The organism is Aquabacterium sp. (genome assembly GCF_049274795.1).
Classification (GTDB): Bacteria; Pseudomonadota; Gammaproteobacteria; order Burkholderiales; family Burkholderiaceae_C; genus Aquabacterium.
The window spans coordinates 113883-169569 of the sequence record NZ_JBASTH010000120.1; the positions used below are offsets into that span (position 1 = coordinate 113883).

General features: G+C 64.5%; 50 protein-coding genes and 2 pseudogenes (1 of these 52 running past the window's edge). 26 read left to right on the plus strand and 26 right to left on the minus strand.

The genetic code is table 11. From position 1 onward, the window contains the following. The 3 genes in view from WAQ08_RS19965 to WAQ08_RS19975 are tightly spaced (at most 32 nt apart) and all read right to left on the minus strand, a layout consistent with a single transcriptional unit that may run on beyond the window. A protein-coding gene (locus WAQ08_RS19965; protein ID WP_422194115.1) for a hypothetical protein crosses the window boundary here: on the minus strand, positions 1-72 show its 5' portion. The gene continues 1440 nt to the left of window position 1, outside the view; the window shows 72 of its 1512 coding nt (coding positions 1-72); the start codon lies at positions 70-72; its stop codon lies off the left edge, out of view. A gap of 16 nt (positions 73-88) precedes the next feature. Next, entirely contained in the window at positions 89-403 is a 315-nt protein-coding gene (locus WAQ08_RS19970) for a DUF2322 family protein (protein WP_422194117.1), read from the minus strand. 32 nt (positions 404-435) lie between these two features. Next, a complete protein-coding gene (locus WAQ08_RS19975; protein WP_422194119.1) occupies positions 436-1374 on the minus strand; it encodes a UDP-2,3-diacylglucosamine diphosphatase in 939 nt (312 codons plus the stop codon). A gap of 199 nt (positions 1375-1573) precedes the next feature. Here WAQ08_RS19975 and WAQ08_RS19980 point away from each other — a divergent pair, with 199 nt between their 5' ends. Next, positions 1574-2647, plus strand: a complete 1074-nt coding sequence (locus WAQ08_RS19980; protein WP_422194121.1) for a DMT family transporter — start codon at positions 1574-1576, stop codon at positions 2645-2647. A gap of 38 nt (positions 2648-2685) precedes the next feature. On the opposite strand, the gene ybiB is transcribed toward WAQ08_RS19980, so the two are convergent. From ybiB to WAQ08_RS19995, 3 genes and pseudogenes are all read right to left on the minus strand, one after another. Then, entirely contained in the window at positions 2686-3633 is a 948-nt protein-coding gene (ybiB, locus tag WAQ08_RS19985; protein ID WP_422194123.1) for a DNA-binding protein YbiB, read from the minus strand. A 43-nt stretch (positions 3634-3676) separates the two neighbouring features. After that, positions 3677-6517, minus strand: a complete 2841-nt coding sequence (locus WAQ08_RS19990; protein ID WP_422194125.1) for a molybdopterin-dependent oxidoreductase — start codon at positions 6515-6517, stop codon at positions 3677-3679. Between the two features lie 64 nt (positions 6518-6581). After that, a pseudogene (locus tag WAQ08_RS19995) lies at positions 6582-7784 on the minus strand (NAD(P)/FAD-dependent oxidoreductase); the annotation flags it as partial. Positions 7785-7996: 212 nt separating this feature from the next. Between WAQ08_RS19995 and WAQ08_RS20000 the strand changes: the two are divergent. After that, entirely contained in the window at positions 7997-9517 is a 1521-nt protein-coding gene (locus WAQ08_RS20000; RefSeq protein WP_422194126.1) for a bifunctional protein-serine/threonine kinase/phosphatase, read from the plus strand. Here the strand turns inward: WAQ08_RS20000 and WAQ08_RS20005 are convergent. Further along, a pseudogene (locus WAQ08_RS20005) lies at positions 9412-10454 on the minus strand (MFS transporter); the annotation flags it as partial. The gene WAQ08_RS20000 and the pseudogene WAQ08_RS20005 sit on opposite strands and share 106 nt — an antisense overlap. Before the next feature lie 202 nt (positions 10455-10656). Here WAQ08_RS20005 and dcd point away from each other — a divergent pair. From dcd to WAQ08_RS20025, 4 genes are all read left to right on the plus strand, one after another. Continuing rightward, positions 10657-11226 carry a dCTP deaminase gene (gene dcd / locus WAQ08_RS20010; RefSeq protein WP_422194128.1) on the plus strand — a complete coding sequence of 190 codons (570 nt, stop codon included), beginning with the start codon at positions 10657-10659 and terminating at the stop codon, positions 11224-11226. Between the two features lie 277 nt (positions 11227-11503). After that, the gene (locus WAQ08_RS20015; RefSeq protein ID WP_422194130.1) at positions 11504-11878 is read left to right on the plus strand and encodes an iron chaperone; all 375 of its coding nucleotides are present in this window, start codon (positions 11504-11506) and stop codon (positions 11876-11878) included. A 95-nt stretch (positions 11879-11973) separates the two neighbouring features. Further along, a complete protein-coding gene (locus WAQ08_RS20020) occupies positions 11974-12825 on the plus strand; it encodes a 3',5'-nucleoside bisphosphate phosphatase (RefSeq protein WP_422194132.1) in 852 nt (283 codons plus the stop codon). A 26-nt stretch (positions 12826-12851) separates the two neighbouring features. After that, positions 12852-13496, plus strand: a complete 645-nt coding sequence (locus WAQ08_RS20025; RefSeq protein WP_422194133.1) for an L-threonylcarbamoyladenylate synthase — start codon at positions 12852-12854, stop codon at positions 13494-13496. A 13-nt stretch (positions 13497-13509) separates the two neighbouring features. Here the strand turns inward: WAQ08_RS20025 and WAQ08_RS20030 are convergent, their stop codons facing one another. After that, complete coding sequence (locus tag WAQ08_RS20030) at positions 13510-13890, minus strand: glutaredoxin domain-containing protein (RefSeq protein ID WP_422194135.1); 381 nt, start codon at positions 13888-13890, stop codon at positions 13510-13512. A gap of 10 nt (positions 13891-13900) precedes the next feature. After that, positions 13901-14509 (minus strand): glycerol-3-phosphate 1-O-acyltransferase PlsY, encoded by a 609-nt coding sequence (gene plsY, locus WAQ08_RS20035; protein ID WP_422194309.1) that lies wholly within the window; start codon positions 14507-14509, stop codon positions 13901-13903. A gap of 229 nt (positions 14510-14738) precedes the next feature. Here plsY and WAQ08_RS20040 point away from each other — a divergent pair, with 229 nt between their 5' ends. The 11 genes from WAQ08_RS20040 (at position 14739) to WAQ08_RS20090 (ending at position 23788) form a co-directional block, all read left to right on the plus strand. After that, positions 14739-15473: a hypothetical protein gene (locus tag WAQ08_RS20040; RefSeq protein WP_422194136.1), complete on the plus strand. Its 735-nt coding sequence runs from the start codon at positions 14739-14741 to the stop codon at positions 15471-15473. A 46-nt stretch (positions 15474-15519) separates the two neighbouring features. Next, positions 15520-16716 (plus strand): AI-2E family transporter, encoded by a 1197-nt coding sequence (locus WAQ08_RS20045; protein ID WP_422194137.1) that lies wholly within the window; start codon positions 15520-15522, stop codon positions 16714-16716. After that, on the plus strand, positions 16713-17501 hold the full coding sequence (locus WAQ08_RS20050; protein ID WP_422194138.1) for an HdaA/DnaA family protein: 789 nt from the start codon (positions 16713-16715) through the stop codon (positions 17499-17501). Before WAQ08_RS20045 ends, WAQ08_RS20050 begins: the two co-directional genes overlap by 4 nt. Continuing rightward, positions 17498-18166, plus strand: a complete 669-nt coding sequence (locus tag WAQ08_RS20055) for an HAD family hydrolase (RefSeq protein WP_422194139.1) — start codon at positions 17498-17500, stop codon at positions 18164-18166. The genes WAQ08_RS20050 and WAQ08_RS20055 overlap by 4 nt, the downstream gene beginning before the upstream one ends. Further along, positions 18163-19713 (plus strand): polynucleotide adenylyltransferase PcnB, encoded by a 1551-nt coding sequence (pcnB, locus tag WAQ08_RS20060; RefSeq protein ID WP_422194140.1) that lies wholly within the window; start codon positions 18163-18165, stop codon positions 19711-19713. The genes WAQ08_RS20055 and pcnB overlap by 4 nt, the downstream gene beginning before the upstream one ends. Beyond that, positions 19710-20240, plus strand: coding sequence for a 2-amino-4-hydroxy-6-hydroxymethyldihydropteridine diphosphokinase (gene folK, locus WAQ08_RS20065; protein ID WP_422194142.1), 531 nt, complete (start codon positions 19710-19712; stop codon positions 20238-20240). The genes pcnB and folK overlap by 4 nt, the downstream gene beginning before the upstream one ends. A 285-nt stretch (positions 20241-20525) precedes the next feature. Next, positions 20526-20738: a 30S ribosomal protein S21 gene (gene rpsU / locus WAQ08_RS20070; RefSeq protein ID WP_012346814.1), complete on the plus strand. Its 213-nt coding sequence runs from the start codon at positions 20526-20528 to the stop codon at positions 20736-20738. A 128-nt stretch (positions 20739-20866) separates the two neighbouring features. Continuing rightward, positions 20867-21313 (plus strand): GatB/YqeY domain-containing protein, encoded by a 447-nt coding sequence (locus WAQ08_RS20075; protein ID WP_422194144.1) that lies wholly within the window; start codon positions 20867-20869, stop codon positions 21311-21313. A gap of 54 nt (positions 21314-21367) precedes the next feature. Then, positions 21368-21721, plus strand: coding sequence for a TIGR01244 family sulfur transferase (locus WAQ08_RS20080; protein WP_422194145.1), 354 nt, complete (start codon positions 21368-21370; stop codon positions 21719-21721). A 1-nt stretch (position 21722) separates the two neighbouring features. After that, positions 21723-22253: a TRAP transporter small permease subunit gene (locus WAQ08_RS20085; protein ID WP_422194147.1), complete on the plus strand. Its 531-nt coding sequence runs from the start codon at positions 21723-21725 to the stop codon at positions 22251-22253. Next, on the plus strand, positions 22250-23788 hold the full coding sequence (locus WAQ08_RS20090) for a TRAP transporter large permease (protein ID WP_422194149.1): 1539 nt from the start codon (positions 22250-22252) through the stop codon (positions 23786-23788). The genes WAQ08_RS20085 and WAQ08_RS20090 overlap by 4 nt, the downstream gene beginning before the upstream one ends. Here the strand turns inward: WAQ08_RS20090 and WAQ08_RS20095 are convergent. From WAQ08_RS20095 to pmbA, 3 genes are all read right to left on the minus strand, one after another. Further along, positions 23775-24233 carry a YbaN family protein gene (locus WAQ08_RS20095; protein ID WP_422194150.1) on the minus strand — a complete coding sequence of 153 codons (459 nt, stop codon included), beginning with the start codon at positions 24231-24233 and terminating at the stop codon, positions 23775-23777. The genes WAQ08_RS20090 and WAQ08_RS20095 overlap by 14 nt on opposite strands. Before the next feature lie 137 nt (positions 24234-24370). Next, positions 24371-25453: a TRAP transporter substrate-binding protein gene (locus WAQ08_RS20100; protein ID WP_422194151.1), complete on the minus strand. Its 1083-nt coding sequence runs from the start codon at positions 25451-25453 to the stop codon at positions 24371-24373. 172 nt (positions 25454-25625) lie between these two features. Then, positions 25626-27020, minus strand: coding sequence for a metalloprotease PmbA (gene pmbA / locus WAQ08_RS20105; RefSeq protein WP_422194153.1), 1395 nt, complete (start codon positions 27018-27020; stop codon positions 25626-25628). A 42-nt stretch (positions 27021-27062) separates the two neighbouring features. On the opposite strand from pmbA, the gene yjgA reads away from it, so the two are divergent. Next, positions 27063-27674, plus strand: coding sequence for a ribosome biogenesis factor YjgA (yjgA, locus tag WAQ08_RS20110; RefSeq protein ID WP_422194154.1), 612 nt, complete (start codon positions 27063-27065; stop codon positions 27672-27674). Beyond that, complete coding sequence (mog, locus tag WAQ08_RS20115; RefSeq protein WP_422194156.1) at positions 27671-28282, plus strand: molybdopterin adenylyltransferase; 612 nt, start codon at positions 27671-27673, stop codon at positions 28280-28282. Before yjgA ends, mog begins: the two co-directional genes overlap by 4 nt. Positions 28283-28319: 37 nt before the next feature. Here mog and WAQ08_RS20120 read toward each other — a convergent pair whose 3' ends face one another. After that, the gene (locus WAQ08_RS20120) at positions 28320-29249 is read right to left on the minus strand and encodes a LysR family transcriptional regulator (RefSeq protein WP_422194158.1); all 930 of its coding nucleotides are present in this window, start codon (positions 29247-29249) and stop codon (positions 28320-28322) included. Between the two features lie 95 nt (positions 29250-29344). Between WAQ08_RS20120 and WAQ08_RS20125 the strand changes: the two genes are divergently transcribed. The 3 genes from WAQ08_RS20125 to WAQ08_RS20135 are packed head-to-tail and all read left to right on the plus strand — an operon-like array spanning position 29345 to position 32490. Next, on the plus strand, positions 29345-30574 hold the full coding sequence (locus WAQ08_RS20125) for an acyl-CoA dehydrogenase family protein (RefSeq protein ID WP_422194159.1): 1230 nt from the start codon (positions 29345-29347) through the stop codon (positions 30572-30574). A gap of 44 nt (positions 30575-30618) precedes the next feature. Continuing rightward, a complete protein-coding gene (locus tag WAQ08_RS20130; RefSeq protein WP_422194161.1) occupies positions 30619-31692 on the plus strand; it encodes a phosphotransferase family protein in 1074 nt (357 codons plus the stop codon). A gap of 24 nt (positions 31693-31716) precedes the next feature. Next, positions 31717-32490, plus strand: coding sequence for an SDR family oxidoreductase (locus WAQ08_RS20135; RefSeq protein ID WP_422194163.1), 774 nt, complete (start codon positions 31717-31719; stop codon positions 32488-32490). Between the two features lie 54 nt (positions 32491-32544). Here WAQ08_RS20135 and cysE read toward each other — a convergent pair whose 3' ends face one another. After that, complete coding sequence (cysE, locus tag WAQ08_RS20140; RefSeq protein WP_422194165.1) at positions 32545-33345, minus strand: serine O-acetyltransferase; 801 nt, start codon at positions 33343-33345, stop codon at positions 32545-32547. A 101-nt stretch (positions 33346-33446) separates the two neighbouring features. Continuing rightward, positions 33447-34205 (minus strand): RNA methyltransferase, encoded by a 759-nt coding sequence (locus tag WAQ08_RS20145; protein WP_422194167.1) that lies wholly within the window; start codon positions 34203-34205, stop codon positions 33447-33449. Positions 34206-34453: 248 nt separating this feature from the next. On the opposite strand from WAQ08_RS20145, the gene WAQ08_RS20150 reads away from it, so the two are divergent. Then, positions 34454-35524, plus strand: coding sequence for an inositol monophosphatase family protein (locus WAQ08_RS20150; protein WP_422194169.1), 1071 nt, complete (start codon positions 34454-34456; stop codon positions 35522-35524). 13 nt (positions 35525-35537) lie between these two features. Then, on the plus strand, positions 35538-36632 hold the full coding sequence (locus tag WAQ08_RS20155) for a porin (RefSeq protein WP_422194171.1): 1095 nt from the start codon (positions 35538-35540) through the stop codon (positions 36630-36632). 10 nt (positions 36633-36642) lie between these two features. On the opposite strand, the gene WAQ08_RS20160 is transcribed toward WAQ08_RS20155, so the two are convergent. Beyond that, positions 36643-37314: a PEP-CTERM sorting domain-containing protein gene (locus WAQ08_RS20160; RefSeq protein ID WP_422194172.1), complete on the minus strand. Its 672-nt coding sequence runs from the start codon at positions 37312-37314 to the stop codon at positions 36643-36645. 448 nt (positions 37315-37762) lie between these two features. Between WAQ08_RS20160 and WAQ08_RS20165 the strand changes: the two genes are divergently transcribed. Further along, positions 37763-38320 carry a hypothetical protein gene (locus WAQ08_RS20165; RefSeq protein ID WP_422194173.1) on the plus strand — a complete coding sequence of 186 codons (558 nt, stop codon included), beginning with the start codon at positions 37763-37765 and terminating at the stop codon, positions 38318-38320. Here WAQ08_RS20165 and WAQ08_RS20170 read toward each other — a convergent pair. From WAQ08_RS20170 to mobQ, 3 genes are all read right to left on the minus strand, one after another. Further along, positions 38302-39456: an ArdC family protein gene (locus WAQ08_RS20170; protein ID WP_422194174.1), complete on the minus strand. Its 1155-nt coding sequence runs from the start codon at positions 39454-39456 to the stop codon at positions 38302-38304. The two genes, WAQ08_RS20165 and WAQ08_RS20170, sit on opposite strands and share 19 nt — an antisense overlap. 183 nt (positions 39457-39639) lie before the next feature. Beyond that, positions 39640-40413 carry a hypothetical protein gene (locus WAQ08_RS20175; RefSeq protein ID WP_422194175.1) on the minus strand — a complete coding sequence of 258 codons (774 nt, stop codon included), beginning with the start codon at positions 40411-40413 and terminating at the stop codon, positions 39640-39642. 229 nt (positions 40414-40642) lie between these two features. Beyond that, positions 40643-41746 carry a MobQ family relaxase gene (gene mobQ / locus WAQ08_RS20180; RefSeq protein ID WP_422194177.1) on the minus strand — a complete coding sequence of 368 codons (1104 nt, stop codon included), beginning with the start codon at positions 41744-41746 and terminating at the stop codon, positions 40643-40645. Positions 41747-41897: 151 nt separating this feature from the next. Here mobQ and WAQ08_RS20185 point away from each other — a divergent pair, with 151 nt between their 5' ends. Continuing rightward, positions 41898-42347 carry a conjugal transfer protein TraD gene (locus WAQ08_RS20185; RefSeq protein ID WP_422194178.1) on the plus strand — a complete coding sequence of 150 codons (450 nt, stop codon included), beginning with the start codon at positions 41898-41900 and terminating at the stop codon, positions 42345-42347. 193 nt (positions 42348-42540) lie between these two features. On the opposite strand, the gene repC is transcribed toward WAQ08_RS20185, so the two are convergent. The 7 genes from repC to WAQ08_RS20220 all read right to left on the minus strand — a co-directional run bounded on the left by repC (position 42541) and on the right by WAQ08_RS20220 (position 55436). Next, complete coding sequence (gene repC / locus WAQ08_RS20190) at positions 42541-43638, minus strand: replication protein C, IncQ-type (RefSeq protein WP_422194180.1); 1098 nt, start codon at positions 43636-43638, stop codon at positions 42541-42543. Between the two features lie 102 nt (positions 43639-43740). Further along, positions 43741-46578 carry an ATP-binding protein gene (locus WAQ08_RS20195; protein WP_422194182.1) on the minus strand — a complete coding sequence of 946 codons (2838 nt, stop codon included), beginning with the start codon at positions 46576-46578 and terminating at the stop codon, positions 43741-43743. A gap of 5 nt (positions 46579-46583) precedes the next feature. Next, the gene (locus WAQ08_RS20200; protein ID WP_422194184.1) at positions 46584-47105 is read right to left on the minus strand and encodes a hypothetical protein; all 522 of its coding nucleotides are present in this window, start codon (positions 47103-47105) and stop codon (positions 46584-46586) included. Further along, a complete protein-coding gene (locus WAQ08_RS20205; protein WP_422194185.1) occupies positions 47092-48150 on the minus strand; it encodes an AAA family ATPase in 1059 nt (352 codons plus the stop codon). Before WAQ08_RS20205 ends, WAQ08_RS20200 begins: the two co-directional genes overlap by 14 nt. A gap of 28 nt (positions 48151-48178) precedes the next feature. Next, positions 48179-51127, minus strand: a complete 2949-nt coding sequence (locus WAQ08_RS20210; protein ID WP_422194187.1) for a DUF1156 domain-containing protein — start codon at positions 51125-51127, stop codon at positions 48179-48181. A 7-nt stretch (positions 51128-51134) separates the two neighbouring features. Beyond that, positions 51135-51755 carry an NYN domain-containing protein gene (locus WAQ08_RS20215; protein WP_422194188.1) on the minus strand — a complete coding sequence of 207 codons (621 nt, stop codon included), beginning with the start codon at positions 51753-51755 and terminating at the stop codon, positions 51135-51137. 147 nt (positions 51756-51902) lie between these two features. Further along, on the minus strand, positions 51903-55436 hold the full coding sequence (locus tag WAQ08_RS20220) for a helicase-related protein (RefSeq protein ID WP_422194190.1): 3534 nt from the start codon (positions 55434-55436) through the stop codon (positions 51903-51905). Between the last annotated feature and the right edge of the window lie 251 nt (positions 55437-55687).

The window sequence follows — 55687 nt, forward strand, 5'->3', positions numbered from 1 at the left end:
GCTGGCGAGCCCCAGGGCCAGCAAGGCGGTGAGCCCCAGGGCCAGGGCGAGCCTGGCTGCAATGCGCGGCATGGGCCTCACGAAAGACTTACTGGGGTTGCAGGGCCACCGTCAGTTCGGTGCCCGAGGCCAGCAGGTCGATCAGGCGATCAATGTTGGGGTGCTTGCCCGGGTTGGTGCGGGCATCAGCGGTGTGCTCGGCGTAGATGTCCAGGCCTTCCTGGGCGGCCGCGGCGTTGATGCGGCCATGGCGCTCGGCCAGCGCTGCGTACACGGCCAGCGAGCCGGCCTGGCCGGGCTTGTTCTCGATGGTGGCGACCACAGCGCCCTGGGCATCGATCAGTTGCAGCGAGGCCAGGTGGGCGGCGGAGGGCAGTTGTTTGAGGTTGTCGGAAAATGCCATGAGCGGGCGTTCGGATTCTTGGAAATGGAATCCTATTGTGCCGCAGCGGTCGCCTTGCTCGTCTTGGTCTGCGCCTGGGCTTGAACTTGGGTTTGGGCCTGTGTCAGTTCGGCCGCCCAATCCAGGATTTCCAGCCGGCCGTCAGCATGTTCCACCAGGGCCGTGAGGCTCTCCACCCAGTCGCCATCGTTGCAGTAGAGCACGCCGCCGATGTCGCGCATCTCGGCGTGGTGGATGTGGCCGCAGACCACGCCCTGGGCGCCGCGCTTGTGGGTCTCGCGGGCCAGCGCTTCCTCGAAATCGTTGACGTAGCTGACCGCGCGCTTGACCTTGAGCTTGAGGTAGCGCGAGAGCGACCAGTAGGGCAGCCCCATGCGCGCGCGCCAGGAGTTGAGGTGCCGGTTCAGGCGCAGCACGAACTCGTAGGCCGAATCGCCCACATAGGCCAGCCAGCGGGCGCACTGGATCACGCCGTCGTACAGATCGCCATGGGTGATCCACAGCAGGCGCCCATCGGCGGTGGTGTGCAGCCATTCCTCGGCCACTTCGATGCCACCGAAGTTGTGGCCCAGGTACTTGCGGCCGAACTCGTCGTGGTTGCCGGGGATGAAGATCACGCGCGTGCCCTTGCGCGCCTTGCGCAGCAGCTTCTGGATGACATCGTTGTGCGCCTGAGGCCAGTACCAACTGCGGCGCAGTTGCCAGCCATCGACGATGTCGCCCACCAGGTAGAGCGTGTCGCACTCGACGTGTTTGAGGAAGTCGAGCAGGGCGTGGGCCTGGCAGCCGGGCGTGCCCAGGTGCACGTCGGAGATCCAGACCGTGCGCACATGCCGTGCCCTCGGTGCGCCGGGATCGTCGTCGTGCGGCGTGTTGTCCGCCGACAGTGCACCCTGCCAGGGCAGGTGGCCGGTGCCGGGCGTGGCGGACCTGAGGGCCCGCATCAGCGGAGAGGTGGACCAGGGGCGCATGCCTGCATGATGGGCATCGCCCGTGACGGATTTGCGACGCGCGCGTGACGTTGCGTTGACGGTCGTTGCAGGACGTTTCGATCCGACGGGCGGAACGCGTTGCGCGGCCGCTGCGCAAGGGGCGTCTCCAGCCGTGACATTGCACCGCCCGCATGGCCCTGGGCGGGCGTGCCGGGGCGATGTCCGCTACGCTCGCGGGATGCAAGCAATCTTCGGGCGGCGCCTGTCGCTCTCCAGCCTGGGGCCCATGGGGCAGGGCGTGGCGATGGCGGCCCTCGGGGCAATCGCGTTCTCCGGCAAGGCCATCGTGGCCAAGCTGATGTACCAGCTGGGCGCGGATGCCGTCTCGGCCGTGGGCCTGCGCATGGCCATGGCTTTCCCGCTGTTCCTGTGGATGGCCTGGTGGTCCGGGCGTGTGCTTGCGCCCGATGGCCAGCCCGCCAGGCCGATGAGCCGCCGGCAATGGTGGCAGGTGGCAGGGCTGGGTTTCACGGGCTACTACCTGGCCAGCACCTTCGATTTCCTGGGCCTGCAGTACATCAGCGCCAGCCTGGAGCGGGCGATCTTGTACCTCAACCCGACCATCGTGCTGCTGTTTTCGGCGCTGTGGTACCGGCGGCGCATCAGCCCGGCGCAGATCCTGGCGGTGGGGCTGGCCTATGCCGGTGTGGCCGTGGTGTGGCTGCACGATTGGGATGCGGCGCAGTTGCTGTCCAGCCAGGTGGGGGGCGCCAGCGGCATGGAGGCCGTTCGTGCCGTCACGCTGGGCTCTTTGCTGGTGCTGGGCAGTGCCATCTCCTACGCCGTGTACCTGATGGGCAGTGGCCAGTTGGTGCAGACGCTGGGCTCGCTGCGCCTGGTGGGGCATGCGTCCTGTGTGGCCTGCGTGCTGTGCCTTCTGCAGTGGGGCGTGGTGAGCTGGTGGACCGAGGGGCGCGTGGGCGGTGTCTCAGCCCTGCCATGGCAGGCCTATGGGCTGTCGGCCATCAATGCCGTGGCCTGCACGGTGCTGCCGGTGTGGCTGGTGATGCGCGGTGTGCAGTTGCTGGGCGCGTCGCTGGCGGCGCAGGTGGGCATGGTCGGCCCCTTGTCCACGATCTGGATGGCGGCCTGGTGGCTGGATGAGCCCGTCACCGGGCGGCTGATCCTGGGCACGGCGGCCATCCTGGGCGGGATCGTGATCCTGACGAAGGCCAGCAAGGCTGCTGGTGGCATGAAACCACCGCCCAAGCCGGCTGAGCCCGGGGCATCTGGCGTCGGAACGGCTGAGTGAGCTGGTTGAGGGGGTGGCAAGCCACCCAGCAGCCACTGTCAGGATGCCGTTTGGGGGGCTTCTCGCAGAACCTGTGCCAGGCACTCTGCCTGCGTGGCGATGGCATTGGGCAGCGGTAGCTCCCCATGCAGCACGGCCTGGATGTAGGCGGCAGTTGTGGCCGCATCACGGGATTCGGGCAGCGCGGGCAGTTCGGTCAGCACGCCTTCGACGGGCGCGCGGCTGAGTGCAGCGTTGCGCTCGCCACGCACGAACACCTCAAACCTGGGCTGCCGGCGCGCATCGGCCACGGGCTCTCCCTCGGTGCCGCGCATCAGCAGGGCCGTGGCCTGGGTGTGGCCCAGGTAGGCGGTGAGCGAGTGAGCGTACTCAGGGTGGGTGTGGTTGACCACGCGCACGCTGGGCACGGCAGCCGGCCAGGGTGAGAGCAGCTTGGCCACGGTGTGGCCCGGGTTGCGCAGGCCGATCGTCCAGCGCACGTCCAGCAGCTTGGCTAATGGCGGGCACAGCGTGGCGATGTCGATGAAGGCTGGGCGTTGCGCTTGCCAGGCCTGGGCCACCTCGTCTGCGGTGGTGGCCAGTGGCAGACCCAGGGCTTGGAAAACCTCGGCCGTGGTCACACGGGTGGGATCCTTCGCGGGGCCGTGCACCAGCACCGCGGTGCCTGCGTGTGCCAGATGGCAGGCCAGCAGCGCCGTCAGGTTGGGCAGCTTGCGCGCGCCGTTGTAGGAGGGCAGCACCACCACGCCACCGGCCGGCGGCGCGGGCAGGGGCAGGCAGCGGGCGAGGGTGGACTGCACGAAGCCGTCCAGCTCTTGCTCTGTTTCGCCTTTGATGCGCATGGCCAGCGCGAAGGCGCCGATTTCCAGATCGGTGACCTTGTTGTCCAGAACCTGGTCCAGCAGGTCACGGGCCTGGTCCGTGTCCAGTGGCCGGGCGCCGTCCTTGCCCCGGCCGATCACCTTGATGTAGGCAGCGATGCTCATGCAGGCATTGTCGCAGCCCGCACGAGCATCCCGAAGGCCCGACTCAGGCCGGGGTGAGCGCAGGATGCAGCTTGATGATCCTGCGCAACTCCGGCACGCACGATCCGCAGTTGGTGCCGCACTTGAGCTGGCCTTGCAGCTGCGCCAGGCGATCGTCAGGGCTGCCCGTGCAATTGCTCAGCGCCTCGACGATGGCGGGCTCGGTCACGTTGAAGCAGGTGCACACCTGGCGGCCCTTGCTCTGCACGGCCACCGGTGGCGTGGCCCCGGGTGAGAGCAGGGCGCGGCCGTAGGCGTCGGCGGTCAGCTCTTCCTGCAGCAGCGGGCGTACCCAGGCCTCGGCGCTCACATCGCCCGCCAGAAGGAAGGCTTCGAGCTTGAGGCCTTCGTCGGATCGACGCAGGTGCATGGCCCGGTGCTGGCCCTGGGCGCGGTCGTGGTAGCGCAGCACGTCGGCGCCTTCGACGCCCAGCAGGGCCTCCAACTGGCCCAGCACGGCGTCATCGATGGGCGAGACCGCAGCGGCCCGGAACAGCACCCCGACCATGCCGCGCTCATGAGGCTCGCGCCCGAAGGGCACGCAACTGGCAAAGGCGAACTGGCCCATCAGCGGCTTGATGGCCTCACGCACGGCCAGGGCGCGGTCTTCCGACATCCAGGCCACGCCCAGCACGTGCCAAGGCAGCTCGGCGGGCTCGATGCTGACGGCTGCGTTCTTGAGTTCGGGCTGCTTGGATTTCGGGCAGAACGCTGGCGAGGTCAGCGCATTCACGCCCGTGATGAGCTGGCCTTGCGCATCGCGGCCGCTCAGGAACTCCTCGCCCCAGTGCATGGCGATGAAGGACTGCGTGGGGGCGATGGCGTCGCTCGGCTGTGCGGGCAGCACAGCACTGCCCCGGCGGGAGGCCACGCGCACCAGATCACCAGCCTGCAGACCCAGGCGCTGCATGTCGGCAGGGTTCAGGTCGATGCCGGGCTCGCTGACGTGGCCGAACAGGCGCCCCAAGGTGCCGGTGCGGCTCATGCCATGCCATTGATCGCGCAGCCGGCCGGTATTGAGCGCGAAGGGGTGTTCGTCATCGCAGGGCTCTGCCACGGGCTCGTACGGCGCGGCGGCAAAACGCGCCTTGCCGTCCGCCGTGGGGAACACGCCATCCTCGTACAGGCGGGCGCGGCCCTGGGGGCTGCCCTCGGGCATGGGCCACTGTTGGGGGCCTTGGGTTTCCAGGATCTCGTAGCTCAGGCCGGTGATGTCCAGGTCTCGGCCACGGGTGGATTCGCGGTGCTCGTTCCAGACAGACTGCGGAGTGTCGTAAGGGAAGAGCGTGTCCATGCCGTCGCGCCAGCCGGCGGTGCGCTCGGGCAGGCGCTGCTCCAGGCGGCGCCCCAGGTCCGCGAAGATGGACCAATCGTGCCGGGCCTGGCCGGTGGCCGGGATGGCGCCGCGCACGCGGGTGATGCGGCGCTCGCTGTTGGTCACGGTGCCGTCCTTCTCGCCCCAGGTGGTGGCGGGCAGCAGCAGGTCGGCGTAGGCGCATGTGGCGGTGGTGGCAAAGGCCTCCTGTACCACGACCAGCTCGGCCATTTCCAGCGCCTTGCGCACGGTGGCCTGGTCCGGCAGGGATTGGGCCGGGTTGGTGCAGGCGATCCACAAGGCCTTGATCTCGCCCCGCGCGGCAGCCTCGAACATCTCGACGGCCGTCTTGCCGGGCTGGGCTGGCACATCGGACACGCCCCACAGACGGGCCACTTCGGCGCGGTGCTCGGCATTGCCCAGATCCCGGTGGGCGCTGAGCAGGTTGGCCATGCCGCCCACCTCGCGGCCACCCATCGCGTTGGGCTGGCCCGTGAGCGAGAAGGGGCCTGCGCCCGGCTTGCCGATCTGGCCTGTGGCCAGGTGCAGGTTGATCAGCGTGGCGTTCTTGTCGGTGCCGCGGCTGCTCTGGTTCAGGCCCTGGCAGTACAGCGACAGCGTGGGCGTGTGCCCGCCGAACCAGCGCGCAGCCTGCACCACGTCATCGGCTGGCACACCGCAGAGCGCAGTCACGGCCTGAGGGGTGAACTCGGCCACCAGGGCTTGCAGGGCCTCGAAGCCCTGCGTGTTGCGCGCCACATAGCCCATGTCCACCAGGCCTTCGGCCAGCATCACGTGCAGCAGGCCGTGGAACAGGGCCACGTCAGTGCCGGGCCGGATCGGCAGGAACAGGTCGGCCATCTCGGCCGTTTCCGTCTTGCGCGGGTCGGCCACGATCAGCTTCATCGCTGGGTTGGCGCGGCGCGCATCTTCGATGCGGCGGAACAGGATGGGGTGGGCATAGGCCGTGTTGGCCCCCACGATGAACAGCGTCTGTGCGTGCTTGAAATCGTCGTAGCAGGCGGGGGGCGCATCCACGCCCAGCGTGACCTTGTAGCCGGCCACGGCGCTGCTCATGCACAGGCGCGAATTGGTGTCCAGATTGTTGGTGCCCACCAGGCCTTTCACGAGCTTGTTGAGCACGTAATAGTCTTCGGTGAGCAACTGGCCTGAGCCATAGAAGCCCACGGCATCCGGGCCATGGCGGCGGATGATGTCCGCCAGCTTGTCGGCGCCGCTGTCCAGGGCTTCGTCCCAGCCGATGGGCTGGGGTTGTGCGCCGCGTGATGGCCGCTGCATCGGCTCCAGCAGGCGTGTCTGGGTTTGCACATTGGTGGCGGCTGTCAGGTGCAGCGTGCTGCCCTTGGTGCACAGGCGGCCGAAGTTGGCCGGGTGATCGGGGTCACCCTGTACGTTGGTGATGCGGCCGGCAGTGCTTTCGATCAGCACGCCGCAGCCGGTACCGCAGTAGGGGCAAGTGGCGCGCGTGGTCGTCGTGGCCGCCGTCACGATGGGGATGGTGATGCTCATGGCGGCTCCTTCAGGCGATGAGCGGAGCCAGGGTGTCGGCGCTTGAGACCTCCTCGGGCGCGGGCTCACCGAACATCAGGCGGTCACGTGATCGCTTGATGCAGGTGCCTTCTCGGATCAACCTGAAGTAGTAGCTGCCGTCCAGCGTGTCGCCATACAGGCAGGCGCCCACCAGCTTGTCGCCCTTGATCACCAGCTTCTTGTAGACGCCGCCGAAGGGGTCCGACAGCACGATCTCCTCGGTGCCTTCGCCGCCCATGAAATCACCGGCAGAGAACAGGTCGATGCCCGTGACCTTGAGCTTGGTCGATACCTGCGAGCCCACGTAGCGGCCGATGCCGAGCAGCGCGAGGTGGTTCGCGCATACCTTGCCCTGCTCGAACAGCGGGGCGACCAGGCCATAGGCGATGCCGCGGTGCGAGGCGCATTCACCCACGGCGTACACGCGCGGGTCGGTCACGGTCTGCATGGTGTCGCTCACGACGATGCCGCGGTTGCAGTGCAGCCCGATCTGCTCGGCCAGGGCCGTGTTGGGGCGCACCCCCGCGGCCATCACCACCAGATCGGCCAGCACCTCGGTGCCATTCTTGAACCGCACGGCCTTGACTCGGCCTTGCGCGTCGCCGACAAGCTCCTGCGTATGCGCGCCGATGCGGAACGCCAGCCCGCGCTCTTCCAGCGAGCGTTGCAGCAGCCGCGCCGAGATCTGGTCGAGCTGGCGATCCAGCAGCCATGGCGCAATGTGCACCACGGTCACCTGCATGCCGCGCTGCACCAGGCCGTTGGCCGCTTCCAGGCCCAGCAGGCCGCCGCCGATCACCACCGCGTGCCTGTGCGTCTTAGCGGTCTCGATCATGTAGTTGGTATCGGCGATGTCGCGGTAGGCGATCACGCCGGCCAGTGCATGGCCGGGCACCGGCAGCACGAAGGGGTTGGAGCCCGTGGCCAGCAGCAGCCGGTCGTAATGAGCCTCGGTGCCGTCTTCCGCCACCACCAGGCGCCGGGTGCGATCGATGCGCACGACCTTCTTGTTCAGGTGCAGCGTGATGCCATGGTCGGCATACCACTGCACCGGATTGAGAATGATCTCGTCGATCGTCTGCTCGCCCGCCAGCACGGGCGAGAGCATGATCCGGTTGTAGTTGGGGTGCGGCTCTGCACCGAACACGGTGATCTCGTAGAGATCGGGCGCGACCTTCAACAGCTCTTCCAGTGTGCGGACACCGGCCATGCCGTTGCCCACCATCACCAGTTTCATCTTCTTCATGCCTTGAGGCTCCGTCAGCGGACTATAGGAATCGTTGTATCGCGCACGAAGCAATTTGAAGGCCAGCATTGCGGACACGCACCGCCCTGGGGCCGCCCGCCTGGCTATGCCAGGAATGGGGTCTTCGGGCAGATTTCTTGCGTAACCACTGCACGTAGACATGAGATTTGCACCAACGTCGTGCATTTCCGCCCTGAGGGTTTCGACAACACATGAGTTTCGATCTGGACATCGGGGACGCCAGTGAGCGTGGCCCGCGCGAGCGCCTGGAAGATTTCGCCGCTGTGGTGCGCCCGGAGCCTCAAGATGAGGCGCATGGTGTGATCGCCGCCCTGGCCGACGGCGTGAGCAGTGGGGGCGGGGGCCTGGAGGCCGCGCAGACGGCGGTGCTCACCATCACCGGGGATTACCACGCCACCCCGCCCACCTGGGACGCCTCCGTCGCGCTGGACCGCCTGATCGGCACCTGCAACGCCTGGCTGGCCGACCACAACCGTCGGTGTCACCCCTTCAAGGACCAGCCCCTGGGCATGACCACCCTGACAGACCTGGTGCTGCGCGGGCATGGCTACACCCTGGCCCATGTGGGAGATACCCGGGCCTGGCTGATCAGGGCCGGCGAGTGCGCCTTGCTCACGCAGGACCACAGCATGGGCTCCGGCGCCTTCCAGAACGGCCTGACGCGGGCCGTGGGCATGGAAGATGCCGTCCGCGTCGACCACAGCGAAGGCGATGTGCAGATCGGCGACATCTTCGTGCTCACCAGCGATGGGGTGCACGGCGCACTCAAGCGCGCCCAGATCGCAGCCCTGGCCGCGCAGGGCGCGGCACAGGAGGCCAGCAATGGCGTGCACCGCCTCTACATGGTGAGAGACCGGCGCAACGGCGCGCTGCTCGCGCTCAAGACACTGCACGAAGCCCGCGCCAATGATTCGGAGGAGCGCGCCATGCTCGCCCATGAAGCCTGGCTCAGCGCCCGCGCCACCGAGCGGGGCGCCCGGGGGCTGGTGCGCTGCATTGAGCGCGACGCGCCCACCCACTTCTATGCGCTCTTCGAGTGGATCGAGGGGCGGGCCTTGCATGAACTGCTGCCGGAGCGCCGTTTCGCCGTGGGCGAGATCGTCGAAAGCGCCAGTGCCATCTGCCGTGCCCTGGGGCGGTTGCACCAGATCGGTGTGATTCACCGCGATGTCAAACCCGACAATGTCCACCTTGGTGCCGATGGTTTGTGGCGTCTGCTGGACCTGGGCGTGGCGCTCTCCGGGCAGGAGCCCAAATCGCTGCGCGCCCTGCATGCAGGCACCCCCAGCTACATCAACCCGGAGCAGTGGTCCGATGACCCAGAAGTCTCGCAGGCCACGCCGCAGAGCGACCTGTTCGCGCTGGGCGTGACGCTCTACCAGTGGCTCACCCGGCACCTGCCCTATGGCGAGTCGAGCCCTACCAGACAGGCCGATACCGCCCTGACCCCCAGGCCCCTTCGCGCAGGCGGCCCGACGTACCCATCTGGCTCGACCACATCGTGCTCAAGGCCGTGGCACGTGACCCGCGCCAGCGCTTTGAAACCGCCGAAGAGTTCCTGCTGGCCCTGGAGCGGGGTGCCTCCCGTCCCTTGCAGGCCCCCGGGAGCACGCCCACCCTTTTCGGCCCAGGTGCGCGTCCAGCGGATCTGCATCACACGCATCATCAGCAACACCGCCACGGCCAAGCCCGCGAACAGCGCGAAACCGTAGAAGTACGAGCCGAAATACTGCTTGGACAAGCCCATCGCATTGGGCACCAGGCCACCGCCCAGCGCGCCGATCTCACCGATCATCGAGCCAGCCACGGCGGTGGAGGCGGGCCAGCGCAGCGGCACCAGTTGGAACAGGGCGCCATTGCCGGCGCCCAGCGCCCATGAAGGCGGCCAACATGGTGAGTTGCCCCGCCTCGACCTTGCTCACGTGGAACTGGTCGTAGTAGTAGAGGTGGGCAGGAAGGTCGTCAGCCCGATGAAGCCGCCGAAGGTGATGCCGTAGATCAGGCTGAAGGTCCAGCCATCCTTCTCGAACAGGCAGGCGATGTGCTCTCGGAAGCTGGCGTGCGAATCAACATCGGGCGGCTCCTTGGCGAACACGATCATCACGATCGTGGGCAGGCAGATGGCCAGGGCGGCCAGGCCGTAGACCGTCTGCCAGCCGAAGGCCTCTGCCAGCGGCGGCGCGATCAGCACGGACACCGCCGTGCCCACATTGCCCGCGCCCACCAACCCCATGGCCACCGCTTGTGCCGAGGCGGGAACCAGCCCGATCCCAGCGACAGCGCCATCCCGAAGCTGGCCCCGGCGATGCCCAGCAGCACGCCCATGGCCAGCAGGTCGTTGAAGGACTTGACCGCGAAGTAGCCGTACAGCATGGCCACGGCGATCAGGGCCATCTCCACCAGCGTGGCCTTCTTGCGGCCGATGTACTGCGCCAGCAGGCCCAGCGGGAAGCGCATCAGCGCCCCCGCGAAGATGGGAATCGAGAGCATCAGCCCCTTCTGCGCTGGCGTGAGATTGAACTCTTCTGTGATGAAGGGCGCCATGGCGCCGTTGAGCACCCAGATGCAGCAGGAGAAGGCGAAGTACAGGAAGGACGCGAACAGGGTCGAACCGTGTCCTGACTTCAGGAACGTCTTGAACGAACTCATTGATTGAATCTCAGCGATCAGAACGGTCGCCCTGATGTTGGGCGCCGCATTTTCGTGCCGCCCCAGGATGCGAAAACCATGCCAATTCGGACGCCCCGCTTTGGGGCCACATCGCTGCAGGCGGCCTTGCCGAGGTCGCTAAAGGGCACGCGCCAAGCACCGCCCGGGATCGGGGACAATAGCGGCCTGTTAAGGAGCACGCATGAGCATCAAGTCAGACCGCTGGATCCGCCGCATGGCCGATGAGCACGGCATGATCGAACCTTTCGAGCCGGGCCAGGTCCGCCAGTCGGCCGATGGCCACAAGATCGTGAGCTACGGCACCAGCAGCTACGGTTATGACATCCGCTGCGCCGACGAATTCAAGATCTTCACCAACATCCATTCCACCGTGGTGGACCCGAAGAATTTCGACGAAAAGAGTTTTGTCGATTTCAAGGGCGATGTCTGCATCATTCCGCCCAACAGTTTTGCACTGGCCCGAACCGTGGAATATTTCCGCATTCCGCGCAGCGTGCTCACGATCTGTTTGGGTAAAAGCACTTACGCGCGCTGCGGCATCATCGTCAACGTGACGCCTTTCGAGCCCGAATGGGAGGGCTACGTGACGCTGGAATTCAGCAACACCACGCCGCTGCCGGCCAAGATCTACGCCGGTGAGGGCTGCGCCCAGGTGCTGTTCTTCGAGAGCGACGAGGTCTGCGAGACCAGTTACCGTGACCGTGGCGGCAAATACCAGGGCCAACGCGGCGTTACGCTGCCCAAGACCTGAATGATCAAGCCCGATAAAGCAACAAAGGCACTCATTTCAAGGATGTGAAGCCCCCTTGGGTGAGGTAGGATTCAAGCTGGTGTTGAGTGCCATATGGCACGCGAATGCTGGTTAATTGGCGCATTGCCGACAAATTTGTCGGCAGTTCAAGAACAAAAAGCCGATATCCAGATCACACGCTGTGTGACCACACGGAAGCGCGCCGACGGCGTCTTCAGGGAGGGGGTGGTCATGTATCAACGCTCTTGTAGTACCTTTTTGTTTGGGCCTATCCCCCATGCGCCGACCCCTGCAATCCCCTGCGCTGATCAGCGCCTTCTACGACAGTGTCCGCCCTGAGCAACGCGAAACCGCTCAAGCGATCCAGAAGGCCATCCTTGCCACCGCCCCCCAACTGCGCCCCGAAGTGAAGTGGGGCAACCTGGTCTTCACCAACGATGGCGACAACCTGTTGGCCATCGTGATGTTCAAGGCCAATGCCCACCTCCAGGTCTTCAACGGCGTGCTGCTGCTGGGCGATTTCCCTGAACTGCAAGGCGCCGGCAAGGGCATGCGCCATGTGAAGTTCCGCTACCGCCAGCCCATCGACGACAAACTCGTGTGCGAACTCACCCAGGCCAGCATCGACGCCTGGGGCCGCTCCATGCGCTGAGGCCCTATTTGCTGAGGACTTGCCCGGCCCGGTCGTGAACCCGGGCCCGCATTTCCTACAATAGAAGTGCTGCGTCAACCTGCGGGGCCGTTTCCATGCTCAACGCCGATCTCCATTGCCACTCCAGTGTGTCTGACGGCACGCTGACGCCTGAGGCTGTGGCTGAGCGCGCGCGTCGCAATGGTGTGGACCTGTGGGCGCTGACCGACCACGATGAAGTGGGCGGACAGGCGCGTGCGCGTGCGGCTGCGGCACAGCACGGCATGGGCTACCTCACGGGCTCCGAGATATCGGTCACCTTCATCCACCAGACGGTGCACATCGTGGGCCTGGGCTTCGACGCTGACGATGCATCTCTGGTGCACGGGCTGGCGCACACACGCGGCGGCCGTGAACGGCGCGCCCGTGACATGGCGGCCGGGCTGGCGCGCGCCGGCATCCCTGATGCCTACGAAGGCGCGCTGAAGTTCGTGGGCAACCCGGATCTGATCTCTCGCACCCACTTCGCCCGTTACCTGGTCGAGGCCGGCTTCTGCTCGGACACCCATGAGGTGTTTCGCCGCTATCTCACGGAAGGCAAGCCCGGCTATGTCGAGCACCGCTGGGCCACGCTCTCCGATGCCTTGAAGTGGATCACGGGCGCCGGTGGCGTCGCCGTGATCGCGCACCCGGGCCGGTACGATTTCACGCCGAACGAAGAGTTCGCCTTGTTCACTGAGTTCAAGGCGTTGGGCGGGCAGGGCGTCGAGGTGGTCACCGGCAGCCACACGCAGGCCGAGTACCTCAAGTACGCCGACATGGCCCAGGAGTTCGGCCTGCTGGCCTCGCGTGGCTCCGATTTCCATGATCCGGCCGAGAGCCACACCGACCTGGGCACCTTGCCGCCCCTGCCCAAGCAGCTCAATCCTGTGTGGGAAGCGTTGGAACACCGCATCCACCGGCCGTGATCCTGCGGGCCTGATACCCTCGGGCGATGGCTCAGTATTTCGAAGTTCATCCCCAGCATCCCCAGCCACGTCTGCTCAAGCAAGCGGTGGCACTCCTGAGGCAAGGTGGGGTGGCCGCCGTGCCCACTGATTCCAGCTATGCGCTGGTCTGCCACCTTGATGACAAAACTGCGGTGGAGACGCTGCGCCGCATCCGTGCTGTGGACGAGCGGCACCACCTCACGCTGCTGTGCCGTGATCTGTCGGAGCTGGCCAGCTATGCGCGGGTCGACAACCAGCAGTACCGCCTGCTCAAGTCCGCCACGCCGGGCGCCTACACCTTCATCCTGGAGGCGACCAAGGAGGTGCCTCGACGCGTGTCGCACCCATCACGTCGCACCATCGGCCTGCGTGTGCCGGATCACATCGTGACCCAGGCCCTGTTGGCTGAGATGGGCGAGCCCCTGCTGGCCACGACCTTGATCATGCCTGGTGAGACGCAGGCGCTCAACGATGCCCATGAGATCCGCGAACGGCTGCAAAAGCAGGTGCAGGCGGTGGTGGACGCCGGGGCCTGTCCCATGGAGCCCACGTCGGTGATCGACCTGAGCGATGGCGAGCCCCGCGTGGTCAGGCAAGGGCGGGGCGATCTGGCTGCGCTGGGCCTGGTTGTCGACGGCGAAGAGGCCTGAGGGGCCCAGCGACTCAGTGCTTTCGGGGCACCGTGGCCAGCGCCTTGGCCAGCTGGGCCGGGTCAAAGCCCAGTTGCCATTGACCCCGCACATGCAGCAGTGGAACGCCGGGCGCCCCTCGGGCATCGAACACCTGCTTGCACATGGCGTTGCGCTCGATGTTGCACTCGCGCCAGGGCACCTCGTTCGCCTTGAACCAGGCACGGGCCTTGGCGCAGTAGGGGCAGTCGTTGGTGGTGAACATCACGATGTCGTGCGCACCTGCGGTGGCGCGCACGACATCGATGTTGCGGTGTTCCCGCCATTGGCTCCAGGCCTGGTGGGCACCCCAGGCCACGCCCACGGTCACCACCAGCGAGAGCCAGGACTTGGGCCGGCGCGGGGTGTCGTTCATGCGGCGGGTGTCAGGCCGAAGGCGGCGGCGCCGACTTCTGGCCGAGCTTGCTTTCCTGCCCGGCCAGCAGCTTGCGGATGTTGGCTTCGTGGCGCCAGATCAGCAGCAGGCTCATGGCCAGCACGCCCCAGGTCTGCGGCTGCAGGCCATGGAGCCACCACTGGATCAGCGGTGCGGCCGCGGAGGCACACAGGGCAGCCAGTGAGGAATAACGGGTGATCGCCGCCACGGCGATCCACACCAGCAGCACCAGCCCGCCCATGGCGGGATCGAAGGCCAGCAGCGCGCCAGCGGCCGTGGCCACGCCCTTGCCGCCCTCGAACTGGAAGAACACGGGCCACAGGTGGCCCAGGAAGGCGCCCAGGCCCACCAGGGTGACGATCAGATCGCCCAGCCCCATATGCCGCGCCGCCAGCACGGGCAGGTAGGCCTTCAGGGCGTCGAACAGCAGGGTCAGGATGGCCGCGCCTTTGTTCCCGGAGCGCAACACGTTGGTGGCGCCGGGGTTGCCCGAGCCGTAGCTGCGGGGATCGGCCAGCCCGAACAGGCGGCTCACGATCACGGCGAAGGACAGCGAACCGATCAGGTAGCCCACCAGGGCACCAAGGGCGGCGGTCAGGGGTGATGCAGGGGCGAGCGATTCCATGGAACTGGCGAAGGAGCTTCAGCGAGAGGCGTGGGGACATGCGTGGGAGAGGCGCAAGTGTAGGGCACGCCACCACGGGTGCTGTTGGGGCAACACCCCTGTCGAGGGGGGGATGCGGGCGGAAGTTCCTCGGGTAATGCCCCAGCGCTGTGGCCAGTCGCGCCACTCACAATATGCGGCATTGCATTGTGAGAGGGCATCAATGATTTCGTATGACCGTTCGTCTGGTGTGCGCTGGGGCTGGATCGCAGGCGGAGCGGTTGTCCTGGGCTGTGCCGCCGCTGGCTGGTGGTGGATGAGTTCGGGCAAATCCGCCGATCCGGTGGCGGCTTCGACCGACGTCGGCGCCACATCATCGACCTCAGGCCCCGTGGTCAACCTGAACGTGAAACCGGCCGAGGGCTCTGACGGCCGCCCCACCGACTTCACGCCCGAAGAGTGGAGATCGCTCAAGCAGGCCGTGGGCAACAAGCCCGATGGCGCCAAGGAGCTCAAGCGAATCAGCGCCTTCCTGCGTTACCAGCGTGGCTTCGAGCAATGGCAGACCCTGCAGGACAGTCCCAACACCGCCCAGCGTCATGCTCTGGCGCAGCAACTGCTGGACCAACTGCCGGATCGCATCGCCAACATGGAGATGACCATGGGTGAATCGCTGCTGATCTGCAGCGTGCTGCTGACCGACCTGGAGCCTGACGAGAACCTGCGCACCCAGAAGATGGAAGGCTGCAAGACCAAGCTGGAGCAGCTTGCGCCCAAGCTGGACAGCGACCAGGCCCTGCGTGATGCCGAGTGCCGCACCGAATTCCTGCGCCGCCAGGCCGCCATCGTGGCCGAATACCAGACCCAGCCCGAGGCGCAGCGCAATCAGGCCAAGTTCGAGCAGGACATCGAAGGTGCCCGTCGTGCGGTGTACGACAGCCCCACCTGTGGCCGTTGACGTGAACTGAAAACGGCAGGGGCACGGGGCTCGATAGAATCGCCCCATGGCACTTCCGACCCCTGTTCAGGTTTCGTCCCCCCCATCGTCGCCCTGGCCCCGCTGGGTGGGCTGGGGGGCGCTCGTGATCGTTGTCGGCCTGCTGCTGTGGTGGCATGCCCTGGTGCTGGCGCCCTTCGTGCTCGGCCTGGCCCTGGCCTATGTGCTGGAGCCAGGCGTCTCGGCGCTCACGCGGCGCGGTCTGCCCCGCATGGTGTCGACCACGGTGTGCCTGCTGGCCGCCGTGCTCCTGGTGCTGTTGCTGCTGTTGTTGCTGGTGCCCATTGTGGTCGACCTGGCCCCCATGCTGCGCCAAGAGTTGCCGGACATCGCCGCACGGGTGTGGCACAGCGTGGTGCCCTGGGTCGAACAGGCGGGCGTGCGTGTTCCCCAAGAGCTCAGCGAGCTGAAGCCCTGGGTCGTCAAACAGTTCAACACCCGTGGCGAACAATGGGCCGGCACCTTGCTCAGTTCCTTGCGCATGGGGGGCAGCCTGCTGCTGACCATGACGGGTCTGGCCGTGCTGGTGCCCATGCTGGCCTTCTACTGGCTGATGGACTGGGGCTCGCTGATTCCGCGAGCCCGGGCCATGGTGCCGCCGCGCTGGGTCGCCCCCATCGACAGCTTTCTGCATGAAGCCGATGACGTGCTGGGCGGCTATCTGCGTGGCCAACTCCTGGTGATGCTGATTCTGGCGGCTTACTACAGCGTGGGCCTGATGCTGTTTGGCTTCAATCTGGCGCTGCCCATCGGCGTGTTCACGGGGCTGGCGGTGTTCATCCCCTACCTGGGCTTTGGCCTGGGGCTGATCCTGGCCTTGTTTTCTGGCCTGCTGCAGTTCGCGGCTGATCCGGGCGGCAGCGGCCTGTGGTGGCCCCTGATGGCCGTGGGCGTGGTGTACGGCCTGGGCCAGTTCATCGAGAGCTTCTTCCTCACGCCGCGCTTGGTGGGTGAGCGCATCGGGCTGCATCCCGTGGGCGTGATCTTCGTGCTGATGCTGTTTGGCCAGTGGCTGGGCTTCGTCGGCATCCTGATGGCCTTGCCGGTGAGCGCCTTGCTGATGGTGGTGTTGCGCCGCTTGGTGGCGATGTACCGCAGCAGCAGCCTGTTCCGCGCAGCCCCTGTGGTCGAGTCCAAGGCCGCCGCAGCCCTGGCCGATGCGCCTGCCGCGCCACGGGATGAGGCCCCTGAGGCCCGGCCATGACCTTGTTGCTGGAGCCAGCGCAGATGTCCCCGCTGCAGCATGCGCTCGTGCCTGCAGGCGGCATGCGCCAGTTGCCCCTGGATTTCGAGCCGGTGGTGCCTGCCGGCCTGGAGCAGTTCGTGCCGGAAGGCAACAAGGAGCTGCTGGCCTGGCTGATGGCCTGGCCTGACAGCGCCCAGCCCGGCACGCCCGCCTACCTCTGGGGGCCGGCGGGCTGCGGCAAGACGCATCTGCTGCGCGGACTGGCTGGCCAGGCCCTGGCCCTGGGCTGGCACGTGCTCTGGCTGGACCGCCAGGGCTTTCAGTCCTGGGATTCGGCGCAGCCCGAGGCGCCCACCCTGGTGCTGATGGACGATTGCGAATCACTGGATGCGCCCCAGCAGCACTGGGCCTTCAACCTCTTCATCGAGAACGCCGCGGCCACGGCCCAGCGCGAAGCGGCAGGCGGGCAGGGCGGCATGAGCATGGACATCGTGGCCGCCGGCCGCGTGCCCCCGGTGGACCTGAACGTACGCGATGACCTGCGCACCCGCCTGGGCTGGGGGCTGATCTTCGGCGTGCAACCGCTGGGTGAAGAGGGTGTGAGGCTGGTGCTGACCAAGGAAGCCAAGCGCCGCGGCGTGCGCCTGGCCGAAGGCGTGGTGCCCTACCTGCTCACGCATTTCAGCCGTGACCTGGGCTTTTTGATGGATTTGCTGGAGCGGCTGGACCGCTTCGCGCTGGCAGAGCAACGACTCGTGACCGTGCCCTTGCTCAAACAGATGCTGGCGCAGGAGACCGAATGAACCTCTGCCTGTTTGATCTTGACCACACTTTGCTGCCGCTGGACTCTGACCACGAGTTCGGCGAATTCCTCGTCCGCGTCGGCCTGGCCGACCCGGTGACGCACCGCGCTCGCAACGACGCTTTCTACCAGCAGTACGTTGACGGCACCCTGGTTCTGGACGACTACATCGCCTTCACCACCAGCGTGTGGCGCGACCTGGATCCCGAGGAACAGCGCGCCCTGCAGGACCGTTTCATGGACGATGTGATCCGCCCGGCCCTGAAACCGCAGGCGCTGGAACTGGTCCGCCAGCACCAGGGCAAGGGCGATCTGGTGGCCATCGTCACTGCCACCAACGAGTTCGTCACCCAGCCCATCGCGCAGGCCTTCGGCGTGCCGGATCTGATCGCCGTGAAGCTCGTGCGGGACGCCCAAGGCCGGGTCACCGGCGAAATTGATGGCGTGCCGTCCTTCAGAGAGGGCAAAATCACGCGGGTGGACGACTGGCTCGCGCAACGCGGCCTGTCGTTCGGCGATTTCGAGCGCGTCAGCTTCTACAGCGACTCGCCCAACGACCTCCCCCTGCTGTACCGGGCCACGGACCCGGTGGCGACCAACCCGAGCCCGGCCCTCGAGGCCGAGGCCCAAGCCCGTGGTTGGCGCCTGTTGTACCTTTTTTCATGATCAAGAGTCTGATTGACAAAATCCTGCGCAAGGCGCCTGCCAAGCCGCGCGCCTCGTCCGGCAAAGCGGGCGCCAAGCCGCGCATCCCGACCGGCAAGCGCGTCGACGTGCCGCAGAGCGAGCACGGCATCGACCCCAACCTGGTCGACGAGCGCGCCATCAAGGTCGTCAAGACGCTGCAGGATGCCGGCTACGAGGCCTACATCGTCGGCGGCGCCGTGCGCGACCTGCTGCTGGGCCTGCGCCCCAAGGACTTTGACGTGGCCACCAACGCCACGCCCGAGCAGGTCAAGGGCCTGTTCCGCCGCGCCTTCATCATTGGCCGGCGCTTCCGCATCGTGCACGTGGTCTACGGCCGCGGGCGCGAGCATGAGGTGATCGAGGTCTCCACGTTCCGCGCTTATCTGGACGCCACCGAGGCCGAGCAGGTCGCCGGCAACGAGAAAACCTCGAAGAAGGAGCTGGCCGACAAATCCCACGTGGTGGACGCCAGCGGCCGCGTGCTGCGCGACAACGTCTGGGGCCCGCAGGACCAGGACGCCGCCCGCCGCGACTTCACCATCAACGCCATGTACTACGACCCGACCTCGGGCGTGGTGGTGGACTACCATGGTGGCATCAAGGACGCCAAGAAGCGCGTGCTGCGCATGATCGGCGTGCCCGACGTGCGCTACCGCGAAGATCCTGTCCGGATCATCCGCGTGGTGCGCTTCGCGGCCAAGCTGGGCTTCGAGATCGAGCCCAAGACGCGCGAGCCCCTGCAGGCCATGGCCCAGTTGCTGAGCAACGTGCCGCAGTCGCGCCTGTTCGACGAGATGATCAAGCTGCTGCAGACCGGCCACGCCCGCGCCTCGCTCGACGAACTGCGCAAGCAGGGCCTGGACCGCGGCATCTTCCCCGTGCTCGATGCCGTGTTCGACAGCTCGCGCCAGCACCACCCTGATCGCGCCCGCTTCATCGACCTGGCCCTGGCCGACACCGACCGCCGCGTGGGCGAAGACAAGCCCGTGGCGCCCAGCTTCCTGCTGGCCTGCCTGCTGTGGCACGACGTGCTGGCCCAGTGGAAGCGCAACCTGGCCCAGGGCGAGCACAACTTCCCGGCCCTGCAACAGGCCACCGATTCGGTGTTCGACGCCCGCATCGGCGACATCTCCGGCCGCGGCAAGCTGGCCGCCGACATGCGTGAGATCTGGACCATGCAGCCGCGCTTCGAGCGCCGCATCGGCGGCGGCCCGCTCTCGCTGGTCGAGCAGCCCCGTTTCCGCGCCGGTTTCGACTTCCTGCGCCTGCGCGCCCAGGTGGGCGAGGTGGATGCCGAACTGGCCGACTGGTGGGAAGCCTTCTCGCTGGGTGACAACCACGAGCGCCGTCACCTGATGGAAGTGGCCCGCGAGCAGGAGATCGCCAAGCGCCAGAGCCGTGGCAGCAACGGTGGCCCGGATGGTGACGCGGCCCCTGGCGGCGATGCGCCGGCCAAGAAGCGCCGCCGTCGCCGCCGCAAGCCAGTAGGTGAGGGCGGTGGCCGCAGCGAGGCCGCGGGCGAATGAGCGAGCAACCGCCCGGTTTTCGGGCCTATGTGGGCCTGGGCGGCAATCTGGGCGATGTGGTGGCGTCCTTTCAGGATGCGCTGGCTCGCCTGGGCGCCGCGCCTTTGAGCTGCGTGGAAGGCGCTTCGCGGCTGTACCGCACCAAGCCCGTGGATGCCACTGGCCCGGATTTCCTCAATGCCGTGGTGGCCTTGCAGACTTCCCTGGGGCCGCGCGAGTTGCTGGGCGTGCTGCAGGGCATCGAGCGCGCGCACGACCGCGAGCGCCCCTACCGAAACGCCCCCCGCACCCTGGACCTGGACCTGCTGTGGTTCGGCGGCGTGGTGCTGGACCGCCCCGATCTGACCCTGCCGCACCCCCGCATGCACGAGCGCGCCTTTGTGCTCGCGCCCCTGGCGGAGCTGGTGGGCAAGCTCCCCGCGAAGCCCTCGAACGAGGGCGGAAACCCTGTTTTGCCCGAGGCTTCCCGCATCGAGGCATATTCCCAAAACCAGGGAATCGAGCGTTTGAACGAATTGAAACCCTGATCCGGGTTGGAATTTCAGTAAATTCGCAGTAGAATCCAAGGCTTAGCTGGTGGGGCTGCATTGATTCGTTCAATTTCGGATCATGCTTTGCAAAGAAGTCCACCTGCGGCGCGGCTCGATGAACATCGTGCACACCCCATAGGGCAAACCCGTTTCCTTCCGCCTAACCGGAAGCGGAAACAGGGAGCGGGCCCGGCCCGGAGGCCTGTGCGATCGACCTGAGTGGTGCCGTTGGTGGCCATGATCCCAGCCCCGTGAATGCATTCATCTGAAAGTGATTTTGTAATGACGACCATCCGTGTCAAAGAGAACGAGCCGTTCGACGTCGCCCTGCGCCGCTTCAAGCGCACCATCGAAAAGCTGGGCCTGCTGACCGAACTGCGCGCCCGCGAGTTCTACGAGAAGCCCACCGCCGAGCGCAAGCGCAAGAAGGCTGCCGCGGTCAAGCGCCACTACAAGCGCGTGCGCAGCATGCAACTGCCCAAGAAGCTGTACTGATCGATATCGGTCGCTTCTGCGGTCACAATGCGCCTGACACGGCGCGCTGACTTGCCGACAAGCCCGCGCGGGGACGCCCATGCGGGCTTTTGCTTTTTCTCTGCTGATTCTTCAAGAACACGACCACCATGAGCCTCAAAGAACGCATCACCGACGACATGAAGGCCGCCATGCGCGCCAAGGAAGCCGAGCGCCTGGGCACCATCCGCATGCTGCTGGCCGCCATGAAGCAAAAGGAAGTCGACGAGCGCGTAGAGCTGGACGACACCCTGATCGTGGCCATCGTCGACAAGCTGATCAAGCAGCGCAAGGATGCGGCCCAGCAATATGAGGCCGGTGGCCGCCAGGATCTGGCCGACAAGGAAAAATCCGAGATCGTGGTGCTGGAGGCCTACCTGCCCAAGCGCCTGAGCGCCGAGGAAACCGCTGCCGCTGTGAAGGCCATCGTGGTCGAGCTGGGTGCTTCGGGCCCTGGCGACATGGGCAAGGTGATGGGCGTGGTCAAGCAGCGTCTGGCCGGTCAGGCCGACATGGGCCAGGTCTCCGCCGCCGTGAAGGCCGCGCTGGCCGGCTGAGCCCTTATCCTCCCAAGAGAGCCAGATCAAGAGCAGACCAAGAGGAGCACCCACATGAGCCAGTCCGTTTCGCTGCAGCCCATCGCTGAAGACGTCTACGCCGCGCCGCAACTGTCGCCCGAGGCGATGGCCTCGGCCGCTGAGGCCGGCTTCAAGGCCGTGATCAACAACCGCCCTGACATGGAAGGCGGCCCGGACCAGCCCACCAACGAGGCTATTGAAGCCGCCGCCAAGGCCGCGGGCCTGCAGTACGCCTACCTGCCCGTGCAGGGCGCCTACCAGTCACCCGAAGAGATCGCCCAGTGCGCGGCCCTGCTCAAGGACCTGCCGCGCCCGCTGCTGATGTTCTGCCGCAGCGGTGCCCGCTCCACCAAGCTCTACCACCAGGCCATCGCTCTCGACGAGTGACATGCGCGCCTACATCCGCCTGATGGATGGGGTGTCGCACTGGCTGGGCGTGCTGGCGGCCTGGGCGCTGCTGGCCGCCTGTGTGATCAGTGCCGGCAACGCCGTGATCCGCTATTGCTTCAGCCTGGGCTCAAACGCCTGGCTGGAGGCGCAGTGGTACTTGTTCGCGCTGGCTGTGTTCGCCGGCGCGCCGATGCTGCTGCGCCTGAACGAGCACGTGCGGGTGGATGTGATCTATGGCGGACGCACGCCTCGCACCAAGGCCTGGATCGATCTGCTGGGCTTCGGGCTGGTGCTGTTGCCGGTCTGTGCCGTGGTGATGCACCTGTCATGGCCCTTCGCGCTGGATGCCTGGCGGCAGCATGAGTATTCGGCCAGTGCCGGCGGCCTGCTGCGCTGGCCGGTCAAGGCCGTGATCCCGCTGGGCTTTGCGCTGCTGGCCCTGCAGGGGCTGGCGGAGTTTTTCAAGCGCCTGGGATACCTGCGCGGCACCTACGACATGCAGACCCAATACGAGAGGCCGATGCAATGATCGCCATGGAGTACATGGCGCCGTTGATGTTCGCCGGCCTCATCATCGTGATGCTGCTGGGTTTTCCGGTGGCGTTCTCGCTGGCGGGGCTGGGGCTGGGCGTCGGCTACTTCGCGGTGTCGCAGGGCTTCTTCCCGGAAGCCTTCATGGGCAACCTGCCGCTCAAGCTCTACGGTGTCATCTCCAACGAGCTGCTGCTGGCGATCCCGTTCTTCACCTTCATGGGGGCAGTGCTGGAGCGCTGCGGCTTGGCGGAGGATCTGCTGGAAGGCACGGGCCAGCTGTTCGGCCGCGTGCCGGGCGGGCTGGGCTTTGCCGTCATCGTGGTCGGCGCGATTCTGGGCGCCATCACCGGCACGGTGGCTGCCAGCGTGATCGCCATGGGCGTGATCTCGCTGCCGGTGATGATGCGCTATGGCTACAACATGCGCTACGCCACGGGCGTGATCGCCGCCTCGGGCACGATCACGCAGTTGATCCCGCCCTCGCTGGTGCTGGTGGTACTGGCCGATCAGCTCGGGCGCTCGGTGGGTGATATGTACCTGGGCGCCATCGGTCCCTCGCTGATGCAGACGGCCATCTTCCTGCTGTTCACGCTGGCCGTGGCGGTGATGCGGCCGCAGTGGGTGCCGCCGCTGCCGCCCGAGGCGCGCACCCTGCAGGGCGCGGCGCTGCTCAAGCGTGTGCTGTGGGGCATGCTGCCCTCCGTCGTGCTGATCTTCCTGGTGCTGGGCACGCTGTTCATGGGCATCGCCACGCCGACCGAGGCCGGGGCCCTGGGCGCGCTGGGTGCCGTGGCGCTGGCGGGCCTGCATGGCCGCCTGAGTGTGCGCCTGCTGTGGCAGGCCATGGATTCCACCGTCCGCGTGACGGTGATGGTGATCTTCATCCTGCTGGGCTCCAGCGTGTTCTCGCTGGTGTTCCAGGGCGTGGACGGCAATGTGTGGATCGAGCATTTGCTGGGCGATCTGCCGGGCGGGCCGATCGGCTTCCTGATCGCCGTGAACATCTTCGTGTTCTTCCTGGCGTTCTTCCTGGATTTCTTCGAGATCGCCTTCATCATCGTGCCGCTGTTGGCCCCGGTGGCCGAGAAGCTGGGCATCGACCTGGTGTGGTTCGGGGTGCTGCTGTGCGTGAACATGCAGACCAGCTTCATGCACCCGCCCTTCGGCTTTGCGCTGTTCTACCTGCGTGGCGTGGCCGATCAGGTGCACAAGAACGGCGCCATCAGCCGGCCCGTGGCCTCGCGTGACATCTACCTGGGCGCGATCCCGTGGGTGGGCATGCAGCTGCTGCTGGTGGCCATCGTGATCTTCTGGCCTGAGTCGGTCACCTACTGGCTGGACAAAGGGCCCGACGTGAACCTCGATGACGTGCACATCGAGATGCAGATCGAGGACACAGGCATGGATCCCGCGCCAGCGATGCCTGATGTGTCTGCGCCTGAGGTGCCCGTGCCTGCCGAAGCCGAAGGGGGCGGGCCAACACTGCCTGCAGTCACGGATCCCGCCACGCCCCCTGTCACCGCTCCTTGAGCGCGCCGTCGCTGTCGGCCGGTGGCTCCTTGCGGGTGGCCAGGTAGATGATCAGCACGACCAGGCCGGCATCGACCAGCCAGGTCACGGGCTTCATGCCTACGAGGGCCGCGGTGATGGCCGCGCTGGCGGCGATCCCCAGGCAGGCCGCCCATTTGCCGCGGCGGCTGATCTGGCGGTGCTCCACCCAACGCCGCAGCCCGGGGCCGAAGCGTGGGTGCTCCAGCAGCTTGCGACGCATCACCGGATCGCCCTTGCCATAGGCCCACACCCCGATCAGCAGGAAGATGGTGGTGGGCAGCAAAGGGATGAAGGCGTTGGCCACCCCGATGGCGATCGAGGCCGCGCCCAGCGCGCGCCAGGCGCGGTTGGACAGCGAGGAGGGCGACGATGGCTCAGGTGCCGGCGAGGTGTCTGGAGGCGTCGGCTCGTCGGGGCGGCGCATGGGGTGTGAAAGGGCTGAGGGCGCCACGACCAAGTGGGCACCTTGAGCCCTATTGTGGACCAAGCGCCTGGTACCCGTGCCGCGCCATGAAGAAGGCCCCAGCAGGGGCCTTCAAGCAGTTCTCGCAGCGCGATGGTTCAGAGCTTGGCGCTCTGCATGTACCGGTCGAATGTGGCCTCGGTGAAGCGGAACCACATGTTCTGGTCGGCCCTGAACTTGGCCAGATCGGGGTAGATCTTCTTCCAGTTGGGGTTCTTGGCGTTGAGCTCTTCGTAGATCTCCATGGAGACCTTGAAGGCCGCGTCCATCACCGTCTTGGGGAACTGCACCAGTTGGGTCTTGGCGGCCACCAGTTGCTTGAGGGCGACCGGGTTGCGGGCGTCGTAGCGGGCCTGCATCTCGGCATGGGCCAGGCCGGAGGCGGCCTCCACCATGGCCTTGTATTCGGGCGTCAGGCCGTCGTAGGCCTTCTGGTTGATGTAGAAGTCGAGCTGCGGGCCGCCTTCCCACCAGCCGGGGAAGTGGTAGTAGGGCGCCACCTTGTTGAAGCCCAGCTTGTGGTCGTCGTAGGGGCCGACCCACTCGGCCGCGTCGATGGTGCCTTTTTCAAGCGCCTGGTAGATCTCGCCGCCGGGCAGGTTCTGCGGCACGGAGCCCAGGCGCTCGATCACCTTGCCGGCGAAGCCGCCGATGCGCATCTTCAGGCCCTTCATGTCGTCCAGGCTCTTGATGGGCTTGCGGAACCAGCCGCCCATCTGGGCGCCCGTGTTGCCGCCAGGGAAGTTGATGATGTCGTACTGCGCATAGAACTCGCGCATCAGCTTGAGGCCGTTGCCCTCGAACATCCAGGCGCTCATCTGGCGGGCGTTCAGTCCGAAGGGAATGGCGCTGCCCAGGGCGAAGGTCTCGTCCTTGCCGACGAAGTAGTAGGGCGCCGTGTGCGCCATCTCGACCGTGCGGTTCTTGACGCCATCGACCACGCCGAAGGGGGGCATCAGCTCGCCACCCGCGTGCACCGAGATCTGGAACTTGCCGCCGGACATCTCATGGATCTTCTTGGCGAAGACCTCGGCCGTGCCGTAGATGGTGTCGAGCGACTTGGGGAAGCTGGAGGCCAGGCGCCAGCGCAGGGCGGTCTGCGCATGCACGATGGCGGGTGCGCTGCCGGCAGCGAGGATGCCGGCCAGGCCGGCCTGGTGGATGAAGGAACGACGTTGCATGGCGCGGCCTCCTGAGGTCCGTTGCGGAGTGTTGTTCGAATCGTTGGCGCAGCCCCGTGGCCTGTGCGGCTGGGGCTGGCGTGTCCGATTCTAGGAGGCGACTTGGCGAGTGCTCAGCGCCACGAGGGCAGGACTTACCCGCGTGGTTACGCCATGTTCAACGATGTTCGGTTCAGTGGCCGGCGATCTTCATCTTCTCGAGCAGGATGGAGCCGATCGTCTTGCTGCCGTAGGTGTAGGCATCGGCGCCCACGGCCACGATCTGCTGGAACATCTCGCCCAGGTGGCCGGCGATGGTGATCTCCTGCACCGGAAAGGCGATCTCGCCGTTCTCGACCCAGTAGCCGGCTGCGCCGCGCGAGTAGTCGCCCGTCACGTAGTTCACGCCCTGGCCCATCAGCTCGGTCACGAACAGGCCGGTGCCCAGCTTTTTCAGCATCGCGGGCAGGTCGTCACCCGGGCGGGTGAGCTTGCTCTTGAGCGTGAGGTTCTGCGAGCCGCCGGCATGGCCGGTGGTCTTCATGCCCAGCTTGCGGGCCGAGTAGCTCGACAGGAAGTAGGTCTGGGTGACGCCGGCCTTGACGATGCTGCGCTTGCGCGTGAGCACGCCTTCGTCGTCGAACGGTGCGCTGCCCTTGCCCTTGAGGATGTGCGGATCTTCCAGCACGTCGATGTGCTTGGGGAAGATGGGCTTGCCCAGGCTGTCGAGCAGGAAGGTGGCCTTGCGGTACAGCGCGCCACCGCTGGTGGCCTGCACGTAGGCGCCCAGCAGGCCGGCGGCCAGCGTGTTCTCGAACAGCACCGGCACTTCGCAGGTGGCGATCTTGCGGGATTTCAGGCGCGAGAGGGCGCGCTCGGCGGCGTAGCGGCCCACGATCTCGGGCTTGGCCATGTCACGGGCATCGCGCTCGGAGGTGTACCAGAAGTCGCGCTGCATGTCGTTGCCGCGCCCGGCGATGGGCGAGACCGACAGCGAGTGGCGCGAGCTGGCGTAGCCGCCACGGAAGCCCCGCGTGTTGCCCGCGAAAAAGTGCGATTGCTGCGCCGAGACGCTGGCGCCTTCGGAGTTGGTGATGCGGCGATCGACCGCCAGGGCGGCGGCCTCGGCACGGCGGGCCAGTTCGGCCGCCTTGTCAGCATCGACCTTCCAGGGGTGGAACAGGTCCAGATCCCGGGTGGCGGCCTTGCCCAGGGCCAGGTCTTCCATATCGGGCAGGCCGGCGACAGGGTCTTCGGCGGTGAAGCGGGCGATGTCGTAGGCGGCACGCACCGTCTGCTCCAGCGATGCGGGCGAGAAATCGGAGGTGCTGGCGTTGCCTCGGCGCTGGCCCAGGTAAACGGTGACGCCGATGGATTTGTCGCGGTTGCGCTCGACGTTCTCGAGCTTGCCCTTGCGTACGGACACCGACAGGCCCACGCCTTCGGAGACCTCTGCGCCGGCGTCCGTGGCGCCCACCTTGCGGGCCAGGGCGAGCGTGTCTTCGATCAGCGACTGGAATTGCTCGCGGCTGTAGGAAAAGCCGTTGCTGGGTTTGGAGGCGGCGGACTTGGGTTGTTTGACGGCCATGTTGTGGTGTGTCGATGTAGGCCCCCGTATCATAGCGAGGACATGAATTCGAACCATTCCCACCCTAAGCAGGGTTTTGACCCCGAGGGCGACGTCCCAGACGACCGCCCGCCCAGCAAAAGCATGCTCAAGCGGGCCATGCACGAGTTGCAGGACCTGGGCGAGCAACTGCTGGCCATGCCCGATGCGCGCCTGAAGGCCATTGAGATGCCCGAGCGCCTGCGCGACGCGCTGGACGACTACAAGCGCACGCGCTCCTTTGAAGGCAAGCGCCGCCAGTTGCAGTACATCGGCAAGGTGCTGCGCGCGGTCGATGCCGAGCCGCTGCGCGAAGCCGTGGCCACCTTCCAACTGGGGCATGCCCAGAACGCGCTGGCCCTGCACCAGGCCGAGCGCTGGCGCGCCGACCTGCTCCGCGAAGACAAGGACATGCTGACCCAATGGGTGGCGGAGTTTCCCGACACCGATCTGCAGCAGTTGCGCGCGCTGATCCGCAATGCGCGCAAGGACGCGGCTGCGGCGCCCGAGCAGCGCAATGGGCGGGCTTACCGCGAGCTGTTCCAGTACATCAAGAAAACCCTGGAAGCCCAGGATTCGGCCAGTGCGCCGCAGGCCGATGTGGCGCAAGAGGATGACGAGGACGACGACCGATGAGCAGCATGCCGCCGGATCAGCGTCCGCTGGAGTCCGTGCGCATCGGCGTGGTCTCCGTGAGCGACCGCGCCAGCAGCGGCGTCTACGTGGACAAGGGCCTGCCCGCCTTGCAGGACTGGCTGGGCCGCGCCGTGCGCAATCCCATCGAATGGGTGCCGCGCCTGATCCCCGATGAGCGCGCGGTGATCGCCGCCACGCTCCAGGCCCTGGTGGACGATGAGCACTGCGACCTGGTGCTGACCACCGGCGGCACCGGCCCCGCGCTGCGTGACGTCACCCCAGACGCCACGTTGGACATCGCCGACAAGGAAATGCCCGGTTTTGGCGAGCAGATGCGCCAGATCAGCCTGCGCTTCGTGCCCACGGCGATCCTGTCGCGCCAGACAGCCGTGATCCGCAAGCAGGCGCTGATCCTGAACCTGCCTGGTCAGCCCAAGTCCATCGCGGAGACGCTGGAAGGGCTCAAGGACGGGCAGGGCGCCTCGGCGGTGCCCGGCATCTTTGCCGCCGTGCCCTACTGCATCGACCTGATCGGCGGCCCCTGGATCGACGCTGATCCAGCGGTGTGCGCGGCCTTCCGCCCCAAGACGGCGGTGCGTACGCGCTGATTGATCTTTCGCGCGCGGCATGCTCGCGCCGCTCAGTTCAATCGGCGGCGCGCTTCAATTCATCCTGAACGGCGTTGATCACCTGCTGGCGAAACCAGCGGTTGGTCGGGTCGGCGTCCATGTGCGTGTGCCAGTACAGGTGCGCGTCCAACTGCGGCGGCGTGAGCGGAAAAGGGTGCAGTTGGTTGTCGAAGTGCTGGTTGGCGATGCGGCCGTAATGTTCGGCCATGGTCAGCAGCATGTCGGTCTGGCTCACCACGCGGCAGGCCGTGAAGAAGTGGCGGCAGCGCAGCCCCACCTGGCGGCGCAGGCCCTGTCGGCTCAGTTCGTAATCCTCCAGCCCCATGCCCTGGCGGCGCGCTGACACCAGCACGTGCGAGGCCGCCAGGTAGGTGTCGAGCTTCATGGGCGCATCCCGCAGGGCAGGGTGGTCGGCGCGTGCCACCACCACCAGCCTGTCCAGGATCAGGCGGGTGTGCATCACCTCGGCGTCCACCGGCAGGGCGATGTCCACTACCACGTCCACGCGGCCCAGCCGCAGCATGTCGGCCATCTCGTGGCGCTCCACGCGCACGCTGTGGACGCTCACGCCGGGGGCCTGCTCGCGCAACTGCGTCATCAGGGTGGGCAGCGTGAGCGATTCCAGGATGTCGGGCATGCCGATGGTGAAGATGCGGTCCGAGCGCGCTGGCTGGAAGGCTTGCGGGGAGGTCGTCAACCCGCCTTGCAGCGTGGCCAAGGCCTGCTGTACGGACGGTGCCAGGGCTCGGGCGTAGGGTGTCGGCAGCATCCGCCCACCCTGGCGGGTGAACAGCGGGTCGCCCAGGTGCTCGCGCAACCGGGCCAGCGCGTGGCTCACGGCCGGCTGGCTGAGGTTGAGCGTGCGCGCGGCGGCGGTGAGCGAGGCCTCCTGGTGGATGGCATCGAACACCAGGAAGAGATTCAGGTCCAGCTTGCTTAGATTCACATCATGAATATAGATGAATTCAAACAATTCATTTGATTCATCTCAAGGCTGTTCCTAAACTTTGGCGCACAACACACCACCCCTGGAGACTTGCCATGGACTTCGGCCACTCGCCCCGCGCTCAGGAATACATCGAACGCGTCAGCGCCTTCATGCGCGACCACATCACCCCGGCGGAAGAGGCCTACCACGCTCAGTTGACGGGTGGCGCCGACTGGCGTCAGTGGCGCCAGCCCGCGATCATGGAAGACCTCAAGGCCAAGGCGCGCGCCGCCGGCCTGTGGAACCTGTTCCTGCCTGATCCGCACCACGGTGCGGGCTTGAAAGTGGTGGAATACGCCGCCCTGGCCGAGCTGATGGGCCATTCGCTGATGGCCGCCGAGGTGTTCAACTGCAATGCGCCCGACACCGGCAACATGGAGGTGCTGCACATGTACGGCACCGCCGCGCAGCAAGACCGCTGGCTCACGCAACTGCTGGAAGGCAAGATCCGCTCGGCCTTCTGCATGACCGAGCCCGCCGTGGCATCGAGTGACGCCACCAACATGCAAGCCACCGCCGTGCCCGAAGGCGATGACATCGTCATCAACGGCCGCAAGTGGTTCAGCTCCGGCATCGGCCACCCGAACTGCCAGGTGCTGATCTTCATGGGCCTGACGGATCCGGATGCGGATCGCCACGCGCGCCACTCGATGATCCTGGTGCCTTTGAACACCCCCGGCGTGAAGATCCAGCGCATGCTGCCCGCCTTCGGCACCTATGACGAACCCTTCGGCCACGGCGAGGTGGTGTTCGACAACGTGCGCGTGCCGAAAGAGAATGTGATCGCCGGCCTGGGCCGTGGTTTCGAGATCGCCCAAGGCCGTCTGGGCCCGGGCCGCATCCACCACTGCATGCGTACCATCGGCGCGGCCGAGCGCGCCCTGTCGCTGATGTGCGCGCGGGGTGACAGCCGCGTGGCCTTCGGCAAGCCGCTCACGCAACTGGGTGGCAACGTGGACATCATTGCCGACGCGCGCATGGCCATCGAGCAGGCCCGCCTGCTCACGCTCAAGGCCGCGTGGATGATGGACACCGTGGGCGTGAAGGCCGCGATGAGCGAGATCTCGCAGATCAAGGTGGTGGCCCCCAACATGGCGCAGAAGGTGCTGGACGCGGCCATCCAGATGCACGGCGCGCTGGGCGCCACGCTGGACACACCGCTGACCGCGCTGGCCGGCTATGTGCGCACGGTGCGCATCGTGGACGGCCCGGATGAAGTGCACCGCCGCGTGGTCGCCCGCTTCGAGCTGGGCAGGCAGAAGGCTGCGCGCGATCTGGCCTGATACTTGTCTGACAACACGCTCACCAGAAGCGAGACAGGAGACCCATGAGCAAAGCACCCATTGACGATGCCGGCAGCGTGCGCGCAGGCGAGGAGGTCGACCTCGACCGCGTCGGCGCCTTTTTAAAGGCCTCGGGCCTCAAGCTCGACGGCACGCCCACCCTGAAGCAGTTCCCGGGCGGCGCCTCGAACCTGACCTACCTGATCCACTACGACAACCGCGACCTGATCCTGCGGCGCCCCCCGTTTGGCCGCATCGCCAAGTCGTCGCACGACATGGTGCGCGAGGCCCGCATCATGCAGGCCCTGCGTCCGGTCTATCCGACGGTGCCTGAGATCCTCACCATCTGCGAAGACACCGAGGTCATCGGGGTGCCGTTTTATGTGATGGAGCGCCTGGTGGGTGTGATCCCGCGCCAGAACCTGCCGCGTGAACTGGCGCTCGATGCCGATCAGACGCGTCAACTGTGCCGCAACGTGATCGACCGCCTGGTCGAACTGCACAAGCTCGATCCCAAAGCCACGGGCCTGGACAGCTTCGGCAAGGGCGAGGGCTATGTGGCCCGCCAGGTGGAGGGCTGGAGCAAGCGCTACCGTGCCGCGATCACCGACGACGTGGGCGGTTTCGAATCGGTGATGCAATGGCTGGCCGACAAGCAGCCCAAGCAGGAAGTAGCCATCTGCCTGATCCACAACGACTTCCGCTTCGACAACGTCGTGCTCGATCCACAGGATCCGCTCGAGGTGATCGGCGTGCTCGACTGGGAAATGGCCACGCTGGGCGACCCGATGATGGACCTGGGCAGCGCGCTGGCCTACTGGGTGCAGGCCGATGACGACCCCTTCATGCAGGGCTCGCGCCGCCAGCCCACCAACGCGCCGGGCATGCTCACGCGCGATGAGGTCATCGCCTACTACGGCGAGCGCACCGGCTGGAGCGTGGCCAACTTCGATTTCTACGAGGTCTACGGCCTGTTCCGGCTGATGGGCATCGTGCAGCAGATCTACAAGCGCTTCAAGGAAGGCAGCACCACCAACCCGGCGTTCGCCAACTTCGGGCCTTTCGTGAACTACCTGGGCCAGCGCTGCGAGCGGATCATCGCCGCGTCCAAGCTCTGAGCACCTGAATCAAAGAACATCAGCATGAGCACCACCCCCAACACCTTCGACCTGAGCGGCAAGGTTGCCCTCGTCACCGGCGCCAGCCGGGGCATCGGCGAGGCCATCGCGCGCCTGCTGGCCGCGCATGGCGCGCACGTCATCGTCTCCAGCCGCAAGGCCGAATCCTGCGAGGCCGTGGCCCAGTCCATCCGCGAAGCGGGTGGCAAGGCCTCCGTGCTGGCCTGCCACGTGGGCGAGATGGCCCAGATCGACGCGGCCTTCGCCGCCGTGCGCGAGCAGTTCGGCCGCCTGGACATCCTGGTCAACAACGCGGCCACCAATCCCTACTTCGGCCACATCACCGACACCGATCTGGGCGCCTTCCAGAAGACGGTGGACGTGAACATCCGCGGCTACTTCTTCATGTGCTCGCAGGGCGCCAAGCTGATGGCGGCCAACGGCGGCGGCTCGATCATCAACATCGCCTCGGTCAACGGCGTGATCCCGGGCATGGCCCAGGGCATCTACTCCATCACCAAGGCGGCCGTGATCTCGATGACGCACGCCTTCGCCAAGGAATGCGCGCCGATGAAGGTGCGCGTCAATGCCATCCTGCCCGGCGCCACGGACACCAAGTTCGCCTCGGCCCTGGTCAAGAACGACGCGATCCTGTCCAAGGTGATGGAGCACACGCCGATCAACCGTGTGGCGGAGCCGTCGGAGATGGCCGGTGCCGCGCTGTACCTGGCCAGCGATGCGGCCAGCTACACCACGGGCGCGGCGCTCAACGTGGACGGCGGTTACCTGCTGGGTTGATGCAAAGCGTGATCTCCTCTGGCCGGGATGGCTCGGAGGCGATCCATCGCCGACTTACTTGACGAGCCGGTTCAGGCCTTCGGCATCGAAGTGCTCGGTCTTCTGCGCATCACAAGGCATGCAGTCACGGCCAGCCTCGGTGCGGGCCTCACCGGCCAGTTTCTCGACGGCCTGCCACAGCAGCGCGATCTGGTGCTCATGCCCCGAGGCATGGTCGATCAGCCCGCGCAGCGCCTGCGACAGCGGGTCGTCGCCCTCGGTCACCCCGTAGGCAGAAAAGCCCATCTTGGCGGCCACGGCCTCGCGCTTGGCCTGGTCTTCGTCCAGCACCTGCACCTTGGCCACGATGATGCGGGCCGGGTTGCCCACCGCTGTGGCGTTCTCCGGCACCGGCTTGGTGACCACAGCGTTGGAGCCCACGCGGGCGCCATCGCCCACAGTGAAGCCGCCCAGCACCTGCGCATTGGCGCCGATGATCACACCTTTGCCCAGGGTAGGGTGGCGCTTGGTGCCCTTGCTCAGCGAGGTGCCGCCCAGGGTCACGCCCTGGTAGATGGTGCAGTCGTCGCCCACCTCGGCCGTCTCGCCGATCACGACACCCATGCCATGGTCGATGAACACGCGCCGGCCCATGCGAGCCCCCGGATGGATCTCGATGCCCGTGAGGAAGCGGCCCCAGTGCGACAGCCAGCGGCCCAGCCACTTCAAGCCGTTCACCCAGCACCAGTGCGCCAGTCGGTGCATGGCCAGAGCGTGCAGACCGGGGTAACAGGTCAGCACCTCCCAGGCGGAGCGGGCCGCGGGATCACGTTCCAGGATGCAGGCGATGTCTTCTCGCAGGCGGGCAAAGAGCATGGGGCGCTTATGCGTTTTTTGAATGCAGGTCGGCAAGTTTACCGGTCGGGTAAAGAACTTGCCCCGCGGCGGGCCAGGCGCTCAGAGCCTTACTGGCCGGCTCAATCTCGGGCTGCTCCGCTGCGACATCGCTCCGTGAGGGCCTTGGCGATGCCCCGCAGGATGTGGATTTCTTCCTGGCGCAACTGCGCGCGGTTGAGCAACTGGTTCAGGCGCGGCATCAACTTCTTGGGCGCAGCCGGATCCAGGAATCCGATGTCGATCAGCGCCTGCTGCCAATGTTCCAGCGCGCCCTGCACGGCCTGGCCGCTGGCCAGTTCGGCATCCGGCGTGCGCGCCTCGACGGCGAAGCCGCCCAACGCCTGGCGCCATTCGTAGGCCAGCACCTGCACCGCCTGGGCCAGGTTCAACGAGCCGTAAGCGGGGTTGGTCGGGATGCTCATCACCGCATGGCAGCGGTAGACATCGTCATTGGCCATGCCGTAGCGCTCGCTGCCGAACACGAAGGCCACCTTGTGCACCGTTTCGCCGGAGGCCAACGCGGCCAGCCCATCGCGGGGCGTGATCGTGGGCGGGCCGAAATCGCGGGGCGTCATGGCCGTGGCGATGGCGTAGGTGACGCCCTCCAGCGCCTCGGCCAGCGTGTCCACGATGCGCGCGCGGACCAGGATGTCGGCCGCGCCGCTGGCCATGGCCACGGTCTCTTCCTGAACCAGCACGTCGCCGAAGCGGGGGCGCACCAGCACCAACTCGGAGAAGCCCATCACCTTCATCGCACGCGCCGTCGCCCCCACGTTGCCGGGGTGGCTGGTGCCGATCAGGATGAACCGCGTCGGGTCCGGCTTCACTTCAGAAATCACGCTCAAGCCCTTGAAAATACACAGCCGCCACTTGGAAGGGGGTGGCAAAAACTGGGGGAAACGCTAGAATCGTCATTCTCCCTCGTTCTTTGTCCACTGTTGCGCCCCGTTGTTGACCTTGGCCTGGCTTTGCGCCGGCGGGGGTCCCGTGTTCCTTGTTCGGGTTTTTGTGCGTGTCTGTGAGCGTGTGCCCATGAGAGCACTGCCTGCAGCACGGTCAGTCCCGTTTTGACCCCATTGCTGCCCTCATGTCACAAACCGCCCTGCACCCCATGCTCAACATCGCCATCAAGGCGGCCCGCGCGGCCGGGGCGATCATCAACCGGGCATCGCTCGATGTCGAGCGGCTCACCGTCAGCGCCAAATCCCACAATGATTTCGTGACGGAAGTGGACCAGGCGGCCGAAGAGGCCATCATCGATACCATCCTGGCGGCATACCCCAGCCACGGCATCCTGGCCGAAGAATCCGGCCAGTCGCGCGGCAACAAGACCAGCGAGTTCGTCTGGATCATCGATCCGCTGGACGGCACCACCAACTTCATTCACGGCTTCCCGGTCTACGCGGTGTCCATCGCGCTGGCGTGGCGCGGCCAGGTGCAGCAGGCCGTGGTGTACGACCCGTCCCGCAACGACCTGTTCTATGCGTCGCGCGGCAAGGGCGCCTACATGAACGACCGCCGCCTGCGCGTCTCCAAGCGCACGCGCATGCTCGACAGCCTGATCGGCACGGGCTTTCCCTTCCGCAAGGGTGACAACTTCCAACGCTATCTCAAGATGTTCGAAGATGTGATGGTGCAGTGCGCCGGCGTGCGCCGCCCGGGCGCCGCCGCGCTGGACCTGTGCTACGTGGCCGCCGGCTTCTACGACGGCTTCTTCGAAACCGGCCTGAGCCCCTGGGACATCGCCGCCGGCTCGCTGATGATCACCGAGGCGGGTGGTCTGGTCGGCAACTTCACCGGCGAGGCTGATTTCCTGTACCAGCGCGAGGTGGTCGCTGGCAACCCGCGCATCTACGGCCAGTTGGTGCAGATCCTGTCGCCCTACACCCGTGTGATCAAGGAAGAACCCAAGGACACATCTGGGCTGGGCGCAAGTGCCGCAGGCATCGGATCCTATGCGGATGATACCGACGCGGAAGAGGGCGATGCCGCGCTGCAGGCCCTGAATGCGGCTGAAGAAGCCAAGCCTGCCGAACCCAAGCCCGTGGTGCGCAAGCGCATCACCGCCGCGGCCAAGGCCGCCGAGGTGGCGGCTGATCAAACTGCTGAAAAGCCTGCTCTCCGACGCTCGCCCCGCTCGGATGACGCGCCTTTCTGAGGCGGATGCCGGGATGCGCACGCTCAGCCCGACTTCACTCAAGTCCGTTTCCACCATCGCCCTGGTGTGCGCCTCGCTGTGCACGCCGATGAGTGCCGCCCACGCGCAGGTCAGCCTCTACGGGCTGCTGGATTTGTCTGCCGAACACATTTCCGGCCAGGGTTTTTCGCTCTCCCGGGTGTCTTCGAGCAACCTGAACACCTCGCGCCTGGGTTTGCGGGCTGAAGAAGTGCTGAGCAGCGGCCTGAAAGTGCGCGCCACGCTGGAAACCGCCGTGTCGGCCGACACGGGGGCCAACAGCGGCGGCAGTGCGCGCTTCTTCGATCGTCAGGCCCATGTGGGCCTGATTGGCAGTTGGGGTGAGTTGCGCCTGGGCCGCACGGACACGCCGCTGGGCGTGGCCGCCGATCTCGCCGGCACCCAGGCATTTGACGACCTGACCATCGTGGGCGCGCGCGGTACCATGCGCTACCGCCGCATTGACAACAGCATTACTTACCTGCTGCCCACGGTCCTCCACGGGCTGAGCGGGCAGGTGCAGTACTCCTTGGCGTCATCGGGCTTCGGTGGCAGCGGCCTGGCCGACAACCGTGTCACTGGCGACGAAGCCATCGGCGGCAAGGCCTGGGGCTTCAACCTGATCTACGCGGCCGGCCCCTTCCAAGCGGCACTGGGCCACCTGCATGCGCACGACGAGAACATCCTGGCCGCCGGCAAGCAGGGCGCCAACGCCACCATGGTGCTGGCCAGCTACGATTTCGGCGTGCTCAAGGTCACGGCCTACGCCAATGACGAGACCAACGCCTCCGTCATCAGCGGGGCCGACCATCTGCGCACCATCGGCGCCAAGCTGGCCGTACCCGTTGGTCAGGATCTGGTGCTGACGGCGGGCGCCTCACGCACGCGCGGCACCACCGATGCGCGCAGCGACGACGACCGGGTCGCCATCTTCTCGCTCAAGGGCGTCTACACCCTGTCGCGCAGCACCTCGCTGTACGGTTGGCTGGTCAATGTGGACAACGAGGATGCGGCCAACAAGGGCGTGATCGCCCCGGGCGCAGGGCAATCCGGCCGGGGCCTGGCCTTCGGGGTGCGGCACCTGTTCTGAGCAGGTCTGATCACGCAGCCTGACGGCGCCGAGCCGTCAGCACCGCCACCGCCCCTGCGGCCAGCAGCGCCCAGGCGGCGGGCTCGGGCACCGCGGTCACGTTGATGGTGGTGCTCTGCGAGCCGAACGAGCCGTCGCTCGAGTAGGTGTCGCCGCCATCGTCATAAACGAAGTTCCAGGACGTGCAGACCAGCGCGTTGCTGCCGTCGGGATCCTCATTGAAGCAATCCCGGCTGGCCGTTTCATTGCTGTGGTAGGTCTCGATGCTGCTGCCCCAGCCGCCCGTGAGGGTGATGTCGATGCTGCCGGCCACGGGGAACAGCACGGAAAAACTCCAGGTGTCCGAGTGGCTGCTGCCGGGCAGCAGGACCGGTGAGTCGGAAAAACTCTGGCCACCAGCCTGCAACCAGATCGAGTTCAAGGTCTCGTTTTCGTAGTTGTACCAGTTGGCCGCCCAGATCTGGTAGCCCTCAGCCGGCTCGGGCTCCGGATTGCTGCCGCCGTTGGTGGCGGCGGTGGTGCTGAGCCCGAAACTAACCGTGAAGTCCACCAGCGTGCCCTCGGCCACCGTGGTGGCGCTGGCACTGAAGCTGTTGATCTGGCCCGTGGCCGCCAGTGCACCCGTGGATGCGGCTGTCAAGACGACGCCCATCAAAGCGGTGGAAAGCGTGGCTTTCAGCATGAGTGTCTCCCGTTTGACTTCAAGATGAGCCTGCGGAGTGCCGCGGGCCAGGTGGATCGCCAGGGCGGCGTACTGCTGATGCCGGCAGAGCGCTGGCGAGCGTACCCAGCGCCTCAAGTTGGGGCAATCCCACGTTTGATGCTTCGAGCAGGCGCGCGCCGGAAGGCGCTCCACAACCTGCGAAAATACGCGGATGTCTTCCCAGCCCCTGGACAACACCTTGCCCGAGCGCGACGCGGCCAACAGCCCGCGTCCAGCGGCCGACCTCAGCGCCCACACCCCCATGATGCAGCAGTACCTTATTTTTTAGTTTTTCTCCTCTGAAACCTAAGATTTCTCTGTTTTTTTACTACATCCTGGCTACATAGCAATTACGGTTCTTTCCGTTTCTTCACTTTTGGTGCGCCAAGGTCAAAACTGAGTCCTGTCATTTAAGAAAGGAAAAGTTATGACACACCCACAAAAGTGGAACCTGCACTCGGCCAACTGGAATCTGCTTTCAGCCGCCCCAGAAAATCTGCTGAGAATCAGCAACCCGCTCCCAGATATGGAAGCGTACGCACTGCGTCGTCGTCCGTTCCTGCTGTTCGACAGAGCCAACTGGAAAATTGACCCGGAATACGTATGCCCTGGCATCTCTGTTTGGGGGAAGAGGCACGATTTCTATGCCAAGCCAGGAAAACCTCCCAAATGCCTTCGAGACAGTCGGAGCGCCACGTCCAAGCTCGTTGAGAACGACGTTGCCATGGATTTGTTCAAGCAGCTAGGCATCATCTTCGGCCCGCAGGGAACCGCTCTTTGCGGAATGATGGATAGCGTAGGCGATTGGGAGCACTTCCGCGCATTGGCTTTCATGCCCCCTCATCTAATTGATAGCGCCATCAGAAAGAAGCTGCGAAAGAGCGACTTCCATACGGCTGTACAAATTGCCGACGAAGTGGCACTCAAACACTGGGGTTCGCTGGACAGAAAATATCCGACGGTGGACTACGAGCCATCGAAGTGACGCGTTGACCCAGTCCAAGGCACTGACTGGGCATGCTCTGACAGCGCCTCGGACACGGGCACAAAACCATGTCGCCGTACGGTGGTACCACGTCGTGCGGCCTGCTGGGCACGCAACAGCAGGCCTTCCACTCCCGAAGCCACAGCTTTGTGGCCTAAGACGGCTGAGAGCATGGCTGGTGCTGAATCTGATACGGGCACTGATATCGCTGGGGCACTGCCCCGCCCCATAACGAAATCCACCATCCGACGCGCATCCTTGGCGGCCCGGAACACCTCGAACTTGTCCTCCCGGAGCTTTTTCAGCCAGGCGCCCACATACGCAGCGTGGTTGTCCATCGGAGTGGCGACGCCAAGCTCAGCGCAAAGGCAAGCGCTAAAAATCTCGGCCCTCAGCTCCTCCTGCATATAGGCTTCTGTACCCCACACGCCGAACTTGCGGTTGAGACGGTGCTCCGCACCGGTCCAGTGGCCCAGTTCATGGGCTAACGTCCCAGCAAACTCCTCCGCACTGGCAAACGCTCCTTCTGGCGGCATCTGGATGAAGTCTCGGCCTGGGCCAGGCGCGTAAAAGGCCCGATTGCCACCATAGCGAATCTCCGGCTGCAAGCGTTCGACCAACTGCTGCACGGATTGCAGCGGGGTCCACGGGCGCTCTGGCTGAGGCAAAGGCGCCAAGCCCTCCAATTGAGTCGCATGGAACACACGGTATTCCGTCAAGAATGGAATCTGCCGCGGGGATTCGGTGGCGGCCCCCTGGCCCTCTCGGGGCGCAGTGCCATCACCCGGCACTTCACGCCCCTTGGCGTCGAGCATCTTGAAGAAGTACACGGGGGTGGACTTGCTCCCCTTCCTGACCTTGGCGCCCATCTCGTTGGCTTGCTTAAAAGTGAACCAACGGTTGTCAGAATAGCCTTCCGCTTGCGCAGTCATCATCAAAAGCAGGGCGTTGACCCCGTTATACGGACGCGAACTGGTGCCGTTCATGGGCACGCCCGCTGCGGCCACGTCTTGCCAGGGGCGTTGCCACGGTGCAGTGCCTGCCTCAATGGCAGCTATCAGCTTGTCCGTGACCTCCTGATACAGGTCCCTCTTCACCATGGACCGGGAACGTCGAGAAAATTTGGCGTCACTCATGGTACGGCCCTCCGTCCTCGACAACATCCTCTGGTCCCGACAAGTGCACTCCGACTTGCAGGCCGGAATCGGTCCACAGCTCTGCGTGGAAATAGCTGGCCTCACCATCCAGCACGGCCTGCATCTCTTCTATGAGTGCTCGCGCCAGGTCAGGGGTCAGCGAGATAAATTGGGGTCTGCCATTCATAGGACACCTCCCGCACAGTCACCGCCCAGCGAGTCCAGGAACCGCATCAAAGCATCGTCGTCATTCACGCGCATGCGCAACCCCAGCGTCCGACTGCCGATGGAAACCTCCATCGCAGCGGTCTGCGGCAAACTGCGCGGCGTCAAAAGGCCTGCAAGACCGGGGGGCGCTCCTGGTGCGCTGCCTATTGCGGCCCCCTCACTGAGACAGAAATATTCCTGCGTAGCAGGACTCAACCGCTCGTAGCGGATTGGGCGCTGATCCATGGGGCACAGCACTGCCGCGTTCGGCGCCAATGAAAAATCACGTCCGCATGTGACGGCTTCGGTGGCTGCCTCGATATGGGTTTCGCGCAGACCAAGGCCAGCAATAAGCAGCACCGATGGGTCGATGTCGAAAACGAGCGCACACGCTTTCTCAGCGCGATTTCGCAGCACAACAAAACACCACCAACGCTGGCCACCCGAACTGCACACCAAAAAATACTCTGGCGGCACGGCTTCCAAGAACGGGATGGCCAGCACGGTTTCGCTCGGAAACCAGTGCAACAGGTCGAGTGCCAGGTAGGCCACCTCCATCCCAAAGCAATTGCCAAGGGGCGGCGACTGCGTGGCGACCGTAGGTGACAGGCGTTCAAGCCAAGCAAAACTGGCTGGATCGTGCACGCGATGAAAGTAATGCGCAGGCATCCAGACCTTGGGTGCCGCAGGCAGTACCACAGCAGCTTGGGGCTGCTCTCTTGTTGGAGAAAGTGTGCTCATTACTTGCATGTCCACTCTCCTTCCACTTCCGGGGTCACCGGAGCGGGTGCACGCACCCAATCCCGACGGGTCGGAGCACGCGACACAGGCCGTGGAGGAATCGGAATGCCAAAGTGCCTGCGCTCCAACGTACGGACAGCATCACGGGCGTGAGGGCTCCACTGCCCCGCTTGAATGCCTGGCGGTCGGGTTACAAAAATTGCGGCGATGAGCTGGAACAGAAGTGATATCAGCATGGTTAGTCTCCTTGAATAAAGCCGTCCGAGACATGCGAGACCTCGGGCTGCGGGGTTGAACGGTGGATGGGACTCGTGGGTCCGCAGGCGCCGGATGAGCGCCGGGCGATGACTCCCGCGACTGAAAAATCCCGTGTCAGCACATCGCTGGCGGGCGTCCAGATACGGGGTGTGATGGGGGTGGCAGGTGCCGTGGGCACGATGGTGGCGCTGGACGCACTACCCGCCCGTTTGGCGTCGCGCTCTGCCAAGGCTTCGGTAATGGTGCTGGTCAAGTCCACAAGCTGGGACTGCACCCGCGCCACATCGGCGCGAACCTTGGTCAGTTCGACCTGGGTCTGCACCCAAGCGTTGTATTCCGCGCGGGCATTCCAAGCTTCTGCGTTGGCATGGGTCCGACGCCCCTGGTGCACCGTGGCGGGGAGGTCAATGCCTCGGCCCAGATTGCTGCGATGGTCTATGCGCTCAACGCTCCCAGCGCTCTCCAAGGCCACATTGCAGGCAGTGGCCCAAGCTTCGCGCCATCGAGTCACCAAGGCGGGACTGTTCCAGTCCCGACGCTTGCCACCAAAACCTTCTGCCTCTACGTCGCGCAGCGTCAGCATGATGTGGGCATGGGGGTTGCCGGTCTTTGCGTGCAGCGCAATGTCCGCGACCATGCCCAAACTCACAAAGTGCTCGTTCACGTACCCGTGAAGGAGCGCAATGTGCTGCGCATGGGTAAGTTCGATGGGGAGTGCAACCTCGACCTCGCGGGCCAATTGACTGTTGGCCCTTGTCTCGATGGCTTCGACCTGGTTCCACAGTTGTGGGCGGTCAAAAACCCAAGCGGCGGCACCGTGCGGCGCCAGGATTGCGCGGTATGCCACTTCGCGTTTGCGGGTGCTGTTGAACACAAGCCCCGTGCGGGCACAACTGAACCGCATGCCTGCCCGATAGGCCGCTGCGGCGACCGCGTTACCGCCGTCGCTGCGCGTGATGACCTGTACTGCAAAATGAAATATCGCCATCGTCCCTCCTTTGCCGACGATCAGGCAAAGGTCGTGGCGATGGCGCTGCGTGTGTCCGCGATTGGCGGCACAGGCTCTTGCAGCGGCTGTTTTCAAGGCCCCGCCTGGCGCACACAAACGGAGTTTGTATAAGTGCGCTTGTGGGGCTTGCCTTCCCTGTAATGCTTGACTGTCTCCATCTCAAACTGCCAGATTGAATTGCCCTCTGCAATAAGAAGGAGGGCAGAACAATTACAGGGAGACAAACATGACCGTTCAACATCAAAAAACAACCGCTCAGCCAAGCGCCCCGCCCCCACTGGCCCGGTTGCGTGTGCGTGAAGCAGCACTCCGGCATGAAGCTGCGCAATTGCAGGCTCGGGCTGAGCATCTGGACCGCGTGGGGCGAGCGCATGCGCAGCGCTTACAACGGCGCATCGACGCTCACGAAAAAATCGTGCTCGGTGCCTTGGTCAAGAAAGCGGGGCTCGACATCCCGCAGTCCGAAGCCCATCGGCCACCAAACGACGACGATTCGACGCCGTTGCGTGGTGGACTCGCCGCCCAATCGACGGCATACGACCGCGCCCTGATCCTCGGAGCGCTGTTGTGGCTGGAATCAACGCTGAATCAACCAGAGAACGACGTCGTTTCGGTGCCGAATCGGCAGCGTCTGCGCGACGACGGGCTGCAAGCGCTGAAAAAGACCAAGCGCTGACAACCTCCGCCGGTTGAAGTGCCACTGCTCCGCAGGCGGCCAGGTGGTATCAAAGTGATATCACCTCTATTCCTTGGCTCGTACGACACACCCAAAATCACAAGGCGTGTAACCCCCGGGCGATGCACCGGAGCATAGGTGCGACGGGGCTTCGCCCCACACCATGGAAAGTCTTGAACTTTCCTGATGGTTCTTAGAGCGCGAACTCAATACCGTCAAACTCCGCACTGGGCGCCGGTTCCAGCCGATTGGCGGTGGGCGTGGCGACGACATTGGTGGGCGTGGTAGCGAATACGGGGGTGGTGCCAGCGGGTACGGTGGGGGTTGCAGCGGTGTGCGCACCGCTCGCACTCTGAGCATCTTGCTCGGCTTGCGCAAGAGTGCCCGCGAACCGGGGCTTGCGAACCCGCAGTTGCTTGCCGTCCGCAGACAGGTCACAAGACCATCCCCGCAACTCGCCGACTTCCTTGATAGCCTGGCGCAAGGTGCGCATCCGGTCTTTGCGGGCATCACTATGAGGCGGTGGGTCACCCCATACATTGACCAGCAGTTTGTCCAGGCCAACGGACTTACGCTCCACGGGCGACGCCCATGCAGAGAGCCAGGCATGCAGCCGCTTGGCTGGTTTGCTCTTCAATGAGCGATGCTCTCGCATGTTGACCCAGGCAACGCCCTGGCGCCTCACGGCGAACCAAGCTGCTTCAACGCTTATCGCTATCCGCACATGGGTGTCTGAACATGTGAACGCCAGGAACCGACTAGCCCCCTCCCCCGTATGGCTGGGGCCATGCATCTGTCGATGCACGGTGAGCTGGGAAAGCCTATTGAGAGATGCGAGCACGCTCCGCGCATTGGTGCCAGTGCGCGTCAATCCTATGCCGTGCGCAACGTCAGACAGTTTGACAACCACCACCGAAATGCCTTGGTCGCTCCACAGCCCCGAAGCGCCAAGCGCTGCGCAGTACACGGGGTATCTCTCATGGTCAGGCGCAAGGTGCACCCGATTACCAGCAGCCATCAACTGGCACAGGTGCAGAAGCACCGTCTGGTCAACGATGTTCAAGGCCTCTGGACTGCGGAAGACGTACTCCACCCGCTGCTTTTGGATGGTCGTCTCGTACTCGATTTCCAGCGAGACAACCGGCGCCCCGTTCTGGGTTGGCCGAAACAGCCCCTGCGCGAAGATGACTGCGGGCCACACGGGGGCGTGGTCCATGTAATCGACCACGTAGCGGCTGGCGTCGTCCGGAAAACGCGGCTGGGGCGATGTGTATTTTTTTAGTTTGCTCATGCTTGCTCCTTGGTGCTGATCCAAAGTAGCAAGCAGATTTGGGTTCACGCAAACATTCCGCCCCAACGCGCCGTCATGGTCCCTACCGCCAGTGACAGCAGGCTATTCCTGCTCGAAGTTGGCGGAGCGGAATTTCAGCACCCCGCAGTTCTCCTTGATGGTCCGCTGCAAGCCTGCCTCAAAACCATCGCGCGTGCGGGCCTCAATTTCGACGGTAACGGTGACATCCACCCCACTCTGGGCCGCGAAGTGCTGAATCACCTCGTTCACGATGGTCGAAAAGTCCATCGTTGCCGTCGTGGCATCCACCTCCACCAGTCCAAAGAACCGGTTGGGCAGTGCCACCGCAGCCGTCGCCGCCGTGGCTCCCTCGGACTTGGAGGCCACCGGACGCTGGCCGGGCAATGGCGTGCCAGGCACACCGCTGCCGACATTGGCAGGCACCGCTTGCTGTGCTGCACGCTCGCGCTGCTCCGCATCCAGCTTCTGTTGGTACTCGATGGCCGCCGCCTGGCTAATGAGCACGGTGTCGGCATCCATTGTGACCAATGCCGAGTGGCCGAAGGAAAACCCCAGCCAACGATCACCATCCTTGCCCGCCGCATAGCCAAACCCGTCACGGGTGGCGCAGCCTGCCGTCACCGCCTGCACAAACACATCAGAGTTCAGCAGGCGTGGCAGGTACAGGTACTGGCAACTGTCTTGCCACACTTTCAAAGCCGAGACCTCGGTGACGCCTTCTTTGAAGTACCACTGGTTCAACACCCGGTTCAGGTGGACGGGCGACCACGCACTCACCAGCCATTCTTCTTCTTTGAGCTTGCTCTCAATCGCATCGACCACGCTCGGTGCAGACGCCGACAGGGCCACTGCCTCCCAGCGCAGTGCCAGCTTGCCGCGCACCATCTCTTCGGTGGGCACCATCAGCCAGCGATAGGTCTCGCGCACCATCTGTTTGACGCCATCCTCAGCACCGTCCATGGCGCGCTTGGCCTGGTCGGCCTGGTACGTGCCCAGGTCGATACGGCGGTTCTGCACGTCTTCCACGATGGACTTCCATGCCAGATAGGTCCGCACGGCATCACGCAGGCGCTGCACAGCGTCACCATCGGGCGCCAGGAAAATCAGCCGGTTGCGTTTCAGCCGTGGTGCATCGCCCCGCTTTTCCAGCACCTCGGTGGCAGCCAACAAGGCCAACGACTCATCTTGCTTGCGGTAACCCGCATTGGGCGGCAACACCACCAGGCGCGGCCCCAAGCCAAAGTCGTCGGGCACATCGGCAGACGGCGTGAAAACGTGGATGCCCGCAAAGTGGTTGCCCTTGGAAAACACCCTGCCCACGCGGTCGCGCAGCACTGGCATCACGTCGTCAGCGTCTTTCAGGTTGGCCTTGCGGCTTTCCATTTCGCGGCGCAGGTTGGGGCGCGTGTCGAACCAGTAGCTGTCCTTTTCACCGTAGAGGTAATGCAGCCGATCACGCAGGCGTTTGATGACATCCTCATACGTGCCCACGGCCTGCCCTGGCTGCACAGCACCCAGCAAGATGCCTTCCACCCGAATGCCGCGCACCGCCTGCGCAGCGTTTGATGGCGCACTGCCCAAGAAGATGGTGCGCGCCACGCGCCGCGCAGCCTGCAAGCTGCCAAACCGGGTGTCGTGCCCGTCAATGTCTGCCGCTGCTGAGCGAGGGCCATCCATTTCACGTTCAATCACCGGCTCCCAGCCATTGGGCAGGTAGTGGATGCTCTTGTTGCGCACCAGCGCATCGTCCAGCGGCAACGAGCCCGGCATGATGAGCGGGTCTTTGTCACGGCTGTCCCACAGCCTGTGGATGACGATGGCCATGTACTGCAACACCCCCCGAGTGCGCTGAAACTTGTCCAGCGTGGACCAGTCCTCATACAGCCGGTCAAACACCTCCGGGTGAATCGGGTAGGCGTGCGCGATGCGCTCCTCGTAGCGCGCCTCCTGCGTCTCGCTAGGGAACTTGGTCGGGTTCTGGCGGTACAGCTCGCCAAAAGCCCGTGCCGTGGCGTTCACCTGCGCTGGGTCGCCCACAGTGTCAAACAAGCGCCTGCGTACAATCTCGAAGGCCTCTTCCGCTGCCACCGGCTTCCAGACCGATTCAACGCGGCCAAAGTATTTTTCCAGCACATCCAGCGCGCGCTGCCCCTGTGTGCCTGCCGCCTCGGTTTCTGACTGCGGTAGCGATGCCAGCAAGATGGCGTTGGGCACACTCTTCATCGCCTCGGTCAGCGCCTGGATGAAGGTGATGTTGCTGTCAAACGTGCCGCCGGGATAGCTCTTGCCGGGCTCCAACTGGCGCACATACGCTACTAGCTCGTCCAGCAACACCACGCACGGCGCGGCGCGTTGCAGCAGTGTCGTCAGCACGTCTTTACCGGGGGATGTGCCCGCCTGATCGGCATCGGCCAGCAACGCATAGCCCTCGGTTCCCAGCAACTGAACAGCCAAATCACCCCACAACGTGTTCACCGTGGTGCCCGCATGCGAGCGCGGCAGGCTGGGCGAGAACTTGATGCCGTCAATCACCGCCACCCGTGCCTGCGGCAGCGAGGTCACGCCTGCGGCATCCAGAATGGGCGGGATGCCCGCCAGCTTCTCGGTCGGACACTGGCGGCTGGCCAGGTGGTACACCGCCAGCAGCGTGTGAGTCTTGCCGCCACCAAATGCCGTTTGCAGCTGGATGACCGGGTCACCACCCCGCCCCGACAAACGTTCGGCCACGCTTTGCAGCAATAGGCGCATGCCTTCGGTGATGAAGGTGCGGGCAAAGAACTTCTCGGCGTCCTGGTACTCAGGCTCGGCCGTGCCTGCATGCACCTGCGAGATATCAGCCGCGAACTCGCTTTGCTTGAAAGTGCCTTCCAGCACGTCCTTGTGGGGGTGGGCGACTTCGCGCCAAGGTTTGATGCTCATCCCATTTATCCCTGAACGGCCCAGCTCATACCAGGCTTGATAGTGTGCTGATCAACAACGCAAGGGTGCGGGTCAATCGCTTTGATCAACGTTTTCAGCTTTTGCAGCACCTTGTCAGACTCGATGGCTTTTGGACGCAGCCGCGAACGGCTGCGCGGCGTTTCGAGGTGCAAAACGACTCGCAAGTGGCGCTTCCGCAATAGCGTTTCCGCCACACGCTTCTCGTCCGCGTCATTGGCATGCAATCGGGCCGATATCAAGCCCGCCAAGGTGTCGCGTACTTTCAGCGCAACCTCATCTGCAAGGTCAATTGCCTTGGTGCGCGGATTGACCCGGTAGTCTTTGACTTCGATGAGCCATCCTGTGTCAGCCGCCGCATAGACCACATCGACAGCCTTCGTGCCCCCAAATGCGCTGTTGAACTGATTGCGATAATGCGACCATGCGTCGTACTTGCTCGACAAGCCCCCTCGCGCAAAGGTGAAGGTCAGCCGATCCTCTGTAATGGGGTTTTCAATCACGGGCATGCAACCCCTCCACAGCCATGAATCGATCAGACTGATGCAACTCCTCATCCAAAAGCACCAGTGTCTTGATGTCGTACAAATCAGCGCTCTGCTCTAACTCAGTAGGCTTTCCTAAGCCACTCGCTTTGAGCGCAAAGTACCTTGGTGCGAGGGACTGGAATGGTGCATCTTGCAATAGCATTTCAAGCTCGCGCATCAGGAAGAGTGAGTGCGTTGCGATGAAAACCTGAATACCCTGCTGGCACAGCGTGAGAATGCTGCGGGCCAGCACCTTGATGAGCTTAGGGTTCATGTTCGTTTCAGGCTCATCCCAAAGCAGGCAGCCCTTGTCCAGCAGTACCCCCGTGCTGATCAAGCGTGCCAACATGGCCAGCTTTCGCAGGCCTTCGGCCACCAGCGGCATTTCCATGTTGCCCTCGCCTGGAATGCTCAGATAGAACTCACCGGTGCCAGAGTCCACCACCACCTTGCCCCCCATAGCCTCTTCCAGAGGCTGCAAGAGGGTTGCGGCCTTTTTCTCCCTAGGCCCCTTGACGCTGGGCGTGCCTAGCAAGGACACGGTATCGCGCCAGCTTTCTTCAAAGCGCAGGTGGTAGTTGTCATACAGAGGCCCAAACCAAGGGCACAGCGTGACGAGTTCACGCGTCGGAATGTAGGCGGGTGCAAGCCCCAAAGCCTTGGAAGGTGCTTTGTCCAGTTGTACCTCTGACTTGGCCTGAGAGGCAAAACTGAAAGCGCACGACAGCGCGGCATCTTTCATGTCCACCCGCACTTCGCAACGCTCGCGCCCTTGCTTACGTTTGGCAAGGCGCCCAAGAGCATCAGGCCTGAACACACCAACCAGCTTCTCGGCATAGGCTTTTTGCAGCTCAACCTTGGTCAAATCCTTGGCATCGGCATTGACCTTCAATACCGCGTACAACAATTTGAGCAACTGCGACTTGCCCAGCCCGTTCTCGCCCACGATCACATTCAGACCAGGCGAAAACTGGTACTCCGCATTGGGCAATGGCCCAAAGTTCTTGATAACGGCCTTGTTCAGCATGGCGATCCCTTGAAATGCTGGCCCAAAATCATGCCTCAAACCCCAACTGCTCTCCACGCGGCCCCTGTTCGCGGGACGCTTCCAGCACGGCGTGCCAGGCGGTGATGAGTTCGTTATAGGCACGCGCATCCTCGGCCCACTTCTTGCGCTCGCACAGGGTGTAGAGGTGGTAGGCCAGTTGGCGAATGGGCTCGGCCTTGTCGGGCATGGCGGCCAGCAGGGCACCGGCTGCGGCTTCGCCCTGGGTGTTAAGCGCGCGAATCAGGTGGTGCGTGGCCTCCCACACGGGGTTGCGGGCATCCAGCTTGGGGTCCCAGCCAGTCTGGTAATCGGCCCAGCGCAGCAGGCGTACCTTGCCGCCACCGCTGTCGGCAATGCCAGCCTGCGCCACACCCTGCACGCTGGTGCCTTTGCCACGGGCCAGCACATCGGCCTCGCCAAACGGCCCCTCGGCCCAGCCGTATTGCTCGAACCAGCTGTTGCAAAACAGGGTGTCGGCGTCAAAGCTGCCCGCGTCGGGGGTCAGGTACTCAGTGATTTCGCGGTTGATGAGCACCAGCGCGTCGTGCACGCGCATCGGCGTGCCGTCTTGGTTGAGCACGCCAGCATATTGGCTGTAAATCGCCATGCCGGGGCCAATGGCGGCTTGCGCCAGGTCCACGGGAGCAATCGGGCTTTGGCCGCTGGTACCGCCGATCATGGTTTCCAGCGCTTCGGGCAGATGCTCGCGCAACTGGCGCTGGAACTCGCGGCGGCTAATGGTCTCGGCGCTCGCATCACGCGGGCGACAGACAAGCACAATGCTCGATGCCAAAGCGTTAGTACCCAATCCGATAGACCGAGAGTCCCGCTCGGTGCTCATTGGCCAAGTGCCAGTCAATGTGAAGCCAGCACGAAGCACCGCCTCTAAGAAAGTCTCCCAGCCAGTGCTGTGCGTGCCCCCATCATCCTTCGTGTCGCTTTGCTTGAATGCGTAGTAGATGGTGACGGGGAAAGCTGGGTGCGCATGCCGGGCGAGGTTGTACATGGCCCCGGTCATTCCATCCATAAAGAATTTCTCGGCATCCGCTTTGCCTCCATGCCGGTACGGCGTGGCAACCAACTCCTCGGCCTTGGGAACAGCCACTGTGGCGTATAAATTCCCAAAGATGGGCCGAAGACTGCGGCGCAACCAAACATAGAAAAAGTCGGACAAGTCGGCATATCCGATGTTGTCATAGTACGGAGGGTCAGTAGAAACGACCTTGCCCTCACTAATGCTCTGGCTTTGTGCGGCAGATTGGGAGCTGGAACCGACAGCCGCCGGTGTAAGCTTGTCGAGCACGCGGCAAAGGCTGCCAAGACTGGTCCCCAGATCTCCGGCTGCATCAGAAAACACGCTGGACTCCGCAAAGTCCCAGACCATTGGGATGGCTTGCCTCCGAAACAGGTGCTGGGTTTGATTCGCACTTGGCCCCCATTGGCAAAGCGCGTTCTGTGCATCTGAAAGCCGACTAATACCCAAAGCTAGATAGACCCCAACAGCCTCCGCGTACGCAGTAGCGCCACGCCCACCAGCGTCAAGCCCCAGACCATCGTCTGTCATGCCTTTGGCCAGTGCATCGGCACGAATACGAGCAATGACATCGGGAACAAGATCGGAAAACGTGGTCAGCGCCACCAGTTGGCGAGGAGTGAAGAGGTCACCGAACTTGGTTAATCCGTAATTGGGCGTTTTAAAGTCGCGCGGATTGTTCGGCAAATCCATCTCGGGCGACCATTCGGGTTGGGCACCTTCGGCAATTGCAATGTGTTCGCTGGTCGGAGTGAGGTACACACGCCCTCTGGCACCCTCGGCCACGATGGCCATCAGCCTTTGTCCCATCCGTCCCGCGCTACCTTCCGCGCGGATGTACTTGTAGTCAATTGGTGAGCCAGAAAGCAGGCAAATGAATGCAGCACGTTTGCCAGCCGTTGTTCCCGCTTTTGCCCCTTCCGGCGGCGTTCCTGTGCGCACCTCAAAACGGTAGCTATCACCCTCGATGACCGGATGCACATAGGCCTCCTTACCAGCCTTGCTACTCAAAACAAAGGTGCTGGCCAACGGCACATCCACGTGGCTGAAAGCAGGGTTGGGGCTTTTGACGGTGCGCGCCCATAGCCAGGCAATCACAGTGAGTTCCTGCCCTGGCTGCAAACTGGCCAGACCACTGTTTTTCAAGCCTTTTTGGCCGCTAGCGCTTTTCTCATAAACGTTAGCAGCTATCAATTCAGGAGTAATTCGAATCGTCGGATACAGGTGTCCAATTCGTTGTTGGGCCTGCTCGCGCATCCACGCACCATAGCGGCGCACATCTTCGGCCAGGCCACGGGCACCGCTCCAATCCTCGAAGGCGTTGCGCGTGCCCTTCTTGGTACCACGCTCGGCCTCAATCTCTGGCCCCACCGGGGCGCGGCCCGCGAACTTGGGCGGTATCTCGATCATGGCCTTGTTGATGGTGACGGCCACAGGGTTCAGGTCGCTGGCGTAGCTTTCCAGCCCCAGGCGCTGCGCTTCCAGTGGAAGTGCACCACCACCGGCAAAGGGGTCATGGAAGGCTGGCAGCACTTCGGGGTCAAAGCCAGGCTTGCCAGGGTTGAGCGCGCAGGTCTCGCGCCAGCTTTTGACGATGGCGGCGCGAGCGCGGCCCAGCACTTCTTCGTTGTTGGTGTTCTCCCACAGCACCAGGTCGCGCATGATCTGGAACAGCTCTTCGCGCTCAGCATCAGCCTGGGCCTTGGTTTTGCCCGCGTAATAGCCTCGCTCGCCACCGGGGTCGTTCACCATCTGCGCAAAGATGACCGCGCGCGCGGCGGCCAGCGGGCGGCGCGCCCACCACAGGTGCAGCGTGCTGGGGTGGCCGTGGCGGATGGACTTTTCGCGGGCGCTGGCCACGTTGATGTCGTCCAGCGGCAGGGCGACTTCGATGAGTTTCTTGGGGGAGCGGATGTTCGACATGTAAGGTTTAATTCCAGTAGGCTGGGCGCTGCAAGTGGTAGCCACTGGCGGTGATAACGGGGTCGGGCAGTTGGCTGCGTCTGAGCTTGTCGTCGCCCACAGTCAGGTGGCCGTGGGCCACTTTTTTCAGTTGTTCAGAGTGCCGATTGGGCGGAAAAGCGACGATCAGGCGCTTGTTCGGAAACCTCTGGCGCACCTGCTGAATGGGGGTGGTCAGGTCGCTGTCGCCTGAAACGATGATGGCTGTGTCGAAGCGGTCTTCAAAAGCATCGGCCAGCAACTGGACTGCGATGTTGACATCGGTCATTTTTTCTTCATAGTCGGGCCAAGTGGCTCCGCATTGCTTGCACTGCCGGGTTTTTTGCAGGTAGTGACCGAATTGGGTGGTGAGGCCGGGGCGGGTCGCCAAGGCGTCGATGTAGTCGCTCTGCCGCTTGGCGTCCGCCGCGTTGTGGCCGTTGGTCTTGATGCGGGCGGTGAAGTAGTGGGTTGCAACCAACTGCTGATCGGATTTGAGCAGGGTGGTGATCAGTGCTGGCAAATCCAGCCAGTAGTAGCGGCGCAGTTTGCTCTGGCGCAAGCCAAAGTAGAGGTTGAACCCGTCGATATACGCTGCGACCCGTTGCATAGAACCCACTTCTTGTGACACTATTTGTTGACCTGTGGTTACGTAGGTATGGATAATACGAGGCTACAACCCCACCGGAGATAGCATCTCCGGTCCGATGCCCCAGCAGCGCAAGCTCTGGGGCATCTCTCTTTGTGGCGCACTTGTTCACCCATGGAACGCCTTGGGGTCCGAAGCTCTGCCCAGCAGCAACCCAAGGTCAAGGTTCTTGCTCGCCTCGGCCCAGTCTGGCTCCTGGGTGAATGGCATGGGGACGTAGTTCACCGATTCGGCGCTGTCGCCGTCCACCACCACCACGGCCAACACGAACTTGTCTTTCTGGTTCAGCCCGTGGCGAATCTCGTTGCTGGTGACGGTGATGGTGTCCTGCCCCTTGGCGCGGCCTTTGACTTCAATGTGGTGTTCCAATGCCAGCCCCTCGGTCTGCTCGACGTAGGCGGTGATGTCCCAGCCGCATTTTTCGGCGGATACGTCTTTGGTGCGGTGGCCCAGCGCGTGTTCGGCGTCAAACACGGCTTGCATGGCAATGCGCTCGATGCGGGCACGGGCTGCTGCGTCCACGCTGAAATTGGGCACACCACTGCGCTCCGCCAACAGCCCTGCGGGGATTACCAGTGCCCCGCCGATCACGTTGGGGGTGCCGGACGCCACGTTGCGCATGGCTTGGAGTTCAGCCGTGCGCTGTTTGAGGCGCGCGCTCAACTCCTCGGCGCGGCGGCGGGCGTTCTCGGGTTGCAGGCGGGGTTGCTTGCCTGCGCGTACGTCCATGTCCAGCCGGATGGCTCGGTCTGACCAGTATTGGATTTCTTTGACCAGGCGCTCGCGCACGGCTGCCAGTTGCTTATCGGCCTGGCGCTCGCGGCGGCTGGCAACTTCTTGCGTGTGGTCGGGCACCAGGTGTTCCACGGCGTAGGCCAGTGCACGGGCTTCGATGTGGTGGGTCACCCAGTCGGCCTGCAACACGTCGGCCACCTGGGCGGCCTGTGCGGTGGTGATGGGTACCAGGTCAAGATGGCGGGCAAACGGCGCGGGGGTGGCGTTGCCGTTGGCCGTCATTTCCACAAACTGCAAGCGGCGGGACACGTCGCGCGGAGTGTTGCCGCTGGGCGCTGCTGTTTCTCGCACGCTGTGGTCCAGCATGAACAGCACGCGCGGTTCGGTGCTGTCGTCGTGCGGGTCCACCAGAATAGCGCCGCGTTTGAGCAGGCTACGGTGGCTGGACAACACCAGGTCGGTCACAGCGGCCATCAGGGGGTGGCCTGGGTGCACCAGTTCTGCCGTGGGTTTGCCGTAGATGGTGCGGTGCTCACGGTCGAAGCAAATGCGCTCGTACTTTTTCAGCACGGGGGTGCGGGTGTGGCCGATCACGCGGTCACGTTCCATGACATCAGCAGGAACGTGGCGCACCTCATAGCGGCCCGCCTCGCGGTCGCGCAGTTCGCCACCCACCACCCGGAATGCTTCGCGGAAGAATGCGCTGATGAAATGCGGTTGGAGCTTGCGGGCCTCGGCCTTGTCCATTTCCTCGCGGATGGCATAGAGGTCGTCCAGGCTCATGTGATTTTCGACCAGGGCGTTGCGGGCCATCAGGTCTTTCAAGTGCTGGGTGTCCAGCGCCTGGCCGATGACCTGCTCCATGCGGGCGCGGGTTTCGGGCTTCTCGCCATAGCGGATGGCGTCGATCAGCAGGTCTTTGAGCGAGATGTTGTCGAAGGCTTCACCCAGCACGTTGAACACCCGCCCGCCCAGGGCCTCGCGCTCGATGGCCAGCTTTTCAAGCAGGCAGTTGAACACCTCGCCCTCACGGGTCTGGGCCGCCACTAGGTTCCACAGGTGGCACACCTCGCGCTGGCCAATGCGGTGGATGCGGCCAAAGCGCTGCTCCATGCGGTTGGGGTTCCAGGGTAGGTCGTAATTGACCATGAGGTTGGCGTTTTGCAGGTTGACGCCTTCACCTGCCGCGTCGGTCGCCAGCAGCACAAGCACGTCGGGGTCGTTGCGGAACGCCTCTTGCACCTTGCGCCGGTCGTCGCGGTTGATGCCACCGTGGATGGTGACCACAGCCTGTTCGCTGCCCAGCGTGTCGCGGATGCGCAGCAGCAGATAGTTAAGCGTGTCGCGGTGCTCGGTGAACACGATGATTTTGCGGCGGCGGCCATCGGCGGTGCGCATTTCAGGCTCGTCTTGCAGCAGGCGCGAAAACTCTTCCCACTTGCGGTCGCTGCGCGATTGCACGACGGATGCGGCGGCACTTTCCAGCTCCCGCAGGATCAGGATTTCAGCTTGCAGCTCAGGAATGGTCTCGGCGGCAGTGGCCTGGTCCACCACCTGGTCGGCCACGGCTTCGTATTCCTCGGCGCTGAGTTCATCGGCAGCATCATCAAGGTCGTCAGGCAAGTCCAGCTGTCGCTTGACGACGTATTCACCCAGGTTCTCGCGCAGCACGTCAGCGCGGGCTTTGAGTTGCAGCTCATCAAGGCGCGCTTCGAGCTTCTTGCGTCGGCGCGAGAGCGATGTGTAAATGGCCTGCGGGCTGGATGCCAGGCGGCGCTGCAACTGGGTCAGGGCGAAGCCCACAGTGCCCTTGCGCTTGCCATCCAACCGGTCAGCGCGGTCCATTTCGTTGCGGACGTAGTCGGTGACCTGGTCGTACAGCAGCACCTCGGCATCTGACAGCGTGTAGTTGACCGTGTACGCGCAGCGCTCCGGGAACAGCGGCTTGCCGTCGAAGCGCAGCAGCTCTTCCTTGACCATGCGGCGCATCATGTCGGTGATGTCCACCTTGTGGGCACCCTCGCGGAACTTGCCGTAGAAGCGGTCACCATCCAGCAGCGACATGAAGAGCTGGAAGTCTTCTTCCTTGCCGTTGTGGGGTGTAGCCGTCATCAGCAAGTAGTGGCGGGTAAGGCCGCCCAGGAACTTACCCAGCTTGAATCGGCCTGTCTCGTTGACCTTGTTGCCGAAGTAGTTGGCCGACATCTTGTGGGCCTCGTCCACCACGATCAGGTCCCACTCGGTCTGCGCCAGCAGCTGCTGGTACTCCTCGTTGCGCGAGAGTTGGTCCAAGCGGGCAATCAGGCGGTCTTGCTCGGCAAAGTAGTTGCGGCTGTGACACTGCTCCTGCTTCTCACGGCTGAACAGCTCGAAGTCCAGCCCGAATTTCTCGCGCAGTTCGTCTTGCCACTGCTCCGTCAGGGAACCAGGCGAGACGATGAGTACGCGCCGGGCATCGGCACGCAGGGTCATTTCTCGGATCAGCAGGCCCGCCATCACGGTCTTGCCTGCGCCGGGGTCGTCGGCCAGCACAAAGCGCAGCGGCTGGCGGGGGAGCATGGACTCGTAAACGGCGGAAATCTGGTGCGGCAGGGGTTCGACGTTGGAGGTGTGCACCGCCATCAGGGGGTCAAACAGGTGGGCCAGGCTGATGCGATAAGCCTCCAAAGCCAGCTTGAACGCAGCGGGTTCGGCATCGAAAGCCCATGCCTTGCCCGCCACGGCCAGAGACAAGCGATGCTCGTCGTGGCGGAAGATGGTCTGCTCATCAAGCTTGCCTTGGGCGTTGCGGTAGGCCACAAGGCGGGCGCTGGGGCCTATCTCTTCAACGTTGACAACCTTGACGACTTCATCAGGGACCAGCCCGGTGATTTGCGCGTCCTTAGCGATTTCTTCGAGTTTGAGCATGCGCGCCTGAGTGCGTTGAACGGTGGATACATCAGGCACTGACTCCTTGGCAGGGACGAGCAAGGCGCAAACCCAGTGCACTCCCCCAAGCGCCTGATCGGCGGGTCAGTCTAGCAGGCAGAACGCACCAATCAATCGTGTCACGATGCATGCCGCCAGCGAGCGTCCTAGCACGACATAAACAGGTTGGCTATGCCCGTGGTTCTGTGGCATCGGAACCCGTCGACAATGGGCGCATAACGACTTTTCAA

What these genes read in the sequence shown, in the direction of transcription:
- rpsU (WP_012346814.1), top strand. Translation starts at nt 20,526, where the DNA reads ATGACGACCATCCGTGTCAAAGAGAACGAGCCGTTCGACGTCGCCCTG.
- WAQ08_RS20020 (WP_422194132.1), top strand. Translation starts at nt 11,974, where the DNA reads ATGCTCAACGCCGATCTCCATTGCCACTCCAGTGTGTCTGACGGCACG.
- WAQ08_RS20040 (WP_422194136.1), top strand. Translation starts at nt 14,739, where the DNA reads ATGATTTCGTATGACCGTTCGTCTGGTGTGCGCTGGGGCTGGATCGCA.
- WAQ08_RS20130 (WP_422194161.1), top strand. Translation starts at nt 30,619, where the DNA reads ATGAGCAAAGCACCCATTGACGATGCCGGCAGCGTGCGCGCAGGCGAG.
- WAQ08_RS20135 (WP_422194163.1), top strand. Translation starts at nt 31,717, where the DNA reads ATGAGCACCACCCCCAACACCTTCGACCTGAGCGGCAAGGTTGCCCTC.
- WAQ08_RS20150 (WP_422194169.1), top strand. Translation starts at nt 34,454, where the DNA reads ATGTCACAAACCGCCCTGCACCCCATGCTCAACATCGCCATCAAGGCG.
- WAQ08_RS19975 (WP_422194119.1), bottom strand. Translation starts at nt 1,374, where the DNA reads ATGCGCCCCTGGTCCACCTCTCCGCTGATGCGGGCCCTCAGGTCCGCC.
- mog (WP_422194156.1), top strand. Translation starts at nt 27,671, where the DNA reads ATGAGCAGCATGCCGCCGGATCAGCGTCCGCTGGAGTCCGTGCGCATC.
- dcd (WP_422194128.1), top strand. Translation starts at nt 10,657, where the DNA reads ATGAGCATCAAGTCAGACCGCTGGATCCGCCGCATGGCCGATGAGCAC.
- WAQ08_RS20095 (WP_422194150.1), bottom strand. Translation starts at nt 24,233, where the DNA reads ATGCGCCGCCCCGACGAGCCGACGCCTCCAGACACCTCGCCGGCACCT.
- WAQ08_RS19980 (WP_422194121.1), top strand. Translation starts at nt 1,574, where the DNA reads ATGCAAGCAATCTTCGGGCGGCGCCTGTCGCTCTCCAGCCTGGGGCCC.
- WAQ08_RS20210 (WP_422194187.1), bottom strand. Translation starts at nt 51,127, where the DNA reads ATGTCGAACATCCGCTCCCCCAAGAAACTCATCGAAGTCGCCCTGCCG.
- WAQ08_RS20100 (WP_422194151.1), bottom strand. Translation starts at nt 25,453, where the DNA reads ATGCAACGTCGTTCCTTCATCCACCAGGCCGGCCTGGCCGGCATCCTC.
- repC (WP_422194180.1), bottom strand. Translation starts at nt 43,638, where the DNA reads ATGAGCAAACTAAAAAAATACACATCGCCCCAGCCGCGTTTTCCGGAC.
- WAQ08_RS20080 (WP_422194145.1), top strand. Translation starts at nt 21,368, where the DNA reads ATGAGCCAGTCCGTTTCGCTGCAGCCCATCGCTGAAGACGTCTACGCC.
- WAQ08_RS20000 (WP_422194126.1), top strand. Translation starts at nt 7,997, where the DNA reads ATGAGTTTCGATCTGGACATCGGGGACGCCAGTGAGCGTGGCCCGCGC.
- WAQ08_RS20200 (WP_422194184.1), bottom strand. Translation starts at nt 47,105, where the DNA reads ATGCCCGTGATTGAAAACCCCATTACAGAGGATCGGCTGACCTTCACC.
- WAQ08_RS20165 (WP_422194173.1), top strand. Translation starts at nt 37,763, where the DNA reads ATGACACACCCACAAAAGTGGAACCTGCACTCGGCCAACTGGAATCTG.
- WAQ08_RS20075 (WP_422194144.1), top strand. Translation starts at nt 20,867, where the DNA reads ATGAGCCTCAAAGAACGCATCACCGACGACATGAAGGCCGCCATGCGC.
- cysE (WP_422194165.1), bottom strand. Translation starts at nt 33,345, where the DNA reads ATGCTCTTTGCCCGCCTGCGAGAAGACATCGCCTGCATCCTGGAACGT.
- WAQ08_RS20050 (WP_422194138.1), top strand. Translation starts at nt 16,713, where the DNA reads ATGACCTTGTTGCTGGAGCCAGCGCAGATGTCCCCGCTGCAGCATGCG.
- WAQ08_RS20175 (WP_422194175.1), bottom strand. Translation starts at nt 40,413, where the DNA reads ATGCAAGTAATGAGCACACTTTCTCCAACAAGAGAGCAGCCCCAAGCT.
- ybiB (WP_422194123.1), bottom strand. Translation starts at nt 3,633, where the DNA reads ATGAGCATCGCTGCCTACATCAAGGTGATCGGCCGGGGCAAGGACGGC.
- WAQ08_RS20215 (WP_422194188.1), bottom strand. Translation starts at nt 51,755, where the DNA reads ATGCAACGGGTCGCAGCGTATATCGACGGGTTCAACCTCTACTTTGGC.
- WAQ08_RS20030 (WP_422194135.1), bottom strand. Translation starts at nt 13,890, where the DNA reads ATGAACGACACCCCGCGCCGGCCCAAGTCCTGGCTCTCGCTGGTGGTG.
- WAQ08_RS19970 (WP_422194117.1), bottom strand. Translation starts at nt 403, where the DNA reads ATGGCATTTTCCGACAACCTCAAACAACTGCCCTCCGCCGCCCACCTG.
- WAQ08_RS20055 (WP_422194139.1), top strand. Translation starts at nt 17,498, where the DNA reads ATGAACCTCTGCCTGTTTGATCTTGACCACACTTTGCTGCCGCTGGAC.
- WAQ08_RS20015 (WP_422194130.1), top strand. Translation starts at nt 11,504, where the DNA reads ATGCGCCGACCCCTGCAATCCCCTGCGCTGATCAGCGCCTTCTACGAC.
- WAQ08_RS20085 (WP_422194147.1), top strand. Translation starts at nt 21,723, where the DNA reads ATGCGCGCCTACATCCGCCTGATGGATGGGGTGTCGCACTGGCTGGGC.
- WAQ08_RS20220 (WP_422194190.1), bottom strand. Translation starts at nt 55,436, where the DNA reads ATGCTCAAACTCGAAGAAATCGCTAAGGACGCGCAAATCACCGGGCTG.
- pmbA (WP_422194153.1), bottom strand. Translation starts at nt 27,020, where the DNA reads ATGGCCGTCAAACAACCCAAGTCCGCCGCCTCCAAACCCAGCAACGGC.
- WAQ08_RS20045 (WP_422194137.1), top strand. Translation starts at nt 15,520, where the DNA reads ATGGCACTTCCGACCCCTGTTCAGGTTTCGTCCCCCCCATCGTCGCCC.
- WAQ08_RS20195 (WP_422194182.1), bottom strand. Translation starts at nt 46,578, where the DNA reads ATGAGCATCAAACCTTGGCGCGAAGTCGCCCACCCCCACAAGGACGTG.
- WAQ08_RS20025 (WP_422194133.1), top strand. Translation starts at nt 12,852, where the DNA reads ATGGCTCAGTATTTCGAAGTTCATCCCCAGCATCCCCAGCCACGTCTG.
- WAQ08_RS20125 (WP_422194159.1), top strand. Translation starts at nt 29,345, where the DNA reads ATGGACTTCGGCCACTCGCCCCGCGCTCAGGAATACATCGAACGCGTC.
- WAQ08_RS20155 (WP_422194171.1), top strand. Translation starts at nt 35,538, where the DNA reads ATGCGCACGCTCAGCCCGACTTCACTCAAGTCCGTTTCCACCATCGCC.
- WAQ08_RS20160 (WP_422194172.1), bottom strand. Translation starts at nt 37,314, where the DNA reads ATGCTGAAAGCCACGCTTTCCACCGCTTTGATGGGCGTCGTCTTGACA.
- WAQ08_RS20170 (WP_422194174.1), bottom strand. Translation starts at nt 39,456, where the DNA reads ATGAGTGACGCCAAATTTTCTCGACGTTCCCGGTCCATGGTGAAGAGG.
- yjgA (WP_422194154.1), top strand. Translation starts at nt 27,063, where the DNA reads ATGAATTCGAACCATTCCCACCCTAAGCAGGGTTTTGACCCCGAGGGC.
- WAQ08_RS19990 (WP_422194125.1), bottom strand. Translation starts at nt 6,517, where the DNA reads ATGAGCATCACCATCCCCATCGTGACGGCGGCCACGACGACCACGCGC.
- WAQ08_RS20090 (WP_422194149.1), top strand. Translation starts at nt 22,250, where the DNA reads ATGATCGCCATGGAGTACATGGCGCCGTTGATGTTCGCCGGCCTCATC.
- folK (WP_422194142.1), top strand. Translation starts at nt 19,710, where the DNA reads ATGAGCGAGCAACCGCCCGGTTTTCGGGCCTATGTGGGCCTGGGCGGC.
- WAQ08_RS20185 (WP_422194178.1), top strand. Translation starts at nt 41,898, where the DNA reads ATGACCGTTCAACATCAAAAAACAACCGCTCAGCCAAGCGCCCCGCCC.
- WAQ08_RS20205 (WP_422194185.1), bottom strand. Translation starts at nt 48,150, where the DNA reads ATGCTGAACAAGGCCGTTATCAAGAACTTTGGGCCATTGCCCAATGCG.
- pcnB (WP_422194140.1), top strand. Translation starts at nt 18,163, where the DNA reads ATGATCAAGAGTCTGATTGACAAAATCCTGCGCAAGGCGCCTGCCAAG.